The organism is Streptomyces sp. NPDC040410 (assembly GCF_055595715.1).
In genome coordinates this window covers 1-57671 of the sequence record NZ_JBVIVK010000009.1, presented here as the reverse complement: position 1 = coordinate 57671, position 57671 = coordinate 1, and the positions used below count along the sequence as shown (strand labels likewise).

General features: G+C 72.2%; 40 protein-coding genes and 4 pseudogenes (1 of these 44 running past the window's edge). 18 read left to right on the top strand and 26 right to left on the bottom strand.

Going from position 1 to position 57671, the window contains the following annotated elements; all coding sequences use genetic code 11:
* A protein-coding gene (locus ACZ562_RS19570; protein ID WP_471180441.1) for a vWA domain-containing protein crosses the window boundary here: on the top strand, positions 1–293 show its 3' end. 1357 nt of this gene lie to the left of the window's left edge; the window shows 293 of its 1650 coding nt (coding positions 1358–1650); its start codon lies beyond the left edge, outside the window; its stop codon occupies positions 291–293.
* 51 nt (positions 294–344) lie between these two features.
* Positions 345–719 carry a CU044_2847 family protein gene (locus ACZ562_RS19565; RefSeq protein WP_471180438.1) on the top strand — a complete coding sequence of 125 codons (375 nt, stop codon included), beginning with the start codon at positions 345–347 and terminating at the stop codon, positions 717–719.
* An 80-nt stretch (positions 720–799) separates the two neighbouring features.
* Here ACZ562_RS19565 and ACZ562_RS19560 read toward each other — a convergent pair whose 3' ends face one another.
* The 5 genes from ACZ562_RS19560 to ACZ562_RS19540 all read right to left on the bottom strand — a co-directional run bounded on the left by ACZ562_RS19560 (position 800) and on the right by ACZ562_RS19540 (position 8403).
* Positions 800–1252: a flavodoxin family protein gene (locus ACZ562_RS19560; protein ID WP_471180436.1), complete on the bottom strand. Its 453-nt coding sequence runs from the start codon at positions 1250–1252 to the stop codon at positions 800–802.
* Between the two features lie 49 nt (positions 1253–1301).
* Positions 1302–2993 carry a tetratricopeptide repeat protein gene (locus ACZ562_RS19555; RefSeq protein WP_471180433.1) on the bottom strand — a complete coding sequence of 564 codons (1692 nt, stop codon included), beginning with the start codon at positions 2991–2993 and terminating at the stop codon, positions 1302–1304.
* A 108-nt stretch (positions 2994–3101) separates the two neighbouring features.
* The gene (locus ACZ562_RS19550; RefSeq protein WP_471180430.1) at positions 3102–4298 is read right to left on the bottom strand and encodes a serine hydrolase domain-containing protein; all 1197 of its coding nucleotides are present in this window, start codon (positions 4296–4298) and stop codon (positions 3102–3104) included.
* A 493-nt stretch (positions 4299–4791) separates the two neighbouring features.
* On the bottom strand, positions 4792–6069 hold the full coding sequence (locus tag ACZ562_RS19545; protein WP_471180427.1) for a hypothetical protein: 1278 nt from the start codon (positions 6067–6069) through the stop codon (positions 4792–4794).
* 387 nt (positions 6070–6456) lie between these two features.
* Entirely contained in the window at positions 6457–8403 is a 1947-nt protein-coding gene (locus ACZ562_RS19540; RefSeq protein WP_471180973.1) for a DUF1996 domain-containing protein, read from the bottom strand.
* Between the two features lie 345 nt (positions 8404–8748).
* Here ACZ562_RS19540 and ACZ562_RS19535 point away from each other — a divergent pair, with 345 nt between their 5' ends.
* Both ACZ562_RS19535 and ACZ562_RS19530 read left to right on the top strand, forming a co-directional pair.
* Positions 8749–9441 carry a GAF and ANTAR domain-containing protein gene (locus ACZ562_RS19535; RefSeq protein ID WP_471180424.1) on the top strand — a complete coding sequence of 231 codons (693 nt, stop codon included), beginning with the start codon at positions 8749–8751 and terminating at the stop codon, positions 9439–9441.
* 110 nt (positions 9442–9551) lie between these two features.
* Positions 9552–10085 (top strand): DoxX family protein, encoded by a 534-nt coding sequence (locus ACZ562_RS19530; protein ID WP_471180422.1) that lies wholly within the window; start codon positions 9552–9554, stop codon positions 10083–10085.
* Positions 10086–10099: 14 nt separating this feature from the next.
* On the opposite strand, the gene ACZ562_RS19525 is transcribed toward ACZ562_RS19530, so the two are convergent.
* From ACZ562_RS19525 to ACZ562_RS19475, 11 genes are all read right to left on the bottom strand, one after another.
* Positions 10100–10870, bottom strand: coding sequence for an alpha/beta fold hydrolase (locus tag ACZ562_RS19525; protein ID WP_471180419.1), 771 nt, complete (start codon positions 10868–10870; stop codon positions 10100–10102).
* Positions 10871–10933: 63 nt separating this feature from the next.
* Positions 10934–12070, bottom strand: a complete 1137-nt coding sequence (locus ACZ562_RS19520; protein ID WP_471180417.1) for an alpha/beta hydrolase — start codon at positions 12068–12070, stop codon at positions 10934–10936.
* Positions 12067–14424, bottom strand: a complete 2358-nt coding sequence (locus tag ACZ562_RS19515; RefSeq protein WP_471180414.1) for a thioester reductase domain-containing protein — start codon at positions 14422–14424, stop codon at positions 12067–12069. The genes ACZ562_RS19520 and ACZ562_RS19515 overlap by 4 nt, the downstream gene beginning before the upstream one ends.
* Before the next feature lie 63 nt (positions 14425–14487).
* Positions 14488–29163: an SDR family NAD(P)-dependent oxidoreductase gene (locus tag ACZ562_RS19510; protein WP_471180412.1), complete on the bottom strand. Its 14676-nt coding sequence runs from the start codon at positions 29161–29163 to the stop codon at positions 14488–14490.
* Between the two features lie 192 nt (positions 29164–29355).
* Positions 29356–31080, bottom strand: a complete 1725-nt coding sequence (locus ACZ562_RS19505; RefSeq protein WP_471180409.1) for a fatty acyl-AMP ligase — start codon at positions 31078–31080, stop codon at positions 29356–29358.
* A 349-nt stretch (positions 31081–31429) separates the two neighbouring features.
* On the bottom strand, positions 31430–31666 hold the full coding sequence (locus tag ACZ562_RS19500) for a hypothetical protein (protein ID WP_471180406.1): 237 nt from the start codon (positions 31664–31666) through the stop codon (positions 31430–31432).
* A gap of 57 nt (positions 31667–31723) precedes the next feature.
* On the bottom strand, positions 31724–32164 hold the full coding sequence (locus ACZ562_RS19495) for an Lrp/AsnC family transcriptional regulator (protein ID WP_471180404.1): 441 nt from the start codon (positions 32162–32164) through the stop codon (positions 31724–31726).
* A gap of 48 nt (positions 32165–32212) precedes the next feature.
* The gene (locus ACZ562_RS19490; RefSeq protein ID WP_471180401.1) at positions 32213–33562 is read right to left on the bottom strand and encodes a transaminase; all 1350 of its coding nucleotides are present in this window, start codon (positions 33560–33562) and stop codon (positions 32213–32215) included.
* Positions 33563–33925: 363 nt separating this feature from the next.
* Entirely contained in the window at positions 33926–34573 is a 648-nt protein-coding gene (locus ACZ562_RS19485; RefSeq protein WP_471180399.1) for a hypothetical protein, read from the bottom strand.
* A gap of 282 nt (positions 34574–34855) precedes the next feature.
* Positions 34856–36391, bottom strand: a complete 1536-nt coding sequence (locus ACZ562_RS19480; RefSeq protein WP_471180970.1) for a helix-turn-helix domain-containing protein — start codon at positions 36389–36391, stop codon at positions 34856–34858.
* A 45-nt stretch (positions 36392–36436) separates the two neighbouring features.
* Positions 36437–37027 (bottom strand): GNAT family N-acetyltransferase, encoded by a 591-nt coding sequence (locus tag ACZ562_RS19475; RefSeq protein WP_471180396.1) that lies wholly within the window; start codon positions 37025–37027, stop codon positions 36437–36439.
* 622 nt (positions 37028–37649) lie between these two features.
* Here ACZ562_RS19475 and ACZ562_RS19470 point away from each other — a divergent pair.
* Positions 37650–38270: an L-threonylcarbamoyladenylate synthase gene (locus tag ACZ562_RS19470; protein WP_471180394.1), complete on the top strand. Its 621-nt coding sequence runs from the start codon at positions 37650–37652 to the stop codon at positions 38268–38270.
* A 297-nt stretch (positions 38271–38567) separates the two neighbouring features.
* Positions 38568–39767 (top strand): glycoside hydrolase family 64 protein, encoded by a 1200-nt coding sequence (locus tag ACZ562_RS19465; protein WP_471180391.1) that lies wholly within the window; start codon positions 38568–38570, stop codon positions 39765–39767.
* 61 nt (positions 39768–39828) lie between these two features.
* On the opposite strand, the gene ACZ562_RS19460 is transcribed toward ACZ562_RS19465, so the two are convergent.
* Positions 39829–39951, bottom strand: a complete 123-nt coding sequence (locus ACZ562_RS19460; RefSeq protein WP_471180388.1) for a hypothetical protein — start codon at positions 39949–39951, stop codon at positions 39829–39831.
* A 202-nt stretch (positions 39952–40153) separates the two neighbouring features.
* Between ACZ562_RS19460 and ACZ562_RS19455 the strand changes: the two genes are divergently transcribed.
* Both ACZ562_RS19455 and ACZ562_RS19450 read left to right on the top strand, forming a co-directional pair.
* The gene (locus tag ACZ562_RS19455) at positions 40154–41656 is read left to right on the top strand and encodes a metallophosphoesterase family protein (protein ID WP_471180385.1); all 1503 of its coding nucleotides are present in this window, start codon (positions 40154–40156) and stop codon (positions 41654–41656) included.
* A gap of 63 nt (positions 41657–41719) precedes the next feature.
* Positions 41720–41895 (top strand): annotated as a pseudogene (locus ACZ562_RS19450) (LLM class flavin-dependent oxidoreductase); the annotation flags it as partial.
* A gap of 283 nt (positions 41896–42178) precedes the next feature.
* Here the strand turns inward: ACZ562_RS19450 and ACZ562_RS19445 are convergent.
* Positions 42179–42412: pseudogene (locus ACZ562_RS19445) on the bottom strand (TauD/TfdA dioxygenase family protein); the annotation flags it as partial.
* Positions 42413–42495: 83 nt separating this feature from the next.
* On the opposite strand from ACZ562_RS19445, the gene ACZ562_RS19440 reads away from it, so the two are divergent.
* Together ACZ562_RS19440 and ACZ562_RS19435 are read left to right on the top strand one after the other, a co-directional pair.
* Positions 42496–43326, top strand: a complete 831-nt coding sequence (locus ACZ562_RS19440) for an aldo/keto reductase (RefSeq protein ID WP_471180968.1) — start codon at positions 42496–42498, stop codon at positions 43324–43326.
* A pseudogene (locus tag ACZ562_RS19435) lies at positions 43326–43502 on the top strand (cupin domain-containing protein); the annotation flags it as partial. The gene ACZ562_RS19440 and the pseudogene ACZ562_RS19435, both read left to right, overlap by 1 nt.
* Positions 43503–43505: 3 nt before the next feature.
* Here ACZ562_RS19435 and ACZ562_RS19430 read toward each other — a convergent pair.
* The 3 genes from ACZ562_RS19430 to ACZ562_RS19420 form a co-directional block, all read right to left on the bottom strand.
* Positions 43506–45845 carry a SpoIIE family protein phosphatase gene (locus tag ACZ562_RS19430; protein WP_471180382.1) on the bottom strand — a complete coding sequence of 780 codons (2340 nt, stop codon included), beginning with the start codon at positions 45843–45845 and terminating at the stop codon, positions 43506–43508.
* Between the two features lie 64 nt (positions 45846–45909).
* Complete coding sequence (locus ACZ562_RS19425; protein ID WP_471180379.1) at positions 45910–46377, bottom strand: peroxiredoxin; 468 nt, start codon at positions 46375–46377, stop codon at positions 45910–45912.
* Positions 46374–46751, bottom strand: a complete 378-nt coding sequence (locus ACZ562_RS19420) for a DoxX family protein (protein WP_471180376.1) — start codon at positions 46749–46751, stop codon at positions 46374–46376. Before ACZ562_RS19420 ends, ACZ562_RS19425 begins: the two co-directional genes overlap by 4 nt.
* Positions 46752–46840: 89 nt before the next feature.
* Here ACZ562_RS19420 and ACZ562_RS19415 point away from each other — a divergent pair, with 89 nt between their 5' ends.
* The 4 genes from ACZ562_RS19415 to hemC all read left to right on the top strand — a co-directional run bounded on the left by ACZ562_RS19415 (position 46841) and on the right by hemC (position 50015).
* Complete coding sequence (locus ACZ562_RS19415) at positions 46841–47038, top strand: hypothetical protein (RefSeq protein WP_471180374.1); 198 nt, start codon at positions 46841–46843, stop codon at positions 47036–47038.
* A gap of 3 nt (positions 47039–47041) precedes the next feature.
* Positions 47042–48022 carry an ATP-dependent DNA ligase gene (locus ACZ562_RS19410; protein ID WP_471180372.1) on the top strand — a complete coding sequence of 327 codons (981 nt, stop codon included), beginning with the start codon at positions 47042–47044 and terminating at the stop codon, positions 48020–48022.
* 149 nt (positions 48023–48171) lie between these two features.
* Positions 48172–48939 (top strand): NPP1 family protein, encoded by a 768-nt coding sequence (locus ACZ562_RS19405; protein ID WP_471180369.1) that lies wholly within the window; start codon positions 48172–48174, stop codon positions 48937–48939.
* Between the two features lie 140 nt (positions 48940–49079).
* Entirely contained in the window at positions 49080–50015 is a 936-nt protein-coding gene (gene hemC / locus ACZ562_RS19400) for a hydroxymethylbilane synthase (RefSeq protein ID WP_471180366.1), read from the top strand.
* Between the two features lie 75 nt (positions 50016–50090).
* Here hemC and ACZ562_RS19395 read toward each other — a convergent pair whose 3' ends face one another.
* Together ACZ562_RS19395 and ACZ562_RS19390 are read right to left on the bottom strand one after the other, a co-directional pair.
* Positions 50091–50612 (bottom strand): hypothetical protein, encoded by a 522-nt coding sequence (locus ACZ562_RS19395; protein ID WP_471180363.1) that lies wholly within the window; start codon positions 50610–50612, stop codon positions 50091–50093.
* Positions 50613–50875: 263 nt separating this feature from the next.
* Positions 50876–51138 (bottom strand): annotated as a pseudogene (locus ACZ562_RS19390) (ABC transporter ATP-binding protein); the annotation flags it as partial.
* A 320-nt stretch (positions 51139–51458) separates the two neighbouring features.
* On the opposite strand from ACZ562_RS19390, the gene ACZ562_RS19385 reads away from it, so the two are divergent.
* The gene (locus ACZ562_RS19385; protein WP_471180360.1) at positions 51459–52250 is read left to right on the top strand and encodes a SigB/SigF/SigG family RNA polymerase sigma factor; all 792 of its coding nucleotides are present in this window, start codon (positions 51459–51461) and stop codon (positions 52248–52250) included.
* Between the two features lie 15 nt (positions 52251–52265).
* On the opposite strand, the gene ACZ562_RS19380 is transcribed toward ACZ562_RS19385, so the two are convergent.
* Positions 52266–52619 (bottom strand): ANTAR domain-containing protein, encoded by a 354-nt coding sequence (locus tag ACZ562_RS19380; RefSeq protein ID WP_471180358.1) that lies wholly within the window; start codon positions 52617–52619, stop codon positions 52266–52268.
* A gap of 148 nt (positions 52620–52767) precedes the next feature.
* On the opposite strand from ACZ562_RS19380, the gene ACZ562_RS19375 reads away from it, so the two are divergent.
* Positions 52768–53571, top strand: a complete 804-nt coding sequence (locus ACZ562_RS19375) for a VOC family protein (protein WP_471180355.1) — start codon at positions 52768–52770, stop codon at positions 53569–53571.
* A 9-nt stretch (positions 53572–53580) separates the two neighbouring features.
* Here ACZ562_RS19375 and glgX read toward each other — a convergent pair whose 3' ends face one another.
* The gene (gene glgX / locus ACZ562_RS19370) at positions 53581–55722 is read right to left on the bottom strand and encodes a glycogen debranching protein GlgX (protein WP_471180352.1); all 2142 of its coding nucleotides are present in this window, start codon (positions 55720–55722) and stop codon (positions 53581–53583) included.
* A complete protein-coding gene (locus tag ACZ562_RS19365) occupies positions 55719–56231 on the bottom strand; it encodes a pep a2 (RefSeq protein WP_471180349.1) in 513 nt (170 codons plus the stop codon). The genes glgX and ACZ562_RS19365 overlap by 4 nt, the downstream gene beginning before the upstream one ends.
* Before the next feature lie 297 nt (positions 56232–56528).
* Between ACZ562_RS19365 and ACZ562_RS19360 the strand changes: the two genes are divergently transcribed.
* Together ACZ562_RS19360 and ACZ562_RS19355 are read left to right on the top strand one after the other, a co-directional pair.
* A complete protein-coding gene (locus ACZ562_RS19360) occupies positions 56529–56828 on the top strand; it encodes a DUF5133 domain-containing protein (RefSeq protein ID WP_471180346.1) in 300 nt (99 codons plus the stop codon).
* Positions 56829–56898: 70 nt separating this feature from the next.
* The coding region (locus ACZ562_RS19355) for a maltotransferase domain-containing protein (protein WP_471180344.1) at positions 56899–57671 on the top strand (773 nt) is incomplete at its 3' end.

The window sequence follows — 57671 nt, the reverse complement described above, 5'->3', positions numbered from 1 at the left end:
GCCCGGCCCGCGTGTTCGTCTGGCTTCCGCGGCAGAACCTGCGCCGCCGGCTGGCCACCGGCAGGGACGTGGTCCTTACGGCCCGCTGGACACCGCACCGCGCATGGTCGCGCACCGGACCGCTGACAGTGGTGCTGTGGCCGCTGGGCAGGGAGTCCGCCGGCGGTCGTGCCCGGCCGCAGCACACGCTGCTCCTGCGGCACCGCGGCTCCCGGTCGGCGCTGCCCGGCTTCGAGGGCGTCCACGTCGTACGGGGCGGCTGGCTGCGGCCACGCCGCGAAAGGCGGCCCTGACCACCTCCGCTGCGCCGAGGCCCACTCCATCGAGAAAGGAACACTCCGCCCATGCGGAATGACAGCGAGACCGAATCGTTCAACGAGAGCCGGCCCGACCGACGCGCCCGCACCGTGGAAGTCCGGCTGCCGGGCGGTGGCGTCGTGGAAGTGCAGGCGGCCGGTGGCGGCGCGGCACGGGACATCGCAGCCACGGAGGGCAGCTTCGACCAGGCCATGGCCTCGCTGCGCGGAGTGGCCGAGGCGACACTGACCGTACTGCGGGCAGTGGCGCCCGACGAGGCCACGGTGGAGTTCGGGATGAACATCCGTGCCAAGACAGGGCAGTTGGTCGGCTTCCTGGTGTCCGCGGACACGGGGGCGGACCTCAAGGTCACCATGACCTGGCGCAAGGATGAGGACACCACGGCCCCGAATCCCACGTGAGCCACAGGCGGCCGCATCCCCGGCGCTCGGGCACAGCCGCAGCGGCTGCTCGGCGTGACCCGACGCCCGGGGAGGTGCCGTCAGTCCATCAGTCCGGCCGCGACCGTCGCCCCGAGCTCCCAGCACGCCTCGAGGTCGGCCTTGCCCGGCTCGCCGGTCACCGTCACCGGATCGGCCGTGCGGCGCCAGCCGAGGCCCGTCGTGATCGACTCGATTCCGCGCAGGGCACCGGTGACATCGCTCCCACCGTGCACGTAGAGGCCGAACGGCCGGCCGCGCGTCGTGTCCAGGCAGGGGTAGTACACCTGGTCGAAGAAGTGCTTGAGGGCACCGGACATGTAGCCGAGGTTCGCCGGCGTGCCGAGCAGGTATCCGTCCGCGGCCAGTACGTCCGACGCGGTGGCGGACAGGGCGGCGCGCCGCACCACCCGGACGTCCTCGATCTCCGGGGCCGTCGCACCGGAGACGACGGCTTCGAACATCGCCTGGCAGTTGGGCGACGGCGTGTGATGCACGATCAGCAAAGTGGCCACATCACGAACCCTGCCGTGCCATCGCTGTGGCCCGCAAGAGGGGCCGGGATCAGCGTTCGGTGGCGCAGCAGTCGCCCGCGCCGGTGGCGCCCGGGACGGCTTCGAGGCGGCAGAAGCAGGACGCCTGGATCGGTACGTCCGCCGTCGCGGCGGCGAGCTTCAGCTGCTGGGCCACGATCTGTGCCTCCCCCGCCTTGCCGAGCCGGACGAGACACTCGTGCAGCCCGTGCAGGGACCACACGTTGCCCGGGTGCTGCAACGCGCGCGGCAGCGTGCCGTCGAGCCCCAGGTCGGCGCGGTAGACCGCCTCGGCCTCCGCGACCCGCCCCCGTTCCAGCAGCAGGGCTCCGTATGCGTGGCGGGTGGGCTGCATCCATCCCCACGGCTCGTCGTAGGGGAGGTTGTCGTCCAGTTCGATGGACCGCTCGAGCGCGGCGAAGGCGGCGTCGTCGTTGCCCTTGCGGTACTCGAGTTCGCCGTCGAGCATCGCCGACGCGATCGCGAGGATGTCGGCGCAGGTGTTGTTGAACAGCATGCGCGTCCGAGGAACCCGGGCGACGGCCTCCTGGAACAGCCTGCGCTCGCCCTCGGCCTCGGTGATCCGGCCGGTCGCGGAGAAGGCGACGCCGCGGGCGTAGTGCAGCATGGCGGTGCTCATGCTGTAGAGCTCCGGGTCGGCGGGCAGGGGCAGGCGCAGGATGTCGTCCCAGCGGCCGAAACGGATCAGGACGTGTACCCGCATGGCGAGGAAGCTCTCCAGCCAGTCCGCCATGGGCGGGCTCGGCACGCGCAGCAGCTCCTCAGGGATGGACGCCTCCAGCTGCGCCGCGGTCTCCAGGGCGGTCCGGTACTGCCCGAGGAACATCGCCCCGTAGATCCTGAAGTGGTAGTTGTGCGACCGGTAGAGGGTGTAGAAGTTCATCGCCCCGGCCCGCGCGTGGAACTTCTCGTCGGCGACGATGGCGGCGCTGTTGTCCGACACCACGCGCCGGTAGTCGCCGCACAGAACCTCCAGGTGAGAGGGCACGTGCTGCAGATGGCCCGCGTCGGGCACCAGGCCGCGCAGCCGGTCGGCGACGGGCAGCGCCGCCTCCGGGGTCGGGGACATCTCCATCAGGTGGATGTACATGTGCACGATGCCGGGGTGCCACCTCCCGGCATCGGTGGCGAGCGCGCGGTCGAGGACGGCCTTGGCCTCAAGGGTGCGGGCGCCTTCGGCCGGCTCGCCGGTCCGCAGGTCCCACAGCTGCCAGGGCGTGAGGTTCATCAGCGCGTCGGCGTACAGCGTGGCGATGTCGAGATCGTCGGAGGCGAGTTCGTAGACGGCGCGCATGCTCTCGGCGTACGGCGCGTTCCACACCGAACAGTCCTCGACGGCCTCCTGCCGCGGGTAGCGGGCGCGCAGGGCGCCGACCAGGGCCCGTTCGACGGGGGTGGCGGCGGCGCCCGCCTTCACGTGTGCGAGCTCCACGGCCGCGTGGGTGCGCTCGACGGTCCGTGCGAGATCCTGCTCGTCGAAGAAATCCCACGGTTTGTTGTAGTTGGGTCCGAGGGCATAGGCGATGCCCCAGTACGCCATGGCACAGCCGGGATCGGCCGCGGCGGCGGCCTCGAAGCAGGAGACGGCTTCCTCGTGGTTGAAGGCGTACGTCCACGCCAGTCCCCGGTCGAACCACAGCTGGGCGTCCGGGGAGGATGTGGACACGGGGCGGCGGTGGGTGCCGAGGTCGTAGTAGTCCATGCAACTCCCTGACTGCGCGGCACCCCCCAGCCTAGTCCCTGTCGTCGAATTCCCGCCTGCCCCGCGACGCCACGCACGCACTCTCGCCGCTCCGGGCACCCGGCGGGCTCACCGCCTGTCGCGCAGCAGCGCGCAGACGAAGTTCTCCTGGATGGCGCGCAGCCGCTCCAGCCGGGCGGGGTCGGAGGCCCGGTTGATCTGGCTGGTGACGGAGAAGGTCAGTGAGCGGCTGCCGTCCGGTGTCGCCGCCGCCAGCTGCGTGTAGCCCGGGAAGTTGCCGGTGTGGCCCAGCACGACGCCGCAGCGTGTCTCGTAGCGGAAGATGGCCAGTCCCGCGGTGTTGCGTCCCGGGCCGGCGGGCTCGGACGCACCCGCGATCCACCGGCGCTGCTCCCGCACGACGGCCCTGCCGTAGAGCGCGCCTTTCGCATAGCCGCGGATGAAGCGGGTCAGGTCGGCCGGTGTGGAGATGATGCCGCCGGATGCCCACACGCCGGAGGCGCTGACGGCCTCGCTGATGTCCTGCGGGGAGGCGGGGTCGCTCACGTCGTACCCGTGGAGGTAGGGCTCGGGGATGCGGTAGCCCTGCGGGAGGCTGGTGTCGCGCATCTCCAGCGGCCTGTAGACCAGTCTGCGCAGGAGTTCTTCGTACGGGGTACGGGTGACCGCTTCCGCCATCAGGGCGACGGCGATGTTGTCGGAGTTCGAGTATTCGTACCGGCCGCCCGGGGCGAACCGCAGCGGTTCGTCGGCCACGTAGTCGAGCAGGCGGCGGGAGTCGAAGTGGTGGCGCGGGTCGGCCGCGAACACCGCGAGGAACTCGGGGTCCTGCGTGTAGTCCGGCAGGCCGCTGGTGTGGTTCAGCAGCTGCCGCAGCGTCACCGGGCCCCACGCGTCCGGGAGACGTGGCAGGCGCTCGCTCAGTGTGTCGTCCAGATGCAGGGCTCCGCGGTCGACCAGGGTCAGTGCCACCGCCCCGCTGAAGGCCTTGGCCACGCTCGCGATCCGCATGTGGTCCTTCACATGGGGCGGACGGCCCGTCGCGAGATCGGCGACACCGGCCCGCAGAACGCGGGTCTGCCAGCCGTCGCGCAGCACGGCGATGATGCCGGGCGGACCGCCCGGCTCGCTCACGAACCGGTCGATCTGACGCTGCAGCGTACGGTCGTCCCCCGGTCCGGAAGCGGCGGCGGTGCCCGCGGTGGCCGGGACGAGCACGGCCAGGGAAGCGGCCGCTGTGACGAACACCGTCCCGAGACGCGGTCGTAGGACGGCCCGCAAGGGCCGGGCAGAGCGCAGAGACATCGAGGCTCCCGAAGGTAGGCGGCTGTGCAGCTCAAGCCTCACCGGCCGCGGTTGCCACCCGCGCTCCCTGTTACTGCAAACGGCCCAGCCGACCGCGTCCCGTACGCGGGCGAGGACGAGACGCTCCTCGATCAGGGCGCTGCCCGGCCGGCCCCTGGCCACCGGGTCGAGGACTTCGCGCTCCCGCGCGGTCGGTTCGGGCAGGGCGGCGCGCGGGGTGCCCGCGGACCGCGGGCGCGTCAGACGGGCGCGTCAGATGGGCGACGGCTCGGGAGGCGACGGCGGGGCCGAGGATCACCTCGCCGTTCGTGACGGCTCGTACCGCCCTTTCGATCTCGGCGGGGCCGAGCCCTTGAGGAGGTGGCCGCGTGCTCCCGCCCGCATCGAGGCACTCGCGTCGTGCGGCCGTGCGGGCCGACGGCGCCGGCGTGCCGGGCAACCAGGGCGCGGACCGGTGTCCCGTTCCGTCGGGCGGGACACCGGCCGGGCCGGATCAGGACCTGCCGGGCTTCAGATCGCCGATCACCCCGATCCGGATGCCCAGCCACGGATAGGTGTGGTTGTAGAACACGTTGTCCTGCGGCTGCAGCCCGACGGCAGAGGGCCACATCTGGTAGGCAGGCGCGTTGGAGATTCCGCCGTGGAGCCGCCGCCACACCCGCAGGGAGCTCTGTCCGGCGGGGGGAGGCGTGATCGTGTCGGTCCACTCGACCGCGTTGCCGCCCTGGTCGAGAGTGCCCCACGGCGAGGCGGTCCGCGCCCCGCCGACCGTGCTGAGGCTGCCCTGGTAGGCCTCGGCATACGTGAGGGGGTCGAATCCGAACGGGTTGACGGTGGTGCAGGCGACGGGCGTCAGTCGTCCCGGGCACCAGCTCGGTGCCGGCTGTCCGGTCGCGTGGTACGAGGCCAGTGGCTGGGTCGCCGCGTTGGTGACATCTCCTGTGGCCGGATTGAGGACGGTGGGGCTGGGTGCGGTCGCGTCTCCGTCGCCGAAGACTCCCGGGTTGGTGGGGTACTTCCAGTAGGAGTAGGTGCCCCCGCCGCGCGGGTCGTAGTAGGCCGCCTTGATCCACTCGTCCTGGCTCGGCAGGACGAAGCCCGCGCGGGCGGTTCGGGTCGTGTTCGGCCGGGCCAGGTCGTACATCCCGCGCTCGGTCCGCGGCGACAGCCTGACCTGATACGTGACGTAGTCGAAGCCGCCGTCACTGCCGGCCCGCTCGGAGATCAGCCGACCGTTGTACAGCGAATTGACGAAGCGGGCTGCCCGCAGGAAGTTCGCGAAGCCGTACGGCTTGTCCGCCCACTCCGGAAAGGCCACCGAGTAGTGCCCTCCCCGGCCGGCACTCGGCGAGAAGTTGATCTGGCCGAACCTCGGCCACGCCGACGAGCTCTCGGTCTCGTCGTAGAGACTCAGGCGATTGCGTCCCTCCGGATCGGCCGTGTTCAGGAACGCCACCCACTGCGCGACGGTGACTTCGAGCCGCCCGATCTCGTACGGATGGCGCACGCCGCCGACCATCAGACACTCGTCGGGCGACGGGGCGTCGTCGCACGAGCGGTACAGGGCGTCCGTGAACGGGACGACGCCCACCGACGGATTGCCGGGCGCGCCGACCCTGGCGGTCGTAAGCGTGACGACGGCGCCGTCGGAGGGCGGCTCGGCGGCAGCGGCACCACAGACGCCCGTCACGGAGGCGGCGAGCAACGCGGACAGCCCGCACGCCGCCCCAACGGCTCGGGTGAGGGGGGTGCGGCGGGGAACGACATGCATGGCGCCTGGTCCTGTCGCGGGGCGGGCGGGAATTCGACGACTGGGCCTAGGCATCGCGTCCGGCCTCCAGGAGCTGCTGGAAGCGGGCCATGCACGAGAGACAGTGACGGTTCGTGTCGGCCGGGCCGGATTCCGGTGGGGACAGCTCGATTCCGCAGAGGCTGCCGGCCCCCTGCCGGGCCACCACGTGCCACACCAGCTCGGTGCTTCCTGTCTGCGGACCTACGCACATCTCGTACACGAGGCGACTCCCTTGGCGGCGATGGTTCCAGCACACCGCACCACGGCAGCCACGTCCTGATGCGCGGGCCGTTCGCGTGAATCCACACAACAACGGCGGCAGACCCTGCCGCGGGGCCTGCCGCCGGCCGTCTTTGGGGATCCGTCCTACATACCGCTGCGCCTGGTACGTCGCAGCAGCACGAATCCGCAGATCAGCAGCACCGCTCCGGCTGCCGCAGGCCACAGATTCGCTCCTGTCTCGGCCAGCCCGCCCTGGGGCACCTGCCCTTCGCCCTGGGGTGCGGCGGCGTTCTGCGTGTCGTCGCCGGTCGACGGGGTGTCGGTGCTGGTGGTGTAGCTGTCGCCGATCTCCTCCGAGCCGTCGTCCGACTTGGGCTCCTCGGCGCGCTGCGTGGGCGACGACGTCGAGTAGACCTTGGGCTCGTCACCGCCGGAGCCGGTGGACGAGTCGTCGTCCGACTGGCCAGCGCCCGGGTTGTCGGCCGGGGCCTGAGTGGACTGGTCGTTCCCTGCGCCGCCGTTGTCCGCCTCGTCGTCCTGCCCGTCGCCCGGGGCCTCGGGTGCCGACGTCGGCTCGTCCTGCGGGTCCTCGGTCGGCTGCTGCTGCGGGTCGTCGCCCGGCTGCTCCTGCGGGTCGTCGTCCGAGCCGCCCGGTTCCTCCGCTGCGCCGGCTCCACAGTCACGGCCCTCGTTGATGCAGCCGACCATCTCCTGCATCAGGTCCTCGTCGAAGACGTTGATGAAGTCGCCGTGGTCGGTGACGGGCTTGTGCAGCTGCTCGGGGAAGGAGTCCACCGCGAACAGCGGGGTCGTCCGGCCGCCGTCCTGGAGGCTCGGCGCGTCGACGTCGTAGACGATGCGCTGCGCCAGCTGCGGAATGGCCTGGAAGCCCGCCGGGCAGCTGCCGTCGGCCTGGGCGAACGCCACGTGGGTGCGGTGGTTGGCGCTGTCGATGTTGCGTCCGTCCCAGCAGCTCTGGAACCTGAAGCTGCGGACCACGTCGCTGCCCTGCGGGCACAGCGGGTACTTGTCCTTCAGCTGCCGGTCCTCGAACCCGGTGCAGCTCCATGAGGCGTTGGCGTTGGCCGTGCCGTTGACGAACGCCTTGGCGTCGCCGGTGATGATGCGCAGGAGCCGCGGCATGGCCGTGACCTCGCTGCGCGGGTTGCCCACGAACGTCAGGGTGACGTCCTTGGGCGTGACGATCTCACCCGCGTTGCCCTCGATGCCGCCGCCCGGGGAGTTGGCGTCCTGCTCCTGGGTGCCGTTCTGCAGCCGCAACACGGGCCAGTAGTAGGTGGACTTGTCGCCCTGGTCCTCGCAGCTCGTCTCACCGTTCGCCAGGTCCTCGTCGCTCGCGAAGGCGTCGTTGGCCTGGTTTCCGACGTAGTCGTGGAAGTGGTGGGCGCCGTTGGACACGCCCGGGGCGACGATGACGTTGTCGGAGTTGAACAGGCCGTTCGCGTTCACTCCGCAACGGGTGGTGAAGGTGCCCGTCGATGCGTCCCCCTGTGGGTCCGGGGCCTGCGCGTTGGGCTGGACGGTGGTGATGTCCACGTAGTCGGCGGCGACGGGGCCGTTGCCCTGCTGCTGACCACCCTGGTTCTGGCCGTCCCCTTGCTGCTGGTCCTGGCCGTCCCCTTGCTGCTCCTCCTGCCCCTGCTGGCCGTCCTGACCGCCGTCGCCGCCGCCGGACTGCCCGGCCGACTCGCGCAGCGTGCAGGCCGCCAGGGCGTCAAGTCCCTGCGGGCGCTCCCCCACTCGGCCGATGGCGGCGGCGATGCGCTCGATCGTCGCGGCCCGGTCCTCCTTCAGCGGCTCCATGATCTCGCTGTCGGTGGCGCCGCTGTCCTGGTTGCCGGACTCCGCCGGGTCCTGCAACCGCTGGTAGGCCTCGGCGATCTGCCCGTCCAGAAGCGCGAGTTCCTTGTCGACCTCCTCCCGCGCCTCGTCCGGAACGTCGGTCAACTGCGCGCCGACGTCAGGGCAGTCGATCGTGGCCGTTCCCGAGACCGGAGACACTGGCCCCGAACCGTCCTCGGTGGCCGAGGCGTACACGTTCACCGCCACCAGGCCACCGCCACCCAGCATCAGTGCCACTGCTGCAAAGGTCGCTCGTCGTGCGCCTGTTGGGCGTTTGCGCTTGTTGCGTCCCACGGAAGTACTCCTGCGCGTCTCGGTCGGCGAGGGCATGCAATACCCCCGCCCTATACGGAGCCGCGGGACGCGGTGTTCAACCGACTCGGAAATTCACAGGAACCTCGTACGGAGCCCCTGACTCAGCAGGCCACGGCCGGCTCCGCTCCCCAGGCCGCAACCCGGAGCCGGCCCGTGCACCGAACCCGTGCACCGAACCCGTGCACCGACCCGTGTCCCGCCGCTCCTGCCCGCGTGGCCTGTGCCAGGGTGGATGTGGGGCTGTGTGAGGAGGACCTGGTGGACTGGCGAACGTTCGCACAGGAGATGGCTTCCATGGCGCGGGATCTTCTGGCGCAGGAGACCGTCGGTGACACGCTGGAGCGGATCACCGGCTCTGCGGTGGAGCTGGTGGAGGGCTGTGACGCGGCCGGGATCCTCGTCATCCGCGGCGGCGAGGTGAAGTCGCTCGCTCCCAGTGAAAAACTCGTGATCGACAGCGACAATCTGCAGGAGCGGTTGCGGGAGGGACCCTGCTTCGACGCAGCGCGGCCCGACCGCAGCGAGCGGGTCTTCCGTATCCGCGACTTCACCCAGGACGCCGAGCGCTGGCCGGCCTTCGTCCCGCAGGCCCGTGAACTCGGGGTGGGCAGCATGATGGGGTTCCTGCTCTACACCGAGGAGGAGGAGCTGGGCGCCCTGAATCTGTACTCGCGCAGGCCAGGCGCCTTCACCGATGCCAGTGAGACCGCCGGATGGCTGCTGGCCTCCCATGCCGCGGTCGCCTTGTCGAGCGCTCGGTCCGCTGCCCAGATGAAGGAAGCGGTCGCCACGCGGCACACGATCGGGGAGGCGATGGGCATCCTCATGGGCCGCCACCACATCAGCGAGGAGCAGGCGTTCGACATCCTGCGCAAACACTCCCAGGCGACGAACACCAAGCTGCGCGAGGTCGCACGGCGGGTCTGTGAGACCGGCAGCCCGCGGCAGTGACGTCCAGGGCCGTCCCGCAGCGGCGAGCTCAAAGGCCTTCCCGCGGCGAATGGGCTCTGCCCGGGCGGGCACTCGGTGAGGGCCGCATGCACACACCATTGGAGAGAGCCATGAGTCTCTTGCGCGTGGCCGGCCGCCCCATGCTCGCCTCGATGTTCGTCGCCGGCGGCCTGAACTCCCTTCTTGACCCCGAAGAGGTGGCCCCGGTCGCCGAGCCGGTGGTCCGTCCGGTGACCGAGCGTGTCGATGTCCTTCCGGACCGTACCGAGCAGGCCGTACGGCTCAACGGTGCCGTGCAGGTGGCGGCGGGCGTCCTGCTGGGGCTCGGCCGCATGCCCCGGTCGGCCGCTCTGGCCGTCGCGGCCACGCTCGTGCCCACCACCTTGGCGGGTCACCGCTTCTGGGAGGCGGAGGATCCGTCCGACCGCGCCCGGCAGCGCATCCACTTCCTGAAGAACCTGTCCATGCTCGGTGGCCTGCTGATCGCGGCCGACGACACGGCCGGTCACCCGTCGCTGGTGTGGCGCGGCCGCCATGCCGCGCGGGATCTGCGGCACGACGCCCGTCTGATCCGCCGCACCGTGCGCGCCACGGCACGCCCGGCCGCCGCGGCCGGCGGGCTCAGGGCCAGGCTGCCGGTCTGACCCCGGCGTTCGGTTCACACGAACCGGTCGAGCGCCTCGGTCAGCTCGGCCGGCTTCTCCACCGGGAGTTCGTGACCGGCGTCGAGGATGCGCACGACCGCGTCGGGATAGGCCTTCGCCATCCGCAGCATCTGGGCGACGGGCAGCTGGATGTCGTGGTAGCCGTGCACCAGGAGGGTGGGCACGCGGATCTCGCCGACCCGGTCGAGGACGTCGAAGGCCCGCATGGCGCCGTAGAGCGTCATGACGACCTCCCTCGGCGTGTCCGCCGAGGCGCGGACATACTCGCGGATCTCCTCGCGCGGGTAGCCCGGTGCGAAGGCCCGCTGGATGTTGGCGGCGACGAACAGCTTGAACGGGACGAGCGTCGACGCCGCCATCATCAGGCCCCTGCCCCGGCTGTAGGCCATGCGTCCGATCGAGTTCACCAGCACCATGCGCTCGACCCGCTCGGGGTGGGCCAGGGCTATGGTCTGCGAGATCATTCCGCCCATCGAGTGGCCGACGAGGACGAACCGTTCGATCTTCAGGTGGTCGAGGAGGGCGAGGACGTCACCCGCCAGCTCCGCTATCGTCCGCACCCCCGCCCCGCTGCTCTCGCCGTGCCCGCGCAGATCGAGCCGGATCACCCGCCGCTGCTCCGCGAAGTGCGCCATCTGGTGATCCCAGCGGTGCCGGTTCGCCGTCCAGCCGTGGACGAACACCAGGGGTACGCCGGCGCCGTCGCGCGGGCCCTCGTCGTCGTACGTCAGTGCTGCGCCGTCGACTTCGAGCTGCTGCGGCATGTGTCGCCTCCTGCGTGCGGTCCGGTTACTGTCGAGTACGTTAGTCGGCCGCGTGGGCTGCCGTCACCGTCGTCCGCCGAGGAAATCCAGGATGTGCCCGAACACGTCGAGGGCGGCGCCCCGGCCGAGGAACGTGTCGAGGTGGCCGTAACCGGGGATCTCGGCGTAGGTCACGTCCAGCTGCGGCTGCCGGCGGGCGAGGACCTCGTGGCAGAGTTTCTGGGAGTCCTGCCACAGGCCGTTCTCGCTGCCCGACAGCAGGAGGACGGGGGCGTCGATGCGGGCCGCCGCGTCCAGGGCGTTCGGCGGGAGGGCGCGGTAGCGCAGGTCGGTGTCGTGCCAGCGCACCACGCTGCGGGCCAGCTCGATGCGGCGCAGGTGCGGCAGGATCCACAGCGGGGCCGGACCGAGGAGCTCGGCCAGGCGGCTGTGGGTGGTTTCGCTCAGGTGCTCGTGCACGAAGAGCGAGGCGCCCGTGCCCCACGCCGAGTTGTGCAGGATCTGGCAGGTGGGGTCCGGGCAGCTCGCCTTGCGGGAGGCCAGGGCGAACAGGGGGGTGTACTTCGACCACAGGCCGGCCTTGCGGAAGTCGACCGGGATGTGGTCGATGCGGGACTTCAGCAGTTCTCCGGCCAGGGACATCCGCAGCGAGGTGCGGCCGGCGAGTTTCGGCGTGAGGAACACGCCCTGCGACACGACTCCGGCCAGGCCCGGCACCAGCCCGGCCGTCATGCTCAGCGACAGGGTGAGCGAGCCGATGCAGTGGGCGACGGCGAACAGGGGCCGGTCGCCGATGCGGGCGCGGATGCGGGAGACGGCTTCGGGGATGTCGTACAGGGCGACGTCGTCGTAGGTGTACGTCTGGCCGGTCTCGTTGTACGGGAGCCGGCAGCTGCCGCGCCAGTCCAGCAGCCAGGGCTCGTAGCCGTCGTCGAGCAGGACGTCGACGAGGTTGCGGGTCTCGGGCAGCAGGAACATGTCGGAGGACGCCGTGTGGCCGTGCAGGAGCAGGACCGCGGGCCGGTCCGGTTCGCCGCTGTCGATGCGGGTCAGGCCGAGGCGGACGCCGTCGCCCGCGCGGAAGGGGATGTCCTCGACGGCCGCCGGGCCGAGGCGGTGGCGCAGCGGGCGCAGGGGCGTGGTGGTCCGTACCCGGCGCAGGGCAGGCCGGGGCCTGCGGTTCGTCGCCTTGAAGATCATCGGTTGCGCTCCGTGGGGGTCTGGGTGCGGCGCAGGTCGAGCAGGTCGGCGGCGGCGCGGGCGAAGGGGCGAAGCAGACCGCGGCCCATCTCGAGGCCGAACCAGGCGAGCCAGGTCAGTTTGGCGGCCCGCTTCTCCTGGCTGGTCAGGCGCGGGTCGACCTTGATGCCGTCGATCTGGTCACGGACGTAGGAGTCCGCCGGGACGACGACCTCGCCCGCCAGGGTGGCCGCCTCGCCCTCGCGGCCGATCTCGATGCTCAGGGCACGGGTCTGCCGCCACACGTCGCGGCGGGCGCGGGCGTACTTGCGGCCCTCCAGCCACCAGCGGCCGCCATCCGCGTCGCGCAACTGCAGGCGATAGCGCAGGAGTTGGTGGCGCAGGCCGTGCTGCTGCGGAATGCCCTCCTCGGGGCGGATCCACACGTCGCCGCGTTCCACGGTCAGCGGGCCGGCGTGCACGGCCGGGCACCTGAGCCGGCCGCGCGCGTCCACCCGGCGCTCCGTCACGAGCTGGTGCATGCTCGCGACGGAGAGGGTGAGCTCCGTCGAACAGGGGGTGGCGGCGGCTGTGGTGCCGATGGGGCGCACGCTGCCGTCGGTGGTCTCGGAGAACCACAGGTAGGGCTGGTCGTCCTTGTGCGGGAGGCGGCCCAGTCCGCCGTGGGCGAGTTTCTCGAACGTCCTGAGCTGTGCCCGCGCGTCGTAGCGTGCCGCGGGTGCGAGCCCGAGCGCCTCGGTCAGCGCGGCGGTGCGGTCCATGGCTGCGGCCGGGCCCTTGAGGGTGGCCTCGCACAGCCTGAGGGCGGTGGGACTCTGCAACACCCGGGCCAGGAAGATCAGTTCGGGCACCGGGTCGGCTTCCAGGCGGGCCAGGGCGTCGGTGCGCCACTCGTCCCAGTCCTGTACGCGGACGTGCATGCCGCCGAGCGCCATGTCCCGGACGACGTCGTCGAGGGTGTTGGGCACGCCGGTCAGGTTGTAGTCGAAGCCCCAGGCGTCGGGTTCGCAGACGACGCCGACCGCGGTACGGCTCACCCAGTCCACGGGGGCGGCGTTGAGGTAGCGGAAGGCCGGTACGGTGCGGAAGCGGCCGAAGGCCGAGATCAGTCCGCTGCTGAGGTCCTGGGGGTTGTGGGCGCCGGTCCGGGTGTGGCCGCCGATGCCGCCCGGGCGCAGGGCGGTGACCACGAGGCCGTGGTCGCGGGCCCGCCGCAGAGCGACTTCGGCGGTCCACTTGGTCTGGTCGTAGCCCGCGATGAGGCGGTCGACGTGGGCGAGCGGGTCGTCCTCGCCCATGGACGTGATGCCGACCTCGTTGAAGACGGCGATGGAGGAGATGTGGTGCAGCGGCTTCGGGCGGCCCGTCGCCGCCAGCTCGGCCAGGGTCAGCGCGCCGAGGACGTTACCGGAACGCAGCGAGTGGTAGCCGCGCAGGAAGTCCACGGCCGCCGCCACGCCCACGACGCTGTCCAGTTCGTGGGCGAGCGTGTGCCACAGGTCGTCGGACAGGCCGAGGTGCGGGCGGCGGATGTCGCCCGGCAGCGCGGTGATACGCCGGCGGACCTCCGACGACCAGGGCAGTTCGTAGCTCTTGAGGGCCTCGCCCAGGCGCCGCACGGCCGCCGCCTCGTCGGACGCGCGGACCAGGCAGTACACGTGGGCGTCGCTGTGCCGCAGCAGGTCGAGGAGCATGTGGCTGCCGAGGAATCCGGTCGCCCCGGTGAGCAGGATCCGGCGCGGCGGCAGCGGCTCGGGCGAGCCGGTGAAGGGCAGGCGGTCGGCGAGAGCCAGGTCGGCAAGGATCTGGTCGAGGTCCTCGCGGCGCGCCGTGGTGTGAGGGGCGGCGCCGGCGGTGTGCGGAAGCGCGAGTGGGGCGGGGACGCCGTCGGTTGCCGTTGCATGGGCCGTTGTCGTGACCGCCGGTGAAGGGACCGCCGGTCCCCCGGTGGCATGCAGCCAGCGCCGGGCGAGGCTGCGGGGACGGGCGTCGGCGAACACCTCGTCGAGGTCGATCTCCATGCCCAGCTCGTCCTCCAGTGCCGCGGCGAGCTCCACGGCGTTCACGGAGCTGCCTCCGGCGTCGAAGAAGTCCGTGTCCGGCGACAGGTGCCCGTCGGGCAGATGGCGAGCGGCCATGGCGGCGATGACGGCCGCCAGGCCGTCGACGTCCTGCGTCCGCACGTCGGCTCGTGCACCGGCGCCGGCCGGTCGGACGCCGGCCTCCGTGCCGGAGCCCGTCATGGCCTTGGCCAGCAGCTCGCTCACGCCGAGCCCGCCGCCGCCCCTCTCGATCGCCTCGGCGGTGGCCCGCTGTCCGGCGTACGCCGACGCGTCCTCGTTCACCTCACGCATGAGAGCCCTTCACGATGTGCACGGTCCTTTCGTCACTGCTGCCGACCGCCGCGGCCGGCCCGGTCACTTCCGCCGCCAGGAGCGGAACGCCCGCAGGTGTTCGGGCGTGACCACGGTTTCCAGGCGTTCGTCGTCCTGCTCACCGCCGCCGAGCGCGGCCAGCAGCCGTCGTGCCGGTTCGTTGCGCGGGGTGCGCTCCGCCGTCAACCGGATCTTGGTGCAGCCCAGCTGTTCGGCCCGGCCGGCGAGCCACTGCAGCAGGCGTTCCTCGACGCCCCGGCCGAGCGCCCGGCAGCTCATCAGCCAGGCCAGTACGTCGAGTTGGTCACCGTCGGCGCGGACGGCGAGCAGGCCGATCTGGCCGTAGTCGCCGAAGCGGTCACGGGCGGCGGCCGTCCACACCTCGCCGTGTGCGCGCCAGCGGGCCAGGTCGGCGCCGTCGGCGGAGCGGGCGCGCAGGGTGAACTGGTTGGTGCGGCGCACGAGTTGCCCGGCCCGTTCGACGTCGGCCTCCGACAGGGCCCGGATGTCGACGTGCAGCTCCAGCTGGGCCAGGAACTCCTCGAAACCGGCCTGTTCGCGGACGGTGTCCCGCTCCCGCTCCTGCTCGTAGAACCGGGCCCGCAGCGCGTCCTCGGCCGTCGCCGCCGCCGGGACCAGCGGCCACAACCGGCCCAGGAACGGCTCCAGTGCGTCCGCCGGCGGGCAGGTCACCGACAGCACCTGCGGCAGTGCGGACCGCATCTTGGCGATCTCGGCCGGGTTGTCGTCGAGGAACAGGAAGCTGTCCAGCCCGAGGTCGAGGGTGCGTGCCGCCTCCGCCAGGCGGGCAGGTTTCGGGCCCCAGGCGGCCGAGAGGACGCTGAAGTGCTCGGCCTTCAGCAGGCTGTCCGGGCGGTCCAGGACGGCCCGGACCGTGCCTTCGTCGTTGTTGCTGACCAGGGCCAGCAGCGCGCCCGCGGCACGCCACTGGAGCAGCCTGCGGGCCAGCAGCGCACGCGGGCCGGTCAGGTCGGCCGCGACCGGGCCGATCTCTGCGGCGACGCCGCCCCACAGGGTCTCGTCGCCGTCCACCGCGATCACCTTCGGCGCTTGGCGGCGCACCGCCCTGACGGTCTCGGCCAGTTGCAGCGCCACGGCCGCCTGGAAGTGTGGGGTGAAGGGGAGGTGGGCCAGGCGTTCGGTGCGCTCGTCGAAGCGTTCCTCGACGGTGTGATGGCGTGTCCAGTCGTCGGGCTGCAGCACCGCGATGCCGGGCAGCTCGGTGAGTTCGGCGGCGATCTCCTGCTCCCAGCGCGCGAAGCGCTTCTCGGGGTGTGCGGTGGGCAGGAAGCCGACGATCAGCGGCCTGCGGGTGCGGTCCGCCAGGGCCCGTAGCGCGGCCGTGTACGCGGTGCGCAGTCCGGCGAGCACTGCATCGTCGACGGGGCCGAAGCGTTGCAGGTCCGCCGCCCGCAGGAGCAACACGCCGGCCGCCGTGGAGGGGTCGGCGAACACACCGGACGGGTCCTGCAGACTGGCGAGCACCTGGTGGTACGGGGCTTGCGCCACCGTCATCGCGTCGCCTTCCCGCGCGCCCTCGTTGACCGCCGCCTCGCTCAGCAGGGGGAGGTTGCCGAGGGCGAAGGTGGCGGCGAGGGCGAGCGAGCGGGGCGGGGTGACGGTCTCGGCCGGGACCTCACTCACGGCTGTCGCCGCACCGGCCGCCGTACGAACGGGTCCCGTCGGATCGTCAGCCGTCTCCGCGAGCAGCCGCACGAGCTCCTCCCCCAGTTCGGTGGCCGTCCTCGAGTCCAGGATGTCGAGGTTGTGGTCGAGGCGGATACGGCCCGCGTCAGGGGTCATGGTGATCATCAGGTCGAGGTCGGACCAGCCCGTCCCGGCGGGCAGGACCTCCAGGTTGGACGGGCGGCCGGAGGTGAGGCGGACGTAGTTGAAGTACACCTCCACCAGCGGCGCGTTCGGCCGGTGCAGCCCCTGCCCGGCCAGTGTCGCCAGGACGTCGGAGAACATGGCTCCCTTCGCTAGGAGCTTCTCCAGGCGGCCGTCGGTGCGGCGCAGCACGTCCGCGACCGGCTCGTCGGGCCGGGCCTCGGCCGGGAACGGCACCGGTACGCCGAAGAAGCCCACCGCGTCGAACGCGTCGGCGTGGACGCGTGTGTCCACGGGCACGGCGAGCACGAAGCGTTCCCGCTCCCGCCGCCGCGCCAGCAGCACGGTCAGGGCACCCAGGCAGAACGCGGCGGGCGTGACCGCGAGCCGGCTCGCGGCCGCGGAGACCCGTTCCGTCAACCCGTCCGGAAGGGTCACGGTGACGCTCCCGGCCCGGTAGGAGCGGGTGGCGGGGCGCGGGCGGGCGAGCGTCAGGTCGAGACGGGCGCTGCCGTGGAAGGCCTCGCGCCACTCGGCCGCACCGGTGCCGGGCTCCCCCCTCTCCTGGGCCTTGATCAGCAGGTCGATGTCACGGTTGCTGACGGTGTCACCCAGCGCGGTGCCGGACAGTTCGGCGTCGATCTCCCCGGCAACGAGCAGCAGCGACTGTAGATCGCTCACCGCGTGGTGGGCGCCGAACACCAGGATCTGGCCGCGGGCGCCGCCGTCCAGCAGCTCGAAGCGCCACAGCGGCGCCCGGCCCAGGTCGAACGGCGGCTCCAGCAGGCTGCGCAGTCCGTCGGCCGCGTCCGGTACGGCGTCGGCGGCCACGGGTGTCCAGCGCAGCAGCGGCTCCGGCACCTCCCGCCGCACGCGCAGCTGCCGGCCGCCCTCCGAGCCGGTGCCGGTGCCGGTGACGATCGCGGTGCGCAGGGCCGCATGCCGTCCGGCGAGCCGGGTGAGGATGCCGGTGAGGGTCTCGCGATTGGTCGGCGAAATGAGCCGCACGGCCAGGCCGACGGCGTGGGCCGCGTCCGGCATGCCCGGCTGGGCGCTGCGCAACAGCCGTACGACATCGCGGGTGGCGGGGCGCAGGACGCTGTCGGGCACCTCGGCCGCGACCTCGGTGGAGGCCTGTTCCCCTGTGGGGCGGTCGGGCAGGGCCTGGCCCAGGGCCCGGGCGAGGCCTTGGATGTCCGAGGCCGAGAACACCGCGGCGGCGGGGAGTTCGACGCCGAGCTCGCGGGCGAAGGCGTTGCGCAGCCGGACGAGCATGAGGGAGTCGAGGCCCAGTTCCTTCAGGGCCGTGGTCGCGGACACCTCCGTGGCACCGCCTGACACCTCGCCGACCCTGGCCCGTACGTACGCTTCGAGCCGCTCGGTGCGGTCCTGGTCCGTCATTGCCGCGAACACCTTCATGACCAGGTCGTCGGAGCCGGTTACGGCCGTCGGGACGGTGACCAGGTCGGCCAGCATCGGCCGGGTGCGGGCCGTGTGCGGGTCGAGGGCCAGCAGCTCCCAGTCCAGGGCGACGGGTGCGAGCTGGCGGCGGGAGGTGGCCAGTACCCGGTCGAACATTTCGCCGCCCTCCTGCGGGGAGAAGGCGACCAGGCCCGACCGGCCGGTCTCGGCGGCCCGGGTGCCGGAGGCGGCGACCATGCCGACACCCGCCCAGGCACCCCAGTCCAGGCTCAGCGCCCGGCGTCCGGTGCGGGAGAGGTGGTGGGCCCAGGCGTCCAGGAAGGCGTTCGCCGCCGAGTACGGGCTCTGCCCGGCCGAGCCGAGGAGGCCTGCCACCGAGGCGAACAGCACCAGGTCCCGGGCTTCCGGTACGAGTTCGGTGAGCAGCGCCGTGCCCAGCACCTTGGGGGCGAGGACACGCAGGACACGGTCGTCCGTCAGGTTCGCCACGGTGGCGTCGTCGAGCACGCCGGCCGCGTGGACGACGGAAGCGAGCGGACCGGCTTCCCGGCGTACGGCGTCCAGGGCGGCCGTCAGCCCGGCGCGGTCGGCCACGTCGGCGCGCACGAGGTGCACGCTGACGCCGCGCCGCTCCAGGGCCGCGATCCAGTCAGCCGTGTCGGGGGTGGGCGTGCCGCGGCTCATCAGGGCCAGTCGGCGGGCCCCTCGGCGCACCAGCCGCTCGGCGACGACTCGGCCGAGGCCGCCGAGTCCGCCGGTGATCAAGTGGACCCCGTCGGGGGTGGTTTCGCCGTGACCGCCGTCGTCGGGGCGGGTACGCGTCAGGCGCGGCACCAGGCGGCCCGCCTCCCGCAGCGCGACGAGGCGTTCGTCGTCGGCGTGTCGCAGCTGCGGCCACAGGTCGCCGACGCCGTCGGTGGGCGGCAGGTCGATGAGCGTGGTGGACAGCTCCGGGTACTCCTGCGCCACGGCGAGTCCGAAGCCCCAGGCCAGCGCCTGCTCGGGATGGGTCACCTGCGTGCTGACGCCGGCGGCCTGGCTGCCCCTGGCCACCACGAACAGGCGGGGCGGGCGGCCCTGTCGGCGGTCGGCGAGGGCGCGCACCAGGTGCAGGGTGCTCAGGCAGCACAGCCGGGCCGCCTCCTCGGACGACGCCGCGTCGGTGATCGGCGGAGCGTCCAGGGCCGACAGCTGGACGACCTGCTCGGGCAGGGCGTCCGGGAACGCCTCGTCGAGCAGCCGGGACAGCTGCCGTGGATCGGCGGGATCCAGCACGTACCGTCCCTCGCCCTCGGCGGCGAACGGCTCGCCCCTCCGGGCGATCACATGTGGCACCGGCGCGGATCCGAGCCGCTCGGCGAGTGCGGCGGCCACGCCGGTCCGGTCCGCCAGGACCAGCCACCTTCCTTGTCGGGGCGGCTCCTTGGCCATGGGACGCGGCTGCCAGCGCGTCTCGAACAGCGCGCCGTCCAGCGGGGACAGCGCCGCGAGCTGGAACTCCTCGGCCTCCAGAACGAGTTGTTCGTTCTCGTCCCACAGCCGAAGGTCCAGCCTCGCGGTGTCGCCGTCCACCGACCGCAGACGGCAGGTCGCCCACACGGGCGTGGAGCGCGACGCGGTGAACCGCAGTCGTCCGACTCCGGCGGGCACGAACGCCCGACCCTCGGGGGCGTGCCCCGGCAGGGCCGCCGTGTGGAAGGCGGCGTCGAGGAGCGCGGGGTGCAGCAGATGACCGGCGGCGGGCCGTGCGGCCAGCCTGCCGAGTGCCGCCGTGTCCGCGCGGTGGCCCTGCTCGAGACCACGGAAGGCGGGGCCGTAGTCGATGCCGAGCGCGGCGAGCCCCGCGTAGACGGCGGCCAAGTCGGTTTCCCGCACGCACAGTTCGCGCAGCGCGGCGAGACTCTCTCCCGCATCGGCTTCGGCATGGGCATCGGCGGGTTCGGCGGCGGTGACGGCGACACGCCCGGTGACGTGCCGCTCCCACGGCGCACGCCGCTCACCGGTGGGTGCCGAGGCGATGGTGAAGTCCCGGGAACCGTCCTCGGCAGGGTGAAGGACGAGTTGCAGCCGTACGGGCGTGTCCGAGTCCAGCCGCAGCGGCTGCAGGAACCTGACGTCGGCCAGCCGCACTTCGCCGCCGTCCTGCACCGCGGACGCCGCCTCCAGGGCCATGTCCAGGAAGGCGGCACCGGGCAGCCAGACCTCGCCGGTGACCCGGTGGTCGGTGAGATAGGCGAAGCGGCTGTCGCGCAGGTCGATGCCGGTCTCGAAGAGGTGGCGGCCGGGCTTGTCACTGGCCTCGACGTGCGTGCCGAGGAGCGGGCGCCCGCCGCCCGTCCCGGGTGCCGGTGCCAGCCAGTGGCGTTCGCGGGCGAAGGCGTACGTGGGCAGGTCGGCGCGGCGCCCCTGCGGGAACAGGACAGGCCAGTCGGGGGTGTGGCCGGCCGCGTACAGCTCCCCCAGCCTGCGCAGCAGGATCTCCTGGCCGTCCTGCTCACGGCGCAGCGACGCCACGCTCACCGCGTCGACGCCGGCCTCGGCCGCGACCGCCTCGATGGACGGGCCGAGGGACGGGTGGGGGCTCAGCTCGACGAAGTAGCGGTAGCCGTCGTCGAGCATCCGCCGGACGGTGTCGGCGAAGCGGACGGGCTCGCCGAGGTTCGCGTACCAGTATCCGGCGTCCAGTCCGTCGCCGGGCACGGGCTCGGCCAGCACCGTCGAGTACAGCGGGGTCGGGGTGAGCGTGCCCCGGATGCCGGACAGGCGCTCGACCAGCTCCTCGCGGACCGGGGCCATGAGAGGCGTGTGCGAGGCGAACGGGGTCGACAGCCGGCGGGCGGGGATCCCCCGCTCCGCCAGGTGTGCGAGCAGCTCCACCAGCGCGTCCGCGTCGCCGGAGACGGCCGTGGAGTGCGCGCTGTTGACCGCCGCGACGAACAGGCGGCCGGCATACGGCCCGAGCAGTTCCTCGGCCTCTGCGCGCGGCAGCTCGACGGACAGCATGCCGCCCTTGGCCTCCAGCGGTACGACGGCCCGGGCGCGCCCGGTCACCACGGTCACGGCCTCGTCCAGGGTGAGCGCGCCCGCGCTGTATGCGGCGGCGATCTCACCCAGGCTGTGTCCGATCACCGCGTCGGGGGTGACGCCGAGCGAGCGCCAGGTGGCGGCCAGCGCCGCGTTGACCGCGAAGAGCACCGGCTGCAGGAACTCGGTCCGCCCGAGGGGGGCGATGTCCTCCGGTGCGCGCAGTGCGCTGAGCACCGACCAGCCGGCGTGCCGGCGCACCGCCTCGTCGATACGGGTCAGCTCCGTGCGGAACGCCTCGCATCCGGCCGTCAACTCGACGCCCATGCCGGGCCATTGGCCGCCGTGTCCGGCGAAGACGAAGGCCGTCTTGCCCGTCGTCTCCGCACGGGGCGGGGTCACGAGGGTCCGTCCGCTCGCCAACGCGTCCAGCCCGTCGAGCAGTTCGTCCCGGTCGCCCGCCACCACGGCGGCCCGCCACTCGAAGTGGCTGCGGTGCCGGGCCAGGCCGTGGGCGAGGTCCGCCGGCGCGGTGCCCTCGGTCAGGTGCCCGGTCAGGTGCCCGGTCAGCCGCGCGGCCTGTCCGCGCAGAGCTGCCTCGCTGCGCCCGGACACCGCGAACAGCAGCTTGCCGGGAGCCGGTTCGCCCTCCGCAAAGCCAGACTCGGTCCGTGGGGCTTCCTCCACGATCACATGCGCGTTGGTGCCGCTGATCCCGAAGGCGCTCACTCCGGCGCGGCGTACGCGCTCGCCCTTCGGCCAGGCCGCGGGCTCCCGCAGCAGGCGCAGCCCGCTGTCCGCCCAGTCCACATGGCGGCTTGGGGTCTCGCAGTGCAGGGTCCGCGGCAGGGCCTCGTGGCGCAGCGACTGCACCACCTTGATCAGCCCGGTGACGCCCGAAGCCGCCTGTGTGTGCCCGACGTTGGACTTGAGCGAGCCCAGGTACAGCGGACGGTCCCGGGGGCGGGAGTCGCCGAACACCCCGGCCAGGGCGTTGGCCTCGATCGGGTCGCCCAGTGTCGTGCCCGTCCCGTGCGCCTCCACGTAGTCGATGTCGGCGGGCTCCAGCCCGGACAACTCCAGGGCGCGCCGGATCACCCGCTCCTGGGCGGGACCGTTCGGCGCGGACAGCCCCTGGCTGCGGCCGTCCTGGTTGACGGCGGTGCCGCGCAGCACGGCGAGCACCTCGTCCCCGTCGCGACGGGCGTCGCCGAGCCGTTTCAGTACGACCATGCCGGCGCCCTCGGCCCAGATGGCACCGTCGGCGGTGTCGGAGAAGGAACGGCAGCGGCCGCTCGGGGACAGGCCCCGAAGCCGGCTGAACTCGACGAAGGTCTGCGGGGTCACCATCAGGGTCACACCGCCGGCGAGGGCGAGGTCGCACTCGCCCGCACGGAGTGCCTGTGCCGCCAGGTGCACGGCCACCAGGGAGGACGAGCAGGCCGTGTCCACGGTGAGCGCCGGTCCGTTGAGGCCCAGGGTGTAGGCGAGCCGTCCGGAGGCCACGCTCAGTGCCGAGCCGGTGCCGACGTACCCGTCCAGCTGGTCGAGCCGCGAGCCGGACAGATAGTCGCTGCCGAACATGCCGACGTACACGCCCGTGGTGCTGCCCGCGAGGTCGGCGGGCACGATCCCGGCGCGCTCCAGCGACTCCCAGGCCGTCTCGAGGAGCAGCCGCTGCTGCGGGTCCATGGCCGCCGCCTCCTTCGGGGTGATCCCGAAGAATCCCGCGTCGAAGGACTCGATGTCGTCGAGGAAGCCGCCTTCCCGGGCGTACGACTTGCCCGGGGCGTCCGGGTCGGGGTCGTAGAGCGACTCCACGTCCCAGCGTCCGGCCGGGAAGGGACCCACGGCGTCGCGGCCGTCGGCGACCAGGCGCCACAGGCCAGCGGGGTCGCCGACCCCGCCGGGCAGGCGGCAGGCCATGGCCACCAGGGCCACCGGCTCGTCGGAGGCCGGCGCGGTCGTGCGGGCGGGCCGAAGGCCGGAGGCGGTCCGCAGGCCCTTCTTCGCGAGCGCTGTGGTCAGCAGGTGGTCGGCGAGCCGGGCCGGTGTGGGGTGGTCGAACAGCAGGGTGGCGGGGAGTTTGGCGCCGATGCGGGTGCTGATGCGGTTGCGCAGGTCCACCGCCGTCACCGAGTCCATGCCGAGGTCGCGCAGCGGCCGGTCGGCGGGAACGGACTCCGCCGAGCGAAGACCGAGGGCCTGGGCGGCCTCCTCACGGAGCAGGGCGAGGACGCGGGCGGCACGTTCGGGCTCCGGGAGCCGGGCGAGCCGGTCCGCCAGGCCGCGGCCGGCGTCCTGACCGGCGGGGGGCCGGGGCAGCAGGGATCGCCACAGGGCCGTCGTACCGCCGTCGCCGGCCGCCGCGGTCTCGCGCAGGCGGGGCAGATCCAGAACCCAGGCGACCTGGTGCGGGGAGCCGCGCCGCAGGGCGAGTTCGACGAGGTCGCGGCCCTGGTCGGGGGTGAGGGCGCGGTGGCCCAGGCGGGCCATCCGGTCCAGGCCGGCGTGCTCGGCGGCCAGGCCCTCGCCCGCCCACGCGCCGAACGAGACGGAGACGCCGGGCAGGCCCTGGGCCCGCCTGTGGTGGGCCAGTTGGTCGAGGAATACGTTGGCCGCCGCGTAGTTGGCCTGGCCGGCGTTGCCGACGACACCGGCGGCCGAGGAGACCAGGAGGAAGAGGTCGAGCGGCAGGTCTGCGGTGAGCCGGTGCAGGTGTGCGGCGCCGTCCACCTTGGGGCGCAGCACCTGCGTGAGGCGGTCGGGGGTCAGCTCGGCGAGCACACCGTCGGCCAGGACGCCGGCGCAGTGCACGACTCCGCGCAGCGGCAGTTCCTCCCCGGCCTCGGCGAGCACACCGGCCAGGGCCGTGGCGTCGGAGACGTCGCAGGCGGCCACATCGGCCTGGGTGCCGAGGGCCGCGAGTTCTGCGACGGCCTCGGCGGCACGCGGGTCGGCCGTACCCTGCCGGGACGTCAACAGCAGCCGGGGGGCGCCGTGTTCGGCCAGCAGCCGGGCGATGTGGCGGCCGACCGCGCCGAGTCCACCGGTGATCAGCACCGTGCCGTCGGTGGGGACCGGCGCCGGGCGGCCGACCAGGTCGAGGACGACCGGACCGGGCGATGTGCTCCGGCGTCGCATCGCCTCGCGGGCGGCGGTGACCGGGAAGATCCGCGGGCGGGCCGGAGGCGTCTGTGTGTCCTCTGTGGATGCGGCACCCGCCGCGGCGGTGAACGGCGTCTCGTCGCCGAGCACGGTGACCCGGCGTGCGTCGGCGACCGCTTCGGAACCGGGCGCGGTGCCGGCGAGGGCGACGACCCGCAGGCCGGGGGTGAGGCCCTCCACGTCGGGGCCGGCTTCGGTGAGCACACCGGCGCATGCCGTGAGCGGCTGCTCGTCGCCCGACGCGCGCGCGGGCAGGGCGACGGCGTGCACCCGGATCCGCACCTGGCCGGATGCCAGGGTGTGAGCCGCCCCGGCGCGCAAGGTCACATCCTCCGGCGGGCCGGCCAGTTCGTAGCGGTCACCCGTCGGGATCCGCAGCGTGTCCGAGGTGCGGGCCCGCACGAGCCGGGGGGCCAGCAACACCCCCGACCGCATGGTGAGTTCGGGTTCGCCGGTGTGCGCGACGGCTGCCGTCAGCGCGGCCGCGGCGCCCGCGTCGTCGAGGTCCGGATCGAGGTCGAGGAGGCTGAGCCCGAGCTCCGGATGCTCGGTGCGGGTGCTGCGGGCCAGGCCCCAGAGCACCGACTGGGCGAGGCCCGGGACGGTGTCCCCGTCGGCGGCCGCGACCGCGCCGCGGGTCACCCAGACGAGCCGGGCGGGCGTCTCGCCGGGCGGGAGGGCGATCACCGTCTGCAGCTCGGCGACCGCCGTGGCGGCCAAGGCCTGTGCGGTGGCTGCCGGTTCGGAGTCCGTCGTCGGGCGCGGCCAGAACCGTACGACGACGTCGGCGCCCGTCTCTGCCAGCTCGGCCCCGGCCGCCTCGGCGACGTGCCGGGCGGGCCGGTCGCCCAGCACGGTCCACTTGGTGTCCGGCGCCTGGGGCGGCTCAGCTGTCACGGCCGTCCACGCCACCTCGTAGAGGTGCCGGAAGTTCTCCGAGCCGAAGTCAAGGTCGGCCGGGTCCGCGGCCCGCAGGCGTACGCCCTCCAGGCGGCCGGCCGGGAGGCCGTCGGCGTCCCACAGCGTCACGTCCAGCGTCAGGTCCGTGCCGCTCCCGCCCGTCCGCCGTACGGAAGCGGTCAGATCGGTCGCGCCGCCCGGTGGCAGGACGCAGCGGCCCACCGCGACCGGCAGCAGTACCCGGCGGTCGGCGGCGTCGAACGCGGCGGCCACGTGAAGCGCGGCGTCCAGCAGGGCTGGGTGGACCGGGTAGGGGTCGGTCGTGTCGCGGGCGGACCGCGGCAGCGACAGCCGGGCCAGCAGTTCGCCGTCGCCGGTCGCGACGGCCTGCCGTACGCCCCGGAAAGCCGGTCCGTAGCCGAGTCCGAGTCCGGTCAGCCGCTCGTACGTCTCCTCGCTCCACGTCTGTCCGGCCGTCTGCGGCCATACCGGCGGCTGCCCGCCCGCCGCGGGTGCGGAGGCGGCTGCCGACGCGGTGGCGTGCAGGGTCCAGCCCGCGGCTTCCCGGCCGCGCGGCCGGCTGTGCACGGTGATCTCCGGCAAGGGACCGGCCGCGGACACCTCGACGGACACCTCGACCGTGCCGGAGTCGGGCAGTATCAGAGGCGCGAGCAGGAGCAGGTCGGTGACGTCGCCGGGGTCGGCCGGGCGGGCCACGGTGAGCGCGGCGCGGCACAGTTCCACCAGGGTCGTGCCCGACACCACGGTCCGTCCGAACACGGTGTGGTCGGGCAGCCAGTCGGCGGTGGCCGGGGTCCACTCGTTGCGGAAGGTCCAGCGGGTCTCGTCCGCCGACTGCAGCTGGACGCCGAGCAGCGGGTGGGCCGCGCGGTCGAAGAGGCCGGGGGCACCGGCGGCGGACTCCGGTTCGATCCAGTGGCGTTGCTGATCCCAGGCGTACGTCGGCAGGTCCGCCGCCCCGGTGTCGGCGGCCAGACGGCGCCAGTCGAGGGACCTTCCGTGGACGTGCAGTTCGGCGGCCGCCCGGTCCAGGCATGCGGCACCGTTCTCGTCACGGCGCAGTGATCCGACGGCGAACAGGTCGCGGCCGCCGTCCTCGGCGACGGTGCGCAGGGCCGTGAGCAGGGACGGGTGGGGGCTGAGCTCGACGAAGTACCGGTAGCCGTCCGCCGTCATGCGCTCCACGGTGGGTGCGAAGCGGACGGGCTCGCGCAGGTTGGTGTACCAGTAGCCGGCTTCCAGTTCCTCGGTGACCTGCTCGCCGGTGACGGTGGAATACCAGGCGACGGACGTCGGGCAGGTGGTGACGCCGTCGAGTTCGTCGAGGATCGTCGCGCGGACCGGCTCGACCTGGGCGCTGTGGGAGGCGTAGTCGACGTCGAGGCGGCGGACGAACACCTGCCGCCCCTCCAGGTCGGCGAGCAGGGCGTCCACCGCCGCCACCTCGCCGGCGACCACCGTGGAGCGACCGCTGTTGACCGCGGCGACGGAGACCCGGCCGCCGTGGCCGGCCAGCTGGGCCTCGACCTCGGCGTGCGGGAGAGCGACCACAGCCATGGTGCCGGTGCCGGACAGCTCGGTCAGTGCCTGGCCGCGCAGGGCGACGACCGCCGCCGCGTCGTTCAGGCTGAGTGCCCCGGCGACGCAGGCCGCGGCGACCTCGCCCTGGCTGTGCCCGACGACGGCGTCGGGCCGTATGCCGCGGGCGCGCCACACGGCGGCCAGGGACACCATCACGGCGAACAGCACCGGCTGGACCACGTCGACCCGGTCCAGCGGCGGGGCGCCCGCGTCACCGCGCAGGACCGCCGTCGCCGACCAGGTGGTGAACGGGCGCAGCGCGGCGTCGCAGCGGTCGAGTTCGTCGGCGAACACCGTGTCACGGTCGAGCAGATCGCGGGCCATACCGGCCCACTGGGAGCCCTGGCCGGGGAAGACGAAAGCCAACTTGCCTGCGAGGAGGTTCTGTTGGGGTCCGACGGTCAGCTCGGTGCCGGGCCGCTCCTCGGCGAGGTCGCGCAGCGCGGCGAGCAGTTCGTCGCGGTCGGCCGCCTGGACGACGGCCCGGTGCTCGAAGTGCGTGCGGTGGTGGGCCAGTGTCGCGGCCACGGCGGCAAGAGGTACCTCCGGCCGGGCGACAAGGGCCCGGCGGAGACGGTCGGCCTGCCCTCGAAGAGCGGGCAGCGTACGGGCGGAGAGCGGGAAGAGGCCCGGCACGGAACCGCCTTCGGCATGCGGCGCGGACAGGTGCCCGGCGCTCGGTGCGGGCACGCCTTCGGCACCCACCGCAGGCGATGCTTCGCCACTCGGCCCGGACACGGCCTCGCCACTCGGCCCGGACACACCCTCGCCACTCGGCCCGGACACACCCTCGCCACCCACCGCAGGCGATGCTTCGCCACTCGGCCCGCACACGCCCTCGGCACCCACCGCAGGCGATGCTTCGCCACTCGGCCCGCACACGCCCTCGCCACCCACCGCAGGCGATGCTTCGCCACTCGGCCCGCACACGCCCTCGACACCCGGCCCGGACACACCCTCGGCACCCACCGCAGGCGGTTCTTCGCCACTCGGCCCGGACACGGCCTCGCCACTCGGCCCGGACAGGTCCTCGCCGCCAGTCACCGACGAGTGTCCGGTGCCCGGGGCGGCCACGTTCCGGGCGCTCGGTACCCGCCGGTCTTCGAGGCTCGGTCGGTCCAGGTCCCGCGGTGCCTCTTCCAGCACCACGTGCGCGTTCGTGCCGCTGATGCCGAACGCGCTCACGCCGGCCCGCCGTGTCCGGGCGCCGCCGCGCGGCCACGCCTCGGCGTGGGTGAGCACGCGGAGCCCGCTGTGCGTCCAGTCGATGTGCTCGGTGGGGTTCTGGGCGTGCAGGGACGCCGGGAGCCGTTCGTGCCGGAGGGCGAGCACCGTCTTGATGACACCGCCGATACCGGCGGCTGCCTGTGTGTGACCGATGTTGGACTTCAGCGAGCCGATGCCGAGCGGCCGTCCGCCCGGCCGACCGGGTCCGAACACGGCGGCCAGCGCCCGGCCCTCGACGGGGTCGCCGAGCCGGGTGCCCGTCCCATGGGTCTCGACGTAGTCAAGGTCGTCGGGCCCGAGCCCGGCTGCCTGCAGGGCGGCACGCAGCACCCGCTCCTGCGCCAGGCCGTTGGGCGCGCTCAGGCCCTGGCTGCGGCCGTCCTGGTTGATCGCCGACCCCTTGACGACCGCGAGGACCCGGTCGCCGTCCCGGCGCGCGTCCGCGAGCCGTTTGAGCAGCACCAGACCGCAGCCCTCGGCCCACACCACACCGTCCGCGTCGGTCGAGAACGGACTGCACCGCCCGGACGGCGACAGCCCCCGCAGCCTGCTGAACTCGACGTGCCCGCGCGGGGTGACCGATAGCGTCGCGCCGCCCGCCAGCGCGAGGTCGCAGTCGCCGGCCGCAAGGGCCCGCGCCGCAAGGTGCAGGGCGACGAGGGAGGAGGAGCACGCGGTGTCGACGGTCACCGCGGGGCCGTGGAGCCCGAGGGTGTAGGCGATGCGCCCGGAGGCGACGCTGGCCGCCGAGCCCGTACCGACGTGCCCGTCGAGCTGCCCCAGTGAGGCCGACGCCAGGTATCCGCTGTCGTACAGGCCGATGTAGACGCCGGTGGCGCTGCCGGTCAAGGTCTCCGGGACGATCCCGGCGCGTTCGATGGTCTCCCAGGTGGTCTGCAGCAAGAGCCGCTGCTGCGGGTCCATGGCGGCCGCCTCGCGCGGGGAGATGCCGAAGAAGGGGGCGTCGAAGCGGTCGATGCCGGCGAGGTAGCCACCACGCAGGGAGTACGCCTTGCCGGTTGCCTCCGGGTCGGGGTCGTGGAGCCCGTGGGTGTTCCAGCGGCCGGTGGGCACCTCGGTCACGGCCTCGGTACCGTCGGCCAGCAGCCGCCACAGCGCCTCGGGGTCGTCGGCCCCGCCGGGAAAGCGGCAGGCCATGGAGACGATCGCGATGTCGTCGTCGGCCCGTGGGGGCGTGGCCGGCGGCTGCGGTTCCGCCGCGCCGGATTCGCCCGGTCCGCCGGGTCCGTCGTGGAGCACCGCTTCGGCGAGCTCCGCGATGGTGGGGTGGTTGAAGACGAGGGCCGGGTTCGGGGACCGCCCGACGCGCTCGGACAACTCCGCGGCCAGGGTCACCAACTGCCGTGATCCCAGGCCGAGTTCGGCGAGCGGTCGGGCCGGGTCGACGGTCAGCGGGTCGAGCCCGGTCGCCTCCGCCACGGCCGAGGCCAGCCAGGCACGCACCCCTTCCGGGGTCGTGACGGTCGGTTCGGGAGACTGCTTCGGGGACTCGTTCGCAGGCATCTAGAAAGGTGTCCTCGGGAACTCGGGCTCGGGCTGATTCCGTACGACCGGTCCGGCCGACGTGCGTCGGTTACGGCCGAGTGCTGTGGCGGGGTTACGGCGGATTCGGCATCGCAGGACCGAACGTGCTGCCGCAGTACGGCCGTTGATCCGTCGGCACGGACGGTTGGCGGGCGCCGGCGGCCGGCGTGGTCAGCTCGCGGCGGGGGCACCGACCGTGGCGAGGGTGCCCTTGAGGTACGCGGCGCGGGAGGCGTGGCGCTGTATCTTCCCGCTGGACGTCTTGGGGATCGTGCCGGGGCGGACCAGGACGACGTCGCGCACGGCGAGGCCGTGGGCCTCGCCGATGGTGCTGCGGATCAGGCCGGTGATCTCCTCGAACTCGCCCGCCGCATCGGGGGCGGCTTCGGCGACGAGGACGGGCTGTTCGCCCTCCGCTCCCCCGTCCACGGAGAACGCGGCCGTGCAGCCGGGCCGCAGCGCCGGGTGACACAGTTCGGCAGACAGTTCCAGGTCCTGCGGGTAGTGGTTGCGGCCGTCGATGACGATCAGGTCCTTGAGGCGGCCGGTGACGAACAGTTCGCCGTCGCGCAGGAATCCGAGGTCGCCGGTACGCAGGAAGCGGCCTTCGCGGCCGGCGAGGGTGGCGCGGAAGGTCTCGCGGGTGGCGAGGGTGTTGCGCCAGTAGCCCTTGGCGACGCTCGCGCCGGCGACCCAGATCTCGCCGACCTCGCCCTCGGGAAGCTCCTCCTGCCGCTCGGGGTCGGCGATGACCACGGTCGTGCCGGGGGCGGGCCGGCCGGAGGAGACGGCCGCCGCGTCCGCCTCGCCAGCGTGCGGGCCGGTCTCTGCGGCCTCGATGAGGGTGGGCGGGGCGTCCACCGAGCCGCCGGTGACCATCAGGGTGGCCTCGGCCAGGCCGTAGCACGGATAGAAGGCCTCGCGCCGGAAGCCGGCCGGGGCGAAGGTCTCCGTGAAGCGGCGCAGGGTGGCGGGCCGAACTGGTTCGGCGCCGTTGAAGGCGACCTTCCACGAGCTCAGGTCGAGACCGTCGAGGAGTTCGGGCGTGGCGTGCTTCAGGCTCAGCTCGTAGGCGAAGTTGGGGCCGCCGCTGCCGTGCGGGCGGAAGTGGCTGACGGCGGTCAGCCAGCGCCGGGGCCGCTGCAGGAAGTGCAGAGGGGAGAAGAGCGTGGCGGTCGCGCCGAGGTAGAGCGTGTTGAGGACAGGTCCCATGAGGCCCATGTCGTGGTACACGGGCAGCCAGCTGACGGTCAGTTCGTGGTCGTACGCCGCGATGACGTCGGGGGTGTGGCCCATCCGGTCCGTGATGACGCGCTCGTTGTCCAGCAGGTTCCCGTGGGTGACGACCACGCCGCGCGGGGCCGAGGTGGAGCCGGAGGTGTACTGGAGGAAGGCGACCGAGTCGGCGGTGAGTTCGGGTGCGCGCCAGGAGACGGCCGCGTCGTCGGGGATGTCCGCGGTGGCCGTGCGGGTGATGTCGGCGAGTTCGGGCAGGTGCTCCGCCATGGCGCCCAGGGCGGCGAGGACTTCACGGCCGCCGAGGATCACCTTGACGTCGGCGTCCGCCATCAGGCGCCTGGTCCGGGTCAGGGCCCGGTGGTTCTGCGACCGGCCCTGCGGGGGCACGCCCGGTACGGCGACGACTCCGGCCGACAGACAGCCCAGGTAGCCGCAGATGAATTCCAGTCCGGGCGGGTACAGCAGCATGGCGCGGGAGCCGGCCAGGCCGCGTTCCTGCAGCCAGGCGGCTATCGCCCGGGCCCGGGCGGCCAGACGCCCGTACGAGATGTCCTGGATCTCTCCGTCGCAGTCGCCGGTGACGAGGTAGCGGTAGGCGGTCCGGTCGGGCTGGTGCGCGGCGTGCGTGGTCAGCAGGTCGACCAGGGAACGAGCCATATGACGAGTCTCACCTGTCTGGATCGGTGGGCGAGGAACTGGAGTTCGAGAGCCGCGCCATTTGTACGCGCGGAGGTCGTGGCCGCCCTGGCCCCCTTGCCAGACCGTCCGTCTCGACCAGTCGTCCACCGAGCGTGGTCACACAGGCTCCCCGCGGTCCCCGTTTCAGGTTGCTACCGGCGAGTAGCACTGTAGCAACTCCCGTCGGCCTCGCCGACCGACCCGGAGTAAACCCCGGGTGTCATACGGATTTTGGCGCTTCGAAGCAGTATCCGACGCGGTGAGTGACGTGGCCCGGTCACCAGGCGCGCCGCCACGGTGGCCGGGCTGTTCGCGGAGGCGTCGGCTGTCAGCCGCCGTTCAGCCGCGCGCGCAGGAGTCCCTTGCCCAGTTCCGCTCCCTTGCGGCTGTCCGCCTGGGCCTTGCGGAACAGGTCGGCGACCTCTGTGTCCTTCTCGCGCTCGGCGTCCTGGATGTAGGTCTCCAGGCGCAGGGCGTTGTTCAGGCACGCCTCCACGTACCAGATCAGGTTGTAGTCCTTGTCCGGCGTTCCGGTCACGCCGCCGGTTTCCGCAGTGCTGGTCATTCGGGCCTCCTTCATCTGTGCGGCCCGGGTACCCGCCCGCCCACCTGGCACACGGTCTCAGCCCACATCCCAAAGGAAGCGGTGGGTGTGGATGCCGAAGTACGGAAACGACTGGATCTGACGGACTCCGTCGATGGGGCGTACGACGTCGTTGACGAAGTCCAGCAGTTCCCTGGGGCCCGGGGCGACCACTTCGGCGAACAGGTCGAAGCCGCCCGAGGTCAGCACCGAGTAGACCACCTCCGCGCGCCCCGCCAGGTCGTCGGCGACCGCGCGCGGGTCGCCGTCCACGATGATGCCGAGCAGCGCCATGGCCTGCCCGCCCATGGCCATGGGATCGGTGACCCCGACGACCTGAACGGTCTTGGAGTCCAGCAGTCGCTGGAGTCGCTGCCGGGCCGCCGACGCCGACAGGCCGACCTTCGGGCCGAGGTCCGCGTAGGCGATGCGTCCGTCGGTCTGCAGCTCGCGCAGGATGGCCCGGTCGATCTCGTCCATGTGCTTCCTGTTCCTTTCCGGCCGGCTCGGCCGGCCCCGCGGGACGGCTCAGCCTGCCAGTGCGGACAGGGCGGCGGCGAAGATCTCCGTGTGGGTGTCCACGTCCCGTTCGGTGGTGTCCGGGCACATCAGCGCCATGCTGTGGAACGGGGTCAGCAGGATGCCGCGGTTGGCCAGGTAGAGGTGGAGGAAGTCCTCGAGTTCCGGGTCGCCCGCCGCCGCGGACTCGGTGCCGGTGCGGGGTGCCGGGGAGGCGAAGCGGTACTCGGTGCGGGCCCCGAGCCTGCTGACCGACCAGGGCAGCGCGTGGGCGTCGATGCCGGCGCGCACACCGGCCTCGAACTGTTCGGCGAGCTTCGCCATCCGGGCGAACGCCTCGTCGGTGAGGACGTGCTCGAGCGTGGCCCGGGTCGCGGCGACCGACAGGGCGTTGCCCGCCAGGGTGCCGCCGACGCCGCCCATGTCCACGAGGTCGAGGTCGGCGCGGCCGAGCAGCTGGTCGGCGAGTTCGGCGGACAGCCCGTACGCGCCGGCCGGGATGCCGCCGCCGATCGCCTTGCCGATGGTCAGCAGATCGGGCTCCAGGTCCCAGGCGGCCGTGCAGCCGCCGGGCCCGGCGGAGAAGGTGTGGGTCTCGTCGTTCATGAGGAGGGTGCCGTACTGCCGGGTCAGGGCGCGGACGCCGGCGAGGTAGCCCGGTTCGGGCAGCACGATGCCGATGTTGGTGAGCGCCGGTTCCATGAGTACGGCGGCCACGTCGCCGTGGGCGAGTTCGCGCTCCAGCTGCTCCAGGTCGTTGAACTCCGCGACGCGGCTGGTCAGGGTGACGTCGCAGGGGGCTCCGACGTTTCCGGGGCGGGCGGCTCCGCGGCCGTCCGGGCCGACCACGATGAGCGACTCGTCGACGCTCCCGTGGTAGCTGTAGCTGTTCACCAGGATCTTCGGGCGGCCGGTGACGGCCCGGGCCAGCCTGATCGCCCACCGGTTGGCGTCCGTGGCCGTCAGCGAGAAGCTCCAGCGTGCCAGGCCGAAGCGGCGGGTCAGCTCGGCGCCGACCCACTCCGCGTCCTCCGTCGGCAGCATCGCGGTGGCGCCGCCGAGTTCGGCGAACCGGTACTGGACCGCCTCGGCCACTGCCTGCGGGGAGTGACCGGCCATCGCGCCCGTGTCGCCGAGGCAGAAGTCGACGTACTCGTGTCCGTCGATGTCGCTGACGCGGGCACCGTGGGCGCCCTCCAGATAGCGGGGGAAGGGGCCCGCCGTCTTGTTCATCCACGTCATCGGCACCTGACCGAAGAGGTGCGCGGCACGTGCGTGGGCGTCCCGCGAGCGCGGGCAGCGGCGCTCGGCCTCCGCCCGTTCACGGATGAGCAGGTCCTGCAGTCGGGTGCGATCCATGGGAGACCTCGAAGATCGGGGACAACGGAACCATCGGAGAGTACGACGGAAACCAGCACCAGATCAATGGAGAACGATTGAATCAATCATGATCACAGTTGATTCATCACTGGAGGCGAAACATTCATCCACCGTGCGAGATCCTTCGATGCCGGTGGCGGCTGTGGCCCGAAATCGGCCAATACCCGTCCTGGGGCCGGCTGCTGGCTAGGTGGGCGTGGTCGACAATGCTCTCCACGTACGGCGCCGGCCACGCGCGGCCGCGCAGGCTTGGCGGCATGAGGTACCGGTGCGGCGGCACGGGCCGACCACTCGGCCGCAGGAGGACCGAGCTGATCGGCGGGCCCCGCACCGGCACACCGGCTACGGCGTGAAGACCTGCTCCAGTCGATGGATGGCGCCGTCCTCGCCGGTCTCGTACCGGAACACGAGGCCGGAGTCAGGATGCTCGTTGACCCAGTCGATCAGCTCCTGCACGCCGATCCGCTGGTTCTCGGTGCTCTCGGTGATGGGAGTGGTCGCGGTGACGTACGCGGCCTGGTCGAGAGCCCAGCGGCTGTCCTCGCCCGTGACGACGAAGGGCGGACCGTCCGTGTCCTTTCCAGGGCACCCCCAGGCCCCGTGCTGGATGACGAGGTTCACCTTCCCGGTGCTGCCGTCGAGTTCCTCGATCCGGTAGAGGGCGAGCTCGTCCGGGTCGACGTCGTCCGGGCTCGGCGGTTCGGAGGCACAGTCGGCGGCTGGTGGAGTGGTCGCGGCTGATCCGGTGTGCTCGGCGGCGGGCTTGCCGCTGCCGGCCGTGCCGGCCGACGGGGTGGCGGTGGCCGCCGCGCTCGGCGTCGTGTCAGGCTTCCCGGCGGTCGTACCGGGCGACGGGGTGGCCGTGGCGCCTCCGCTCGGCACCGAGTCGGCCCCGGTGGCAGAACTTCCCTCCCCGCACCCGGTCAGCACAGCGGTCAGCGCGACGGCCGCGAGCGCGAGCACGGCGGGTCTGAGACGGTTGGCATTCATCTGGGACGTCCCCCTCTTTTTTCACAGGCGGCCCACAGGCCGCACCCCGGAGCGGGACCGTAGCAACCGGCCTCGGCGCACCGCAGCAGCGGGACTCCTGATGTCACAGAGCCGGGACAAGATCGTCACCGGGCGCTGACCGTGTGACGTCGCGGAGGAAGCGCAGAAAGCGGGGACGCGACCGGTCCCCCGTTCCGGTCGTGTCCCCGCGGCCCGTCGAACTTACGTCGCAGGCAGCGCCCTTGTGAACCGCGTCAATGCCCGCTGCCGTGCCCGGAGGGCTCACCCGTGCACAGATGAGTCCGGATGGCCCGTTATCGCCCGGTCGAGGGCGGGCGGCTCGAGGTCACCCACCGCCACATGGGCGACGACGACCTCGTAGAGGTCGCTGCCGGCGGCGAGGAGCTGGCGTTCGAGGACGGGTTCCGCGCTGCGGACGTGTTCGCGCACGGTCTGGGCATGGACCCCCAGGGTCTGGGCGGCCCGTTCGGCGTTGCCGCCCGCCGCGATCCAGGTGCGCAGGGTGCGGCGCAGGTCCCGGGCGTCGGTGTCCAGGCGCCCGAGCAGGTCGCGCCCCCAGGTGCGCAGCGCGGGCCCGGCGAGCAGATCGCCGAGCCGGGTGTGGACTGCCTCACCGGCGCCGTCGTCGACCGCTTCCTCCCCCAGGCCGACCTGGGTGTTCAGCGCGAGATGGACGACGGCGCGGACGGTGAGGTCGGAGAAGTCGGTGCACAGCAGGCCCTCGACGCGTTCCATGCGGGCGCGGACGGTGTTGCGGCTGACGCCGAGGACCTTCGCGGCGCTCACGGCGGTGAACTCCAGGCCCAGCCGGGTGGTGGCGAGCAGTTCGGCGCGGGTGTGGTGCGGCAGCGCGTCCAGCGGGCGTAGCACCCGGGTCGTCCAGACGCGCAGCACCTCCGGGTCCATGAGGCGTTCGGGGTGGGTGCGCTCGGCGTACACCGCCGCCTTGTCCGGGCGGTACCGTGCCACCGCGAGGGCGCTCACGGCCTGCCCGTACGCCGTGGCGGTCCGGGCCAGGCTCTGCCGGGCGCTGCCGCCGAGGAACGTGCCCGGGTGCCGGCCGATCAGCGACCGCAGTGCCTCGGCCGCGGCCTCGCCGGGAGTGACGACGATGACGTGCTGGTCCATGGCCGGGCAGCGCACGACGAGTGCCTGCTCGGCCGTCGCGTCCAGACACGCCTCGGCGAGCCGGTCGCGTTCGCCGGGGCGGCTTTCGGCGACGTAGACGCAGGCCGTGTCGGTGTCGAGCAGGCCGGGCCACAGCCCCGCGGCGACGCGGCGCGCCGAGACGGTGTCCTCCACCATCAGCAGCTGCAGGATCGCCAGCCTGAGATCGGCCGCCGCCCGCTCCAGCCGCCGCCCGGCCTCGGCCGTCTCCCGCGCCCGCAGCAGGAGTTCGACGAGCTGGGCGGTGCGCGTCACGATGTCCGAGGCACGCCGGTCGAACGGGGTCTCGCGCGCCACCGCCAGCACCCAGCCCGACGCGGTGTACGGGTGCTCGACCCTGACCAGGCGCAGATGGTGTCCCGCCTCGTCCAGGGCCGCGGAGGCGATCCGGCCGGCGGCGATGTCAGCGACCAGGTCCTCGTCCAGGGCCGTCGGCGCGCCGCCGAGCACGGTGCCGGCGGCGTCCCGCAGGCAGGCCGTGCCGTCCACGGTGTTCGCGAGCCAGGCGACGACCCTGCGGACGTCGCGCCCGGTCGGCCGCAGATGCTCGAGCAGCCCCTGCGCCCACGTCGCGTCGTGGATGTCCTGCACCTCCGTCGTAGGACGGTTGTCGTCCTCTCGGCCCGCCATGTCGGCCTTCTCCTCGTGTGTTGCCTCGTCCACCGGTCGGGGACGTTACCCGACGGCTGCCCGGCGGTCGGTGTCGCGAACGCGGACATGGAGGTGGCCGTCCAGCGGGTAGGCGGGCGGGACGGCGGGCAGGAGCCCGCTGAACGTAAACCCGCACTTGTCCGCGACGCGGCAGGACGCCGTGTTGTCCTCCTGGTGGAGCAGCTCGAGACGCCTGAGCCCGGGGTCGGCGAAGGCGCCGAACGCCCAGTCCGTCAACGCCTCCAGCGCCCGCGATGCCACACCCCGGCCGCGGGCGTGCGCAGCGGTCCAGTAGCCGACCTCGGCGGTCGCGGCGTCGGGGCCGGGGCGCTTGAGGACCGCGTTGCCCACGAGCCGCCCGTCGGCCGTCCCGTCGCGGCTGTCGACGATCGCGAAGGCGTAGCGGACCCCCGCCTCCCATCCGCGTCGCTGCTCCCGTACCCAGCACGCGGCGCCCGGCTCGTCGTCCACCGCGAAACTCGTCCAGCGGCGCAGGGCCGCGTCCTGGTGCAGGGAGACCAGGCCGGCGGCGTCCGCGGGGCTCCAGGGGCGCAGATGAAGCGCGGGAGCCGTGGGGGTGGCGGGCACCTCCAGCCGTACGGCGTCGTCGTCCATGGGGGGAGCGTACGCGGCCCCGGCGTCCTGCCCCGATGGCCCGGGTCCGTGGGGGCATCATCGGGGAGTCCGCACGCGCAGTGCCGTGACGGACCAGTCGATCACCGGTGTCAGAGGTTCCGGTCCGGCCGGCCGTTGACGCGGGCAACCAGCTCGGCGCACCGGTCCCGGCGCGGGTCGTTCGCGGTTTCGAGGCGACGCGGCAACCGGATGTGCAGCGTGGCGTCGTCGGGGGGCCTAGTGCCGCGTCAGCCAAGGTTCGCCCCGTCGCGACGCCCGGCACGCCCTCTCGCCGCACCGGCCGAAAGCCCAAGTACGTCCAGTACGAGGACTTCCGGCCGGCACGCCGAGAGCACGCACCGGACGCCGCTCCTTGACGGGCAAACCTTGGCTGACGCGGCACTAGGGTGCGCGCGCAGTGGCCGGTGAGCGCGGCGACCACGGGATCCGCGGGGTGACTCCGGGCGGTGCGCCGATCGAGTAACGGGTTCCGCCGTTCATGACCCCACGCTTCGTGTCTCCCCCCGCGGGAGACCCAAGTCCGCGTCCCCTCCCTCGGCTCCTCCTCCGGTGTCACACCGTCCTGCTCGGCCGCCCCCCGTTCACGGCATAAGCTCGGCGGATGGCGAAGTACTTCGACGTGCACCCCGACAACCCGCAGCCGCGCACCATCTCCCAGGTCGCCGACAGCGTCCGCGCGGATGCGCTCATCGCGTATCCGACGGACTCCTGCTACGCGCTGGGCTGCCGGCTGGGCAGCCGTGACGGCATCGACCGGATCCGCACGATCCGCCGCCTGGACGACCGGCACCACTTCACCCTCGTGTGCCAGGACTTCGCGCAGCTCGGCCAGTTCGTGCGGATCGACAACGACGTGTTCCGCGCGATCAAGGCGTCCACGCCCGGCAGCTACACCTTCATCCTGCCCGCGACGAGGGAGGTGCCGCGCATGCTGCAGCATCCGAAGAAGAAGACGGTCGGCGTGCGCATCCCCGACCACGTCGTCACCCAGGCACTGCTGGCCGAGCTCGGCGAACCGCTGCTGTCCAGCACGCTGCTGCTGCCGGACGAGGACGAGCCGATGACGCAGGGCTGGGAGATCAAGGACCGGCTCGACCATGTCCTGGACGCGGTGCTCGACTCCGGGGAATGCGGCACGGAGCCGACGACGGTCATCGACTTCTCCGGGGGCGAGGCCGAGATCGTACGGCGTGGGGCGGGCGACACGACGCGCTTCGAGTGAGCCGGGGAACGGGGCGTGCGTACCCGGGCGTCCGGCACCGCTGCGAGGTCTGCCCCGGCGCGCACCATGGATTCACGCAGGCCGGCACGGCCACGTAGCACCGTGAGGCGCCCGAGCGGCACCGGGCGGCGCGGCTCGACCTGTCGAAGCGCACCTTCTGACGGAGCGGCGGCGCCCGCGGACGGCCCAGGGCGCCGCTTCTCGCCGTTCTTATTGACATGTTCGCGCCCTGCCGCGACGCTGAGAGCGCTCTCAAACAGGTACGGACCAACCCCACAACCCGTACGGAGGTGGAGAGTGCTCGCAGGACTCAGGCACAGACTCCTCGCCACGACCGCTACAGCCGCCCTGCTCGGCGCGCTGCTCGCGTTCGCGACACCGGCGCCCGCACCCGCCGCGGTGCCCGCCACGATCCCTCTGAGACTGACCAACAACTCCGGCCGCAGTGAGCCGGTCTACGTCTACAATCTCGGCACCCTGCCGGCGACCGGCCGGCAGGGCTGGGCCGACGCGGGCGGCACGTTCCATCCGTGGCCGGCGGGCGGCAATCCGCCCACGCCCGCGCCCGACGCGTCCATCCCCGGGCCGGCCGCCGGACAGTCGAAGACCATCCAGCTCCCCGAGTTCTCGGGCCGGATCTACTTCTCGTACGGCCAGAAACTGGTGTTCCGGCTGACCACCGGCGGCCTGGTGCAGCCGGCCGTACAGAACCCGAGCGACCCGAACCGCAACATCCTCTTCAACTGGTCCGAGTACACGCTGAACGACTCCGGACTGTGGCTCAACAGCACCCAGGTGGACATGTTCTCCGCGCCCTACGCGGTCGGGGTCCAGCGTGCCGACGGGAGCACGGACAGCACCGGACGCCTCAAGGCGGGCGGCTACAACGGGTTCTTCAACGCCCTGCGCGGGCAGCCGGGCGGGTGGGCCGACCTGATCCAGACACGGTCCGACGGCACCGTGCTGCGGGCGCTCTCCCCCGGGTACGGTCTGGAGACAGGGGCGCTGCCGGCCTCGGTGATGGACGACTACGTCAACCGCGTCTGGCAGAAGTACGTGACGGCGACCCTGACGGTGACACCGTTCGCCGACCAGCCGAACACCAGGTACCACGGCCGGGTCTCCGGCGGCGTCATGACCTTCACCAACAGCTCCGGGGCGGTCGTCACCAGCTTCCAGAAACCCGACGCCGACAGCATCTTCGGCTGCCACAAGCGGCTGGACGCGCCCAACGACGCGGTGCGCGGCCCGATCTCCCGCACGCTGTGCGCGGGCTTCAACCGGTCCACGCTGCTCGTGAACCCCAACCAGCCGGACACCACGACCGCGAACTTCTACCAGGACGTGGTGACCAACCACTACGCCCGCAAGATCCACGCGCAGATGGCCGACGGCAAGGCGTACGCCTTCGCGTTCGACGACGTCGGCCGGCAGGAGTCCCTCGTCCACGACGGCTCGCCGCGCCAGGCCTATCTGACGCTCGATCCGCTGAGCTGAGCGCGCGGCGTCCCGCACGCGGGGAGGGCCCGCGTGCGGGACGCCGGTCAGGGGAAACGCGTCAGCCGGTCGTCACGGCGGTGTCGTCGACGACGAAGCCGGTCTGGGGCGAGGAGTCCTCGGCCCCGGTGAACCAGGAGGATGGCAGCGTCGACCGGGTCGTGCCATCAAGAATCCCGGGCATCCGAGGGTCGTCCCTCTGCGCCGGGAGGCCGGGCGCGTCTGTGAGCGGACTGTGGGCACACGGTGACCTGCGCCGGGTCAAGTGACATAGCAGGAAACGCACTTGCTGCCGCGGCAACGCGCCGCGGGGCGCGGTCGGTCGGGCGCGCCCGCGCGGCGCCCGCCTCTCTCGCCCAGCTCTGGATCGTTGTTACGGTGCACCGGTGTCTGACTCTTCACGCGATACCGCCGAAGGCGCGGGCTGGGGCGCCGCAGAACGCGGCGAGTACAAGCAGCTCATGCCGCACAAGGTCGAGAAGATCTCCTGGCTGAACCCCAAGATGCTCTGGGCCGCCCGCAACGGCGTGCTGGCCTCCTGGTTCGGGGACCCCACCGGCCGTACGCGCGGCAGATGGGTGGCCCAGCGGGCGGCCGCCGGCGCACCCGCCGACAAGGTGATCCGGCGCGGCGACGCGGACCGGTTCTCCTTCATGGTCATCGGCGACACCGGCGAGGGCGACGACCCCCAGTACGCCGTCGTACCAGGCTTTCTGAAGGCAAGTCAGGGAACCGACTTCGCCGTCATAGCCAGCGACGTGATCTACCCGGTGGGCAGCGCCGACGACTACGCCACGAAGTTCTTCCGCCCCTACCAGGACTACCGGGCACCGATCTACGCGATACCGGGCAACCACGACTGGTACGAGGACCTCGGTGCGTTCATGCGCGTCTTCTGCGACGACGCCCCTCCCCTCCCGCCCGAACCCGCGCCGCGCCCGCTCAGCCGGGCCTGGCTGCGGTCGCTGCTGTGGCACCGTCCGCGCGCGCACGACGGGCAACACTTCGACGAGGCACGGCAGTTGCGGGCCGAACCTGCCCAACAGGCGGTCCAGCCGGGCCCGTACTGGGCGATCGACGCCGGACCGGTGCGGATCATAGGCATCGACACGGGGCTGCTGGGCACCGTCGACGCCGAACAGGGCGCCTGGCTGCGCGAGGTGTCCCGAGGGCCCCGCCCGAAGATCCTCATCACCGGGTCACCGCTCTACGTCGACGGCGAACACCACCCCTGCCCCATCGACGGGGGCGGCACGGTCGACGACATCGTGCGCGACCCCGGCCACCACTACGTCGCCGCGATAGGCGGCGACATCCACAACTACCAGCGCTACCCGGTGTGGCTCGACGGCCGCACCCTCCAGTACGTGGTCGCGGGCGGCGGCGGGGCGTTCATGCACGCCACCCACACGATCCCCCGCATCGGCGTCGCGGACGTCACCGAGAAGGACTTCCGCTGCTACCCGCTGCGCGGCGACTCCCTCGCCTTCTACAGCGGCCTCTACGGACGCCGACTGCGCCTGCGCCGCTTCTTCACCCTCACCGAGGCCGAGGCCACGGCGGTGATCGCCGAGCGCCTGGGCATCACGCCCGCCCGCGCCCCGGGCCCCGACGCGCGCGTCACATGGCGCACCAGGCTGGTCGCGAGCCTGCTGGGCGCCAGCGGCCGCCCGGACCACACCTCGCGGTTCCGCCTCCCCGTGCGCAAGATCTACACGCAGCTGTTCTCGCCGGGCTCGGCGACGTACAGTCCACCGTTCTTCAAGTGCTTCCTGCGCCTCGACGTCACGCCCGACTCGGTCCGGCTCCGCTGCTACGCGGCCACCGGCAACCGCGCGCAGGAGGTCGAGCCGCCGGTCGAGGACGAGGTGGTCATCCCGCTGACCTGAGCCGGAATGGCGGCCTGCACCGTGGTTCGGTGCGGCTGTACGGCCGCACAGCCGCACCGAACCGACATCGCGTGGGTGCGCCACCGCCACCTCCGGTACGGCCCCTCCTCCCCCGTCGCCGTCCTGGCGGCGGCCTCGCAGCGCACCCGCCGGACCGAGCTGGGCACCGCGGTGATCCCGCTCGGCGGGGAGAACCGCTGCGGCTCGCGGAGGACCTGGCGACCGTCGGCGTCCACAGTCCGCCACCGACTTCAGTGAGTGCGGCTGCACCCGGTCCGAGAACACCTCGAAGCCCTCGACGCCGCAGCCTTCCGCGCCCACCACCCCGACGGCGAGGCCGCCCCGCGCTGGTCGGCCGAGGCGGAGTCGGTGGGACGCGCACGTCGCGTTCCGCGAGGTGGACGAGGTGGCGTTCCCACTGCCGTTCGGCTTCGAGCGCGAGGACCATGTGCAGATCCTCACCGGCACGGCCACGAAGCCCGGCCCCGCCCCGGGCCGGCAGCAGGCCGTCTGAACAGGGCGTCACCAGCACCCCGGTGCACTGCCGACGACCGGCTCCGCGGGCTTGCCGTCCACCCCCACCGGTACGTCGCCGGCCAGCATCACCCGGTGCATGGTCCGGGGGAAGCCGAGGTGGGCGTTGTCACCGGGGGCCAGATGGATGGTGGCCCGGTTGTCCCAGAAAGCCACACCGCCCGGCTCCCAGCGGAACCGGACCGTGTACTCCGGCCGGGTCGCCTGACCGAGGAGCATCTCCCGGAGCGAGTCCCGTCCGTTTGATCGATCCTCGCCCCATCCGTGACTCTGGGTGGAGGACACAGCCGAGGGAAGGCCCGATGGTGATCAACATCCCGGTGCACACGCTCAACGACGGTACGACCATCCCCGCCATCGGTCTGGGCACCTGGCCGATGGACGACGCGCAGGCGGAGCAGGCGGTGCGCGGTGCCCTGGAGCTGGGATACCGCCTCGTCGACACGGCGACGAACTATCGCAACGAGACCGGCGTCGGCCTCGGGGTGGCCCGCAGCGGGGTCCCGCGCGAGGAGGTCGTGGTGACGACGAAGCTTCCGGGCCGGCACCACGGCCACGAGGAGACCCTCGCGTCCTTCGAGGAGTCCCGTCGCCGTCTGGGCGTGGAGTACGTCGACCTGTATCTGATCCACTGGCCGCTCCCCCGCGTCGGCAAGTACGTCGACTCGTGGAAGGCGATGATCAAACTGCGGGAGGAGGGGCTCGTGCGGTCGATCGGCGTCTCCAACTTCACCCCCGCGCACATCGAGCGGCTGGAGAAGGAGACCGGGGTCCTGCCCTCCGTCAACCAGATCGAGCTGCACCCCTACCTCCCCCAGGAAGAGCTCCGCGCCTTCCATGCCGGCAAGGGCATCCTCACCGAGAGCTGGAGCCCGCTCGGACGTGGCACACGCCTGCTGGACGACCCCGTCGTCGCCTCGATCGCCGAGGCTCACGGGGTGACGGCCGGGCAGGTCGTCCTGCGCTGGCACACCCAGCTCGGCGCGGTCCCCATCCCGAAGTCGGCGGACCCGCACCGGCAGCGTGAGAACCTCGCCGTCTTCGGCTTCGAGCTGGCACCGGCTCAGCTCAGCGCCGTCGCCGGCCGTGCCCATCGCCGCATCGGCGGGGATCCCGAGGTGCACGAGGAGTTCTGACTCGGCCCGGCCCCGGTGTCACCGGGCGGCTGATCTGCCGGACCACGGTGGGCCACACGGACCACATCGTGCGCGAGATCACGATTCCGCCGGGTCAGGCCACGGGCCGGCACTACCACGACGGTCCCCTTCACGCCTTCGTCAAGCGGGGCACGCTGAGCCACAACGACTCCACCTGATCAGTACGGTGACAGCGCCTGCTCCGCCCAGATCGTCTTGCCCCTGTCGGTCTGCCGGCTGCCCCAGCGCTGGGTCAGCTGCGCGACTAGGAGCAGGCCGCGCCCTCCTTCGTCGAAGGCGTGGGCACGCCTGAGATGCGGTGAGGTGGAACTGCCGTCGGAGACTTCGCAGATGAGGCTGCGGTCGCGGATCAGCCGCAGCTGGATGGGCGGTTCGCCGTACCGGATCGCGTTGGTGACCAGTTCACTGACGACGAGTTCGGTGACGAAGACGGCCTCCTCCAGTCCCCACTCGGCCAGTTGCTCGGTTGCCGCCTGCCGGGTGGGGGCCACAAGGGCGGGGTCCGGCGGTACGTCCCAGGTGGCGACGCGGTCCGCGCCCAGCACCCGGGTGCGGGCCAGCAGCAGTGCCACGTCGTCGCTGGGCTCTTCGGGCAGTACGGCCTTCAGCACGGTGTCGCACAGGGCGTCGAGCGACTCCGCAGGCGCGGTCAGCGAGCGGCACAGCTCGGCGGTGGCGCGGTCGACGTCGCGGTCACGGTCCTCGAGCAGGCCGTCCGTGTACAGGGCGACGATCGCGCCCTCGGGCAGCTCGAACTCCGTCGCCTCGAAGGGCAGACCGCCCACGCCGAGCGGGGGTCCGGGGGTCATCGCGACGAGGTGCGCGGTGCCGTCGGGCAGGACGACGGCCGGCGCCGGGTGGCCCGCCGCGGCGAGGGTGAGGCGACGGGCCACCGGGTCGTAGACCGCGTAGAGACAGGTGGCGCCCAGTTCCGCGACCTCCTCACCTCCGTCGTGCCCCGCCAGGTGGGTGACCAGGTCGTCCAGATGGGTGAGGAGTTCGTCCGGCGGCAGGTCCACGTCGGCGAGGGTGCGGACCGCCATGCACAGCCGCCCCATGGTCGCCGACGACGGGATGCCGTGCCCCACCACGTCGCCGACGACCAGGGCGACGCGGCTGCCGGAGAGGGGGATCACGTCGAACCAGTCGCCGCCGATGCCCGCGAGGGATCCGCACGGCAAGTAGCGGTGGGCCATCTCGACCGCCGCCTGTCCGGGCAGTCCCCGGGGCAGCAGACTGTGCTGCAGGGCCAGCGCGGTCGTCCGCTCACGGGCGAAGCGGCGGGCATTGTCGATGCAGACGGCGGCGCGGCTGGCGAGTTCCTCGGCCAGCACGGCGTCGTCGGCGGCGTAGTCCTCCACTTGGGCGATACGGACACCCACGGCGACACCGAGCGTGGTGCCGCGTGCCCGCAGCGGCACCGCGAGCAGCGAATGGACGCCTCTGCGGTAGGAACGGCCCTCGGGTGCCCTCGCGTTGCGCTCGGCGACCCACCGCACGAAGTCCGGCTCGCCCGCCTGGCCGAGGACCGCCCGCCCCTGCCGCAATGCCTTCGCGGGCGGTGAGAACGACGGGTAGAAGTCCACCTCGCCCAGGCGCACGGCCGCCTCGGGGGTGCCCTCGTGGGCGGAGCCGTGGGCGACGCGGCGCAGGACGATGTCACCGTCCAGCGCCGTCGGTGGTTCGTCCGCCCCGAGGACCCAGTCGAGCAGGTCCACGCTGGCGAAGTCGGCGTACCGAGGCACCAGGAGCTCCACCATCTCCTCGGCAGTGCGCACCACGTCGAGGGTGGTGCCGATGGCGGCCGCCGCCTCGTTCAGCAGCGCCAGCCGCTGCCGGGCCCAGTACTGGTCACTGCTGTCGAACGCCGCCAGGGCCACCGCGGTCAGCTCACCGCCGGCGTCCCGTACGGGCCACATCTCGATGCTCCAGGCATGCTCCCGGTTGCTGGTGGGAGCACCTGTGAAGCTCTCGTAGCGGACCGGCCTGCCTGTCTCGGCCACCTGGCGCAGGTTGTTCAGGAAGCCCCGGCTGTGCTCGGCGTCCTCCACGGTGTCCGGGAAGTAACGGCCGAGGAGGGTGTCCTCCTCCACCCCCATGACCCGGCAGGCCATGTCGTTGAGGCGCAGATAGCGCTGCTCCGTGTCGAAGATCGACATCGACATGGACGCCTGCTCGAAGGCTCTCCCGGAGAGCCTGGGTTCCGGTGCGCGGGGCCGTTCGGTGGTGATCACGTATCCGTCAGGCTCGCCGTTGTCACCCAGAACCGCACAGGCCTTCAGGGTGAGCGGGACCAGGGTGCCGTCCCTGTGCCGCAGCACGACGGCGCCCTCCCCGGCCGTGAGGACCGCGGACGGCGGGTCCTGGGCGAGCAGTTCCCGTGCCGCTCGCCCCACGGCTTCCTCGGCCGTGTATCCCGTCAGCCGCAGCGCACCCTCGCTCCACCCCGTCACGATGCCCTGGGCATCGACGATCGCCGCAGCAGAGACCTGCTCCATATCGTCCAGGATGGTCCCTTTGCGGCACCGCATCAACCGCGCTACGGCCTGTGGGGTCCGTGCGTCACTTCCGGTGGGCGCGCAGGGCCTCCAGGGCACGGTCGGCGTGCGTGTTCATCCTCAGTTCGCTGCGGACGACCTCGATGACCGTCCGGTCCTGGCCTATGACGAAGGTGACCCGCTTGGTGGGTGCCAGGGAGAACCCGCGCTTCAGGCCGAACCGCTCCCGGACCGTGCCGTCGGCGTCGGACAGCAGCGGCATGCCGAGCCCGTGCTGGCCGGCGAAGTCCTGCTGGCGTTCGACTGCGTCGCCGCTGATGCCGACGGGCCGTGCGCCGACGTCGGCGAACTCGGCGGCCAGGTCGCGGAAGTGACAGGCTTCAGCGGTGCAGCCCGGGGTCAGGGCCGCCGGATAGAAGAACAGCACCACCGGCCCGTCGGCGAGCAGTTCGGACAGGCTGCGGCTCGTGCCGGTCTCGTCCGGCAGCGCGAAGTCCTCCAGCCTGTCGCCGACCTCGACGCGCCCGGTCACCGGCTCTCCCCCTTCCGGGCGACACTACGGGCCCACAGCACGAGGGGCACCTGCAGCGGCAGCCGTCCCACGGCCGCGGCCTTGAGCGGCGCGGGCCTGTCGCGCCAGTCCGCGGCCATCTTCACGTTGGCGGGGAAGACGCCGACGAAGAAGGCTGCCGTGGCCAGCGCGGCCGTCTTCCTGGTGCGCGGCAGCGCGAGGCCCGCGGCCAGCGCCAGCTCGACGGCACCGCTGGCGTACGTCCATGTCCTGGGCGAGCCCGGCAGGGCCCGCGGAATGGTCGCGTCGAATTGGCGTGGCGAGGCGAAGTGGGCGACACCCGCGGTGGCCAGCAGGCCGGCGAGCAGCAGGGGCGAGCGTTCGGACCGGGACACGGTTCCTCCTCTGATGACCTGCCGCGCGATATTACTAGACGGTAGACAAGTGCGGGGGCCACTTTGGCCTTGCCCAGAGGTGCACGGCCATGGCGGTCTTCCTGTCGGCGGCCCGCAGCGGGCAGCTGGTGCGGGAGCTGCTGTCGTCGACCATGCGGTGGAAGAGGGTGGCGAACTGCCGCGGTTCCTCGGGCGCCGCCCGCGCGGACGCCGCCGAGGAAGTGACGCCGTTCAGGGGAAACGGGCGGCAAGGGCGCGTGGCGATGGGCGCGGGTGTCGACAACTGAGCCGTGCGCCTCCCCCTGATCGCCCCCATGCTCGCCACGCCGGGCTCCCTGCCGCCCGCCGCACAGGACGCCCGCTGGGCCTACGAGACGAAACAGGACGGCCAGCGGGTGGTGGCCTACCTCGCCGGGGACGGCAGTGTCGTGCTACGCGCACGGTCCGGAGAGGAGATCACCGCCGCGTACCCCGAACTGCTCCCGCTGGGACACGCTCTCGGCACCACGCCCGCCGTTCTGGACGGGGAGGTGCTGGCGCTCGACGAACGGGGCCGCGCCGACTTCCAGTTGCTGCAGTCCCGTATGGGACTGGCCCACTCCCCCGCCAAAGCGGCCCGCCTGGCCTCCCAGACCCCCGTCCACCTGGTGCTGTTCGACGTGATGCACCTGGGGCGGCGCTCCCTCCTCCCGCTCCGCTACGCGCGGCGGCGCCGGCACCTGGAGGAGCTGGGCCTGGCCGGGCCCAGATGGTCGACTCCCGCCGCGATCGTCGGGCACGGCGAACAGGCCCTGCGGGCCACCCGCGAGCACGGACTGGAAGGTCTGGTCTGCAAGCGCCTGGACTCGGTCTACGAGCCGGGGGTGCGCTCCCGGGCGTGGATCAAGATCCGCAACATGCGCAGCGAGGACGTCGTCGTGGGCGGCTGGCTGCCCGGCAAGGGGCGGCTCACCGGCCTGCCGGGGGCCGTCCTGGTCGGACAGCGTTCCGCCGGTGCTCTCCGGTACGTCGGCAGCGTGGGCACCGGCTGGAGCGAGGCCGAACGGACCCGGCTCGCCGAACTGCTGCGGGCCGCGGCCACGGACGTGTGCCCCTTCGACCCCGTGCCGCCGGTGGCGGGCGCGCACTGGGTCCTGCCCCGGCTGGTCGGCGAGGTCCGCTACAGCACCCGCACCCGGGCCGGGATGCTGCGGCAGCCCTCCTGGTTGCGGCTGCGCCCTGATCTCGCACCCGGGGAGTCGTCGGCCGACCTCCCGGACGACATCGCCTGAAACGGCATCAGAAGCAGACGGCTCGGCTGCCCTTCATCACTGGTACGCCCATGGCTCTTGGCGCGGAAGTGGAAAGCGGGGAAGCTGAACTGCCCTTGCCCCCACAACCGTTGGGCTGCGCCCAAGAGGAGGACGCAGTGTCGTCGTCCATGACCTCCACAACGCACCGCAAGAGATGGCTCACCGGTCTCGCCGGCGCCGTGGCGCTCGTCGTCGCCTTTCCCACCGCCGCCGTCGCGGCAGTGCCCGCGGCGTTGCCCGCCAACGCCGAAGCCGCGGAGCGGACTTACCAGCCCGCCTTCGACTACGACAGGGACGGCTGCTACCCGACGCCGGCCATCGGGCCCGACGGGACCGTCAACGGCGGCCTCAAACCGACCGGCGCCCTCAACGGCAGCTGCCGCGACGCCTCGGACCTCGACAACACCAACACCTACTCGCGCTACAAGTGCGACAACGCCTGGTGCGCCTACATGTACGACCTGTACTTCGAGAAGGACCAGGCCGTGCCCGGCACCAGCTTGGGCGGGCACCGCCACGACTGGGAGCACGTCGTGGTGTGGGTGCGGAACGACCGGGTCCAGTACGTCTCGACGTCCGATCATGGCGACTTCACCGTGCACGCGGCCTCCACGGTCCGGTTCGAGGGCACCCACCCGAAGATCGTCTACCACAAGGACGGCATCAGCACGCACTGCTTCCGGCCGGCGAACTCGGGCGACGAGCCGCCGGAGAACCACAAGGGCACCTGGCAGTACCCGCCGCCGGTCGGCTGGAACGGCTACCCGGAGGGCCTGCGCGACAAGCTGAGCACGTACGACTTCGGCAGCGCCCACTTCGGCCTGAGGGAAGACAGTTTCGCCTCCAACCTCGCGGAGGCCAAGCCCTCTGGGATCGCGTTCGACCCGAACGCCTGAGCCCGTCCCGGATCGAGCCCCTGACCCAGGTCAGGGGACGTCACGAGGTCCGGTGGCTGACCCCACGCCCGACCCGGATCGTCAGGGCGGAACTCGGCGGTACGGCACGAGCACACCGCCGCGAGGTCTATCGTGTCCGCATGTCCGTCCCCGAAATGATCCGTATCGTCTCCCGCGACTCGCCCATGGCGCTCGCCCAAGTGGAACGTGTCCGCGCCGAGTTGGCCGAGCGGCATCCCGGTGTCCGCACCGAGGTCGTGCCGGTGAAGACGACCGGTGACAAGTGGCTGGGCGACCTGTCCAAGGTGGAGGGCAAGGGGGCGTTCACCAAGGAGGTGGACGCCGCGCTCGTGGCCGGCGAGGCCGATCTCGCGGTGCACTGCGTCAAGGACGTGCCCGCGGACCGGCCGCTCCCCGCGGGTACGACCTTCGCCGCGTTCCTGAAGCGCGACGACATCCGCGACGCCCTGGTCCATCCGGGCGGGCTCACCCTCGACGAGCTCCCGGCCGGAACGAGGATCGGCACCTCCTCGGTGCGCCGGGTCGCCCAACTGGCCGCAACCCACCCGAACCTGGAGTGCGTACCGTTCCGCGGCAACGCCAACCGGCGGCTGGAGAAGCTGGCGGCCGGCGAGGCCGACGCGCTGCTGCTCGCGGTGGCCGGTCTGGAGCGCATCGACCGCCGTGACGTGATCAGCGAGGTCCTCTCCCCCGAGACGATGATGCCGCCGATCGGCGCGGGCATCCTCGCCCTGCAGTGCAGGGTGGGCGACACCGAGCTCATCGACACGGTGAGTGCGCTCGGCGACCCGGACACGCACCGGGAAGCGACCGCGGAGCGTATGTTCCTGCACGTCCTGCAGGGCCACTGCAACAGTCCGATCGCCGGGTACGCGCGCGTGGACCGCAGTGGCGAACTGTCCCTGCGCGCCTGCGTCTTCACCCCGGACGGCAAGACCCGGCTGAACGCCCACGAATGGGCGGGACGGCTCGACCCGGCCACCCTCGGCACATCGGTGGCCGTGGCTCTGCTGCGTCAGGGCGCCCGCGAGATCATCGACGGGATCCCGCACTGATCACGCGGCCCGTGCCTCCGACGCCTCGCATGCCACTCCGACTCGCCGGCATCCCGCGCCGACCCGGGCCGGCCGTCAGGCGGTGCCTTCCTCCGCCTGGTCCCGCAGGAAGTTGCTCACCTGGTGCGCCAGGCTTTCCCGCCCCGTCCCGGGGTGGGCGCGGCCCTCGTCGATACCGACGCCGATGCCGCCCGCCCACAGCCGGCGGTCGGTCCACTCGTCGTCCACACGCAGCTGGATCTGGACGTCGACCTGGCTCAGGGACGCCTCCGGCCCGGCCGCGTACAGCACGGCGGTGGCCCGGCGCAGCGGGTAGACGTCGAAGCCTTCGATGAACTGCGAATTGCGCCAGTCGATGAAGGCGCTCTCGCCGTCGGGGCCTAGACGTACGTCGATCTGGCCGTCCTCGAGGTGGATGCCGAAGTGCCGGCTGCCGCGGTTCTCGACGGTGACCCGGACACTGAAGTAAGTCAGCCCGTCGGCGGCGTCGTCCCGTCCGCGCGGCGGCTCGGCCGCCTCCAGGCGGTGGACACGGACCCGCAGACCGGCATGCCCGTCGTACTCCTGCCAGTCCCCGGTCACGTTCGGCTCGTACACAATGCACCTCTTCGACCTCAGACAGCTGCTTCCTATCTGTGGGCTCACTGCACTGTCAAATGGGCAGAATGCGCTGTGGCCAGCGATTTCACCCCCTTGATCGCTGATCAAGCCGTGCGCAGGAAGAATCCGCCGGCCGACGGGAGAACGGTGCCCGCGGGCGTGCCGCACATCACGTTCCAGGCCATGATCATCGGGCCCGCCTGACAGCTCAGCGGGTTGACCTTGCTGACCGCCCGGGAGGAGAGGGCCGTCGCGTCTGCGGCGCGCCGGCGTTCGCCGGGGCCCTTCCCGAGCTCGGCCGGGGTGCCGAGGGCGCGGATGCGGCCGTGGTGCATCAGGCCGACCGGGTCGCACTACTGTTCGGCCTCGTCCATGTAGCGGGTGGTCACCAGGACCGCCTGCCGGTGGCGGCGCGGACGCCGTCGATGCGCTCCCCCACACCCGTCCGGGCGATCGGGTCGAGACCGATCACCGGTTCGCCGGGGATCAGCAGGCGGAGTGCGCTGACCAGGCCCGCACGAAGGCAATCGCCGAGGGACGTCAAGAGGAATTCACGCGACGAACTCCGCCGATTTCAGATCGTTCACTCTGTTGAAATTCTGCGCGACGGGTGGAATTCTGCGCGACGGGCCGGCAACGATAGAGAATCAACCGGTCGCACCGCGTCACCGTATTCACGGAATTGTTTTGGCACGGCCGTCCGAGGGAATCTGCCATTCAGTGCTTCGGACAGGAGGCACGTCCGTGGGAGCCGGCCTCCGGCCCCGGTGTCCTCCGTCAGGTCCGAGCCCGCGCCTCCCATGGTGGTCTGTCCCACCAGCACCTGGCGACGAGGAGCGCGCCATGCGCGTCACCACCAAAACGAAGCCGCACCCGCACGACGACGCCCCCGACACCAGCAAGGACTTCGAACGGCTCGCGGGGCTGCCGGAGGGGCCGGAACGCAAAGCGCTGCGGGACGAACTGATCCAGCTCTGGCTCCCCATGGCCGAACGGATCGCCATCCGCTTCAGGGGACGCGGCGAGTCGGTCGAGGATCTGTACCAGGTGGCGGCGCTGGGGCTCGTCAAGGCCGTCGACCACTTCGACCCGGCGCGCGGCACCGCCTTCGAGGCGTACGCCGTGCCCACCGTCACCGGCGAGATCAAGCGGCACTTCCGTGACCACCTGTGGTCGCTGCATGTGCCACGCCGCGTCCAGGACCTGCGCAACCGTGTGCGCCAGGCCGCGAAGGAGCTGTCGCAGACGATCCCGGGGCGCCCTCCGACCATCGCCGAGATCGCGGCTTGCGCGCAGCTGAGCGAGGACGAGGTGCGCACCGGCATGGAGGCCCTGGAGTGCTTCTCCGCGCTGTCGCTGGAGGCCGAGATGCCCGGCACCGACGGCTATGCCCTGACGGACGCGATCGGCGGGCCGGACCCCCACTACGACGTCGTCGTCGACCGTGTGGCCGTCAGGCCCTGCCTCGAGGCACTCCCGGAGCGCGAGCGGACCATCCTGTACCTGCGCTTCTTCAGGGGAATGACGCAGAGCGGGATCGCAGAGCAGCTCGGCATCTCCCAGATGCACGTCTCCCGCCTGCTCAGCAGCTGCTTCGACCGGCTGCGCGAGGAGGTCCTCGCCGAGGCCGGCTGAAGCGCGAGGGTGCCCTCACTCCGGCGGTACTCCCGGGATCTCCGTGGGGCCGTACCGGTCGAGGGCGTCTTCCAGTCGGGCCCGTATTTCCGGGGGCATTTCCCCGGTCCGCCCCCAGACAAGGATCAATTCCGCGACATTGCGGAGCTTGATGTTCGTGTGCTGGGAAACGTCCTTCAGCACCTCCCACGCCTCGTCGGGCGTCACTCTGCCGAGCGCGACGACCATGCCGATCGCCTGGTCCACCACGGCGTGCGAGGCGACGGCTTCCTTCAGCTGCTCGACCTCTGCCTGCAGCTCGAAAATCCGGTCCGTCTCGTCAGCCGGGTCGTGGGGTGCTGGTGCCACGCATCCATCCTGGCGACTCATCGTGCCCGGTGCCACCCAGCGGGGGCCCCGCCCGGCACCGTTTCGACGCGGCCGCCGGGGTACTCGGCAGGCGCCCGGAGTGGTTCCGGCCGGACACTGGGGGGTGAGACCCGGTGGCCCAGGCCGACGAGACCAGGACGCGACTGCCATGAAGCACGACCCGAGACTTCCCGGTGGCACGACGGACGTCGTCTCCACCCACTCCTTCTTCGGCGCACCCTGCTGGGTGAGCCTGACCAGCCGCGACCTGAAGACCACGGAGGAGTTCTACTCGGCCGTGCTGGGCTGGCGGTGGCAGACGGCCAAGCTGGGCGACCGTTTCCGGGTCGCGCTGGCCGAGGGGACGCCGGTCGCGGGGATCGCCGGGGTCGCCACCATGTGGCAGATGGCGGTGGCGTGGACGCCGTATTTCGCGGTGCCGAGCGCGGACGAGGCCGTGGCGCGGGTGCAGGAGCGCGGCGGTACGGCTGCGGTCGGTCCGATCTCCTTCCCGCCCGGACGGGCGGCGCTGCTGGCCGACCGGGACGGCGCCACCTTCGGGATCTGGGAGGGCGAGCTCGTTTCCGACTGGGAGAAGTGGCGGCGCGCACAACCCGCCTTCATCAGGCTCCACACGCGTGACGCCTTCGACGCGGCCATCTTCTACGGTGAGGTCTTCGACTGGGCGTCGAAGCGTCCGGGCTGCTGCGAGGTCCAGTACGAGGGCGGCGAGGTCGTGCTGCGCAGCGAGGGCCACGTGGTCGCGCGCATCGTGTCCGAGGCACGGGAATCGGCTCCCGACCCGACGATCCGCCCCCACTGGCAGGTCCACTTCGCGGTCTCGGACGTGTCGGCCTGCGCACGGGCGGCGGAGCTGCACGGCGGCAGCGTCCTGTCCAAGGGCAGCGAGGAGGCCGTACTGCGCGACCCCGACGGCGCGCAGTTCACGGTGACCTCCCGCCGCGAGCGCTGAACCCGGACCTCAGCGCTCCGGCCGGGAGGGCGGGCGGGACAGCAGGACCAGGCTGCGGGACTCGACGGTCAGGCCCGTTCCCGCCTTGTGCTCCGACTCGTCGGCGCCCTGCGGTTCCCCGGTGTCGATGAGTGTCGTCCACCGTTCGCCGTACGCGACGTCAGGCAGCCGGAAGTCGACCGGCTCCCAGTAGCCGTTGAGCAGGATCAGGAAGGAGTCGTCCACCACGGGCCGGCCGCACTGGTCGGGTTCGGCGATGGCGTCGCCGTTGAGGAAGACACCGACGCTGTGGGCGTCGGAGCGCCAGTCTTCGTTCGTCATCTCGCTCGCGTCCGGCAGCAGCCACACCAGGTCGGGCAGCGGCCCGCCCGCGTGCCTGGCCTTCTGGCCGCGGAAGAAGCGGCGCCGGCGCAGCACCGGATGGGCGGCCCGCAGCCCGATGACGTACCGGGTGAACTCCGCGAGCTCGCGCTGCTCGCCGGTCAGAGCCCAGTCGATCCAGGAGACTTCGTTGTCCTGGCAGTAGGCGTTGTTGTTGCCGCGCTGGGTGCGGCCGAGCTCGTCGCCGTGGCAGAGCATCGGAATGCCCTGCGACAGCAGGAGCGTGGCCAGGAAGTTGCGCTGCTGGCGGGCGCGCAGTTCCAGGACGGCCGGGTCGTCGGTCTCGCCCTCCGCGCCGCAGTTCCAGGACCGGTTGTGGCTCTCGCCGTCCCGGTTGCCCTCGCCGTTGGCCTGGTTGCGCTTGTCGTTGTAGGAGACCAGGTCGCGCAGGGTGAACCCGTCGTGCGCGGTGACGAAGTTGACGCTGGCGCGCGGGCGGCGGCGGCTGTGCGCGTACAGGTCGGAGGAGCCGGTCAGCCGGGAGGCGAACTCGCCCAGGGTGTGCGGTTCCCCGCGCCAGAAGTCCCGTACGGCGTCCCGGTACTTGCCGTTCCACTCCGACCACAGCGGCGGGAAGTTGCCGACCTGGTATCCGCCCTCCCCCACGTCCCACGGCTCGGCGATCAGTTTGACGCGGCTGATCACCGGGTCCTGCTGGATCAGGTCGAAGAACGCCGACAGCCGGTCCACTTCGTGGAACTGGCGGGCCAGGGTGGCCGCGAGGTCGAAGCGGAAGCCGTCGACGTGCATCTCGGTGACCCAGTACCGCAGGGAGTCCATGATCAGCTGCAGCACGTAGGGGTGTCGCATCAGCAGGCTGTTCCCGGTGCCGGTGGTGTCGTAGTAGTGCCCCCAGTCGCCGTCCACCAGACGGTAGTACGAGGCGTTGTCGATGCCGCGGAAGGAGAGGGTGGGACCCTTCTCGTTGCCTTCGGCGGTGTGGTTGTAGACCACGTCGAGGATCACTTCGAGGCCGGCCGCGTGCAGCGCCTTCACCATCGACTTGAACTCGGTGACCTGCTGGCCGCGCGTGCCGTGGGCGGCGTAGGCGTTGTGCGGGGCGAAGAAGCCGATGGTGTTGTAGCCCCAGTAGTTGGACAGGCCGCGGTCCTGCAGTACGCCGTCCTGCACGTACTGGTGCACCGGCATCAGTTCGACGGCGGTCACGCCCAGCGTGGTCAGATGCTCGACCACCGCGGGGTGCGCGAGACCGGCGTAGGTGCCGCGGAGTTCCTCGGGGACATCGGGGTGGGTGCGGGTGAGTCCGCGGACGTGGGTCTCGTAGATGACGCTGTCGGCGTACGGCCGCCGGGGCGGGGCGTCGTCGCCCCAGTCGAAGGCCGGGTCTGTGACCACGCCGAGCATGGTGTGCCCGGCGCTGTCGGAGGGGGACGGGCCGTCCGGAGCGCGTTCGAAGAGCGAGGCGTGGTTGTCCGCCTGCCCGTCGACGGCCTGGGTGTACGGGTCGAGGAGCAGCTTCGCCGGATTGCACCGCTGGCCGAGTGCCGGGGCCCACGGCCCGTGCACCCGGTAGCCGTAGCGCTGCCCCGGTCCGACACCGGGCAGATAGCCGTGCCACACGAAGCCGTCGACCTCGGTCAGCGGGACGCGGCGGTGCCTGCCCTCGTCATCGACGAGGACGAGGTCGACGCCTTCGGCGACCTCGCTGAACAGGGCGAAGTTGGTGCCCTTGCCGTCGAATGCGGCACCCAACGGGTAAGGGTGCCCGCTCCAGGCGGGCACCCCTTTCCGGCTGCGGCGCGCGGTCACCGCGCGCCCTCCCGTACGCCCTCGGGCATATGCGCGGTGCCGGCCAGCATGGCGACCGGCAGCTCGCGGGGCACCTGAAGCCCCTCGCGCAGGCTCGGTGCCGGTGCCGTCGGCACGAGCGGGACGCGTTCGCCGGCCCGGGCGCGCTGCGAGAACCAGATGACCTTGCTGCCGGTGTCGGTGGCACAGCAGCCCCAGCCGTCGCTCATCGCGGCGAGGTGCTCCAGGCAGGCGCGCAGGTCCTGGTCCGGCCGCAGGTCGCGGTCGTTGCCGCCGATCGCGGTGATGAGGTGCTGGCCGTTCCACCACATCTCGATGGACGTGTTCTTGTCCGTCGCGTGTTCGTCGATGGCCTTCAGCAGCATCTCGGCGCCGTGGCAGACGGGCTCGACCAGGGTCTCCAGGTCCCAGAACCGGAGGTGAGCGGCCAGGATGCGCCTGACCTGTCCGACCCGTTCCGGGCTGACTTCCACGTCGAGGTGGTAGTAGCAGGGCACTGCGGTCTTCATCTCGTTGGCTCCTCACCGGCGAAGCTCTCGCTCGCCCCCTGCGGGGACTGGGCCCCGAACACGAAGCGTGAGCACTGATCGCTTCTGAGTAAGGTCCAGAGTGAGACCACTACGCCATTCGTGCAACACGAGCACACCGCCGAAGTGGTTGAAGGGCCAACAAGACGCAACGTGGTCGCACGTGCACCATGAGTGAAGACCTCGATGCCCGTAACGGATCGTTCCGTGCCTGTGCGCACGGCCGCCGCCCGACGGTCGGGAGACGTGCGTTCGAGCCCCTGAAAGGTGAACGGCGCCATGCTGCTACCGGCCAAAGCCGAAGTCGCCCGGCAACTGCGGCGGTACCGGGCCTGGGAACGCATGATGCTCGCGGCCCCCGCCGACCATGCCGTACGGGCCACTTTCGAGGACTCGGGCTACACCCTCTGCGTACTGATGGGGAAGCGCTGCGCGCGCGAGGCCGCGGACGCCGCCGAGCGCTATCTGCGGAGCACACTCGCCGGCTACCTCCGGGAGCAGGACGAGCGGCCCCGGCTGAGCACGGTCGCCCGGCGGGGCCCGCCCACCAGGCACCGGCGCTCCCGCGCCGGGAGGTAGCCCTTCCGGCACAGCTCGATCCCCGGCCGGGCCAACAGGCCCGGCCTTCAGCACGGCGGAGGTGAGACCCATGAATCCGATCCAGGCCATCGGCCGCATCCCTGTACGTGATGTCCGTCCGAACGTGGAATGCGGCAGGCGCCCCGCCAAGGCGGTCAGAGGAGAAACGTTTCTTGTCACCGCGACCGTGTTCCGCGAGGGTCACGACGCGGTGGCCGCCAACGTCGTACTGACCGACCCGGAGGGCACCCACGGCCCCTGGACCCCGATGCGGGAACTGACCCCGGGCACGGACCGCTGGGGTGCCGAAGTCACCCCGGACGCCGAGGGCCGCTGGACGTACCGCGTCGAGGCCTGGAGCGACCCCGTGGCCACCTGGCGCCGGACCGCCCGTATCAAGGTGCCCGCCGGCATCGACACCGGGCTGGTCCTCGAAGAGGGCGCCGAACTGTACGAGCGGGTGGCGGCCGGAGTGCCGCAGGGCCCCGCGCGCGCGGTGGTCCTGGCCGCCGCGGAGACCGTCCGCGACGACTCGCTGCCGGTCGCCACCCGCCTTGCGGCGGCGTTGACGCCGGAGGTGGACGCGGTGCTGGCCCGGTATCCGCTGCGGGAGCTGGTCACCGCGTCGCCGACGCTTGAGCTGCTGGTGGAGCGGGAGCGGGCGCTGTACGGCGCCTGGTACGAGTTCTTCCCGCGCTCGGAGGGCACGCCCGAGCAGCCGCACGGCACGTTCGCGAGCGCCGCGCGTCGGCTGCCGGCGATCGCCGCGATGGGCTTCGACGTGGTCTACCTGCCGCCGATCCATCCGATCGGCACCACCTTCCGCAAGGGCCGCAACAACAC

What these genes read in the sequence shown, in the direction of transcription:
- ACZ562_RS19480 (WP_471180970.1), bottom strand. Translation starts at nt 36,391, where the DNA reads ATGGCGGGCCGAGAGGACGACAACCGTCCTACGACGGAGGTGCAGGAC.
- ACZ562_RS19495 (WP_471180404.1), bottom strand. Translation starts at nt 32,164, where the DNA reads ATGGACGAGATCGACCGGGCCATCCTGCGCGAGCTGCAGACCGACGGA.
- ACZ562_RS19525 (WP_471180419.1), bottom strand. Translation starts at nt 10,870, where the DNA reads ATGCCGCAGCAGCTCGAAGTCGACGGCGCAGCACTGACGTACGACGAC.
- ACZ562_RS19510 (WP_471180412.1), bottom strand. Translation starts at nt 29,163, where the DNA reads ATGCCTGCGAACGAGTCCCCGAAGCAGTCTCCCGAACCGACCGTCACG.
- ACZ562_RS19500 (WP_471180406.1), bottom strand. Translation starts at nt 31,666, where the DNA reads ATGACCAGCACTGCGGAAACCGGCGGCGTGACCGGAACGCCGGACAAG.
- ACZ562_RS19505 (WP_471180409.1), bottom strand. Translation starts at nt 31,080, where the DNA reads ATGGCTCGTTCCCTGGTCGACCTGCTGACCACGCACGCCGCGCACCAG.
- ACZ562_RS19490 (WP_471180401.1), bottom strand. Translation starts at nt 33,562, where the DNA reads ATGGATCGCACCCGACTGCAGGACCTGCTCATCCGTGAACGGGCGGAG.
- ACZ562_RS19380 (WP_471180358.1), bottom strand. Translation starts at nt 52,619, where the DNA reads ATGAGTCGCCAGGATGGATGCGTGGCACCAGCACCCCACGACCCGGCT.
- ACZ562_RS19475 (WP_471180396.1), bottom strand. Translation starts at nt 37,027, where the DNA reads ATGGACGACGACGCCGTACGGCTGGAGGTGCCCGCCACCCCCACGGCT.
- ACZ562_RS19430 (WP_471180382.1), bottom strand. Translation starts at nt 45,845, where the DNA reads ATGGAGCAGGTCTCTGCTGCGGCGATCGTCGATGCCCAGGGCATCGTG.
- ACZ562_RS19470 (WP_471180394.1), top strand. Translation starts at nt 37,650, where the DNA reads ATGGCGAAGTACTTCGACGTGCACCCCGACAACCCGCAGCCGCGCACC.
- ACZ562_RS19375 (WP_471180355.1), top strand. Translation starts at nt 52,768, where the DNA reads ATGAAGCACGACCCGAGACTTCCCGGTGGCACGACGGACGTCGTCTCC.
- hemC (WP_471180366.1), top strand. Translation starts at nt 49,080, where the DNA reads ATGTCCGTCCCCGAAATGATCCGTATCGTCTCCCGCGACTCGCCCATG.
- ACZ562_RS19540 (WP_471180973.1), bottom strand. Translation starts at nt 8,403, where the DNA reads ATGCTGGGTGGCGGTGGCCTGGTGGCGGTGAACGTGTACGCCTCGGCC.
- ACZ562_RS19385 (WP_471180360.1), top strand. Translation starts at nt 51,459, where the DNA reads ATGCGCGTCACCACCAAAACGAAGCCGCACCCGCACGACGACGCCCCC.
- ACZ562_RS19530 (WP_471180422.1), top strand. Translation starts at nt 9,552, where the DNA reads ATGAGTCTCTTGCGCGTGGCCGGCCGCCCCATGCTCGCCTCGATGTTC.
- ACZ562_RS19520 (WP_471180417.1), bottom strand. Translation starts at nt 12,070, where the DNA reads ATGATCTTCAAGGCGACGAACCGCAGGCCCCGGCCTGCCCTGCGCCGG.
- ACZ562_RS19360 (WP_471180346.1), top strand. Translation starts at nt 56,529, where the DNA reads ATGCTGCTACCGGCCAAAGCCGAAGTCGCCCGGCAACTGCGGCGGTAC.
- ACZ562_RS19565 (WP_471180438.1), top strand. Translation starts at nt 345, where the DNA reads ATGCGGAATGACAGCGAGACCGAATCGTTCAACGAGAGCCGGCCCGAC.
- ACZ562_RS19405 (WP_471180369.1), top strand. Translation starts at nt 48,172, where the DNA reads ATGACCTCCACAACGCACCGCAAGAGATGGCTCACCGGTCTCGCCGGC.
- ACZ562_RS19550 (WP_471180430.1), bottom strand. Translation starts at nt 4,298, where the DNA reads ATGTCTCTGCGCTCTGCCCGGCCCTTGCGGGCCGTCCTACGACCGCGT.
- ACZ562_RS19415 (WP_471180374.1), top strand. Translation starts at nt 46,841, where the DNA reads ATGGCGGTCTTCCTGTCGGCGGCCCGCAGCGGGCAGCTGGTGCGGGAG.
- ACZ562_RS19365 (WP_471180349.1), bottom strand. Translation starts at nt 56,231, where the DNA reads ATGAAGACCGCAGTGCCCTGCTACTACCACCTCGACGTGGAAGTCAGC.
- ACZ562_RS19460 (WP_471180388.1), bottom strand. Translation starts at nt 39,951, where the DNA reads ATGCCCGGGATTCTTGATGGCACGACCCGGTCGACGCTGCCATCCTCC.
- ACZ562_RS19545 (WP_471180427.1), bottom strand. Translation starts at nt 6,069, where the DNA reads ATGCATGTCGTTCCCCGCCGCACCCCCCTCACCCGAGCCGTTGGGGCG.
- ACZ562_RS19515 (WP_471180414.1), bottom strand. Translation starts at nt 14,424, where the DNA reads ATGCGTGAGGTGAACGAGGACGCGTCGGCGTACGCCGGACAGCGGGCC.
- ACZ562_RS19485 (WP_471180399.1), bottom strand. Translation starts at nt 34,573, where the DNA reads ATGAATGCCAACCGTCTCAGACCCGCCGTGCTCGCGCTCGCGGCCGTC.
- ACZ562_RS19555 (WP_471180433.1), bottom strand. Translation starts at nt 2,993, where the DNA reads ATGGACTACTACGACCTCGGCACCCACCGCCGCCCCGTGTCCACATCC.